Annotated in this window: 39 protein-coding genes (2 of these 39 cut by a window edge); 21 read left to right on the top strand and 18 right to left on the bottom strand. The window is 57.3% G+C overall.

Features of this window, described 5'->3' with window-relative positions:
* Positions 1-1229 carry the 3' portion of an MATE family efflux transporter gene (locus Poly24_RS12530; RefSeq protein WP_145095470.1) on the top strand. 163 nt of this gene lie to the left of the window's left edge, so 1229 of the gene's 1392 nt are visible here — the last part of the coding sequence; the start codon falls outside the window, past its left edge; the stop codon is at positions 1227-1229.
* Here Poly24_RS12530 and Poly24_RS12525 read toward each other — a convergent pair.
* Positions 1226-4252, bottom strand: a complete 3027-nt coding sequence (locus Poly24_RS12525; protein ID WP_145095467.1) for an O-antigen ligase family protein — start codon at positions 4250-4252, stop codon at positions 1226-1228. The genes Poly24_RS12530 and Poly24_RS12525 overlap by 4 nt on opposite strands.
* 505 nt (positions 4253-4757) lie before the next feature.
* On the opposite strand from Poly24_RS12525, the gene Poly24_RS12520 reads away from it, so the two are divergent.
* Together Poly24_RS12520 and Poly24_RS12515 are read left to right on the top strand one after the other, a co-directional pair.
* Entirely contained in the window at positions 4758-5402 is a 645-nt protein-coding gene (locus Poly24_RS12520) for a hypothetical protein (protein ID WP_145095464.1), read from the top strand.
* Positions 5403-5534: 132 nt separating this feature from the next.
* Complete coding sequence (locus Poly24_RS12515) at positions 5535-6890, top strand: polysaccharide biosynthesis/export family protein (RefSeq protein ID WP_145095461.1); 1356 nt, start codon at positions 5535-5537, stop codon at positions 6888-6890.
* 152 nt (positions 6891-7042) lie between these two features.
* On the opposite strand, the gene Poly24_RS12510 is transcribed toward Poly24_RS12515, so the two are convergent.
* Positions 7043-8413, bottom strand: a complete 1371-nt coding sequence (locus Poly24_RS12510) for a DUF1598 domain-containing protein (protein WP_145095458.1) — start codon at positions 8411-8413, stop codon at positions 7043-7045.
* A gap of 236 nt (positions 8414-8649) precedes the next feature.
* Between Poly24_RS12510 and Poly24_RS12505 the strand changes: the two genes are divergently transcribed.
* Positions 8650-10635: a sigma 54-interacting transcriptional regulator gene (locus Poly24_RS12505; RefSeq protein WP_231753636.1), complete on the top strand. Its 1986-nt coding sequence runs from the start codon at positions 8650-8652 to the stop codon at positions 10633-10635.
* A gap of 32 nt (positions 10636-10667) precedes the next feature.
* Here Poly24_RS12505 and Poly24_RS12500 read toward each other — a convergent pair whose 3' ends face one another.
* A complete protein-coding gene (locus tag Poly24_RS12500; protein WP_145095452.1) occupies positions 10668-11144 on the bottom strand; it encodes a hypothetical protein in 477 nt (158 codons plus the stop codon).
* A 312-nt stretch (positions 11145-11456) separates the two neighbouring features.
* Here Poly24_RS12500 and Poly24_RS12495 point away from each other — a divergent pair, with 312 nt between their 5' ends.
* Entirely contained in the window at positions 11457-12434 is a 978-nt protein-coding gene (locus tag Poly24_RS12495; protein WP_145095449.1) for a 3-keto-disaccharide hydrolase, read from the top strand.
* Positions 12435-12511: 77 nt separating this feature from the next.
* Here the strand turns inward: Poly24_RS12495 and fmt are convergent, their stop codons facing one another.
* The 7 genes from fmt to Poly24_RS12460 all read right to left on the bottom strand — a co-directional run bounded on the left by fmt (position 12512) and on the right by Poly24_RS12460 (position 22968).
* On the bottom strand, positions 12512-13480 hold the full coding sequence (fmt, locus tag Poly24_RS12490) for a methionyl-tRNA formyltransferase (RefSeq protein ID WP_145095446.1): 969 nt from the start codon (positions 13478-13480) through the stop codon (positions 12512-12514).
* Complete coding sequence (def, locus tag Poly24_RS12485; protein WP_145095443.1) at positions 13473-14057, bottom strand: peptide deformylase; 585 nt, start codon at positions 14055-14057, stop codon at positions 13473-13475. The genes fmt and def overlap by 8 nt, the downstream gene beginning before the upstream one ends.
* A gap of 53 nt (positions 14058-14110) precedes the next feature.
* Positions 14111-15184, bottom strand: a complete 1074-nt coding sequence (locus tag Poly24_RS12480) for an FAD:protein FMN transferase (RefSeq protein ID WP_231753604.1) — start codon at positions 15182-15184, stop codon at positions 14111-14113.
* 100 nt (positions 15185-15284) lie between these two features.
* Complete coding sequence (locus Poly24_RS12475; RefSeq protein WP_145095439.1) at positions 15285-15626, bottom strand: zinc ribbon domain-containing protein YjdM; 342 nt, start codon at positions 15624-15626, stop codon at positions 15285-15287.
* A 141-nt stretch (positions 15627-15767) separates the two neighbouring features.
* Entirely contained in the window at positions 15768-17168 is a 1401-nt protein-coding gene (locus Poly24_RS12470) for a DUF1501 domain-containing protein (protein ID WP_145102854.1), read from the bottom strand.
* A gap of 59 nt (positions 17169-17227) precedes the next feature.
* Positions 17228-20266 carry a PSD1 and planctomycete cytochrome C domain-containing protein gene (locus Poly24_RS12465; RefSeq protein ID WP_231753603.1) on the bottom strand — a complete coding sequence of 1013 codons (3039 nt, stop codon included), beginning with the start codon at positions 20264-20266 and terminating at the stop codon, positions 17228-17230.
* A 146-nt stretch (positions 20267-20412) separates the two neighbouring features.
* The gene (locus Poly24_RS12460) at positions 20413-22968 is read right to left on the bottom strand and encodes a polysaccharide biosynthesis tyrosine autokinase (protein ID WP_197452531.1); all 2556 of its coding nucleotides are present in this window, start codon (positions 22966-22968) and stop codon (positions 20413-20415) included.
* 610 nt (positions 22969-23578) lie between these two features.
* On the opposite strand from Poly24_RS12460, the gene Poly24_RS12450 reads away from it, so the two are divergent.
* From Poly24_RS12450 to Poly24_RS12415, 8 genes are all read left to right on the top strand, one after another.
* Positions 23579-24850 (top strand): 6-phosphofructokinase, encoded by a 1272-nt coding sequence (locus Poly24_RS12450; protein WP_145095432.1) that lies wholly within the window; start codon positions 23579-23581, stop codon positions 24848-24850.
* 303 nt (positions 24851-25153) lie between these two features.
* Positions 25154-25483 (top strand): ArsR/SmtB family transcription factor, encoded by a 330-nt coding sequence (locus tag Poly24_RS12445; RefSeq protein WP_145095429.1) that lies wholly within the window; start codon positions 25154-25156, stop codon positions 25481-25483.
* 98 nt (positions 25484-25581) lie between these two features.
* Entirely contained in the window at positions 25582-25953 is a 372-nt protein-coding gene (arsD, locus tag Poly24_RS12440; protein WP_145095426.1) for an arsenite efflux transporter metallochaperone ArsD, read from the top strand.
* A 31-nt stretch (positions 25954-25984) separates the two neighbouring features.
* Positions 25985-27775, top strand: a complete 1791-nt coding sequence (gene arsA / locus Poly24_RS12435) for an arsenical pump-driving ATPase (protein ID WP_145095423.1) — start codon at positions 25985-25987, stop codon at positions 27773-27775.
* A 12-nt stretch (positions 27776-27787) separates the two neighbouring features.
* Entirely contained in the window at positions 27788-28222 is a 435-nt protein-coding gene (locus Poly24_RS12430; protein WP_145095419.1) for an arsenate reductase ArsC, read from the top strand.
* 175 nt (positions 28223-28397) lie between these two features.
* Complete coding sequence (locus Poly24_RS12425) at positions 28398-29246, top strand: hypothetical protein (protein ID WP_145095416.1); 849 nt, start codon at positions 28398-28400, stop codon at positions 29244-29246.
* Between the two features lie 126 nt (positions 29247-29372).
* Positions 29373-30770, top strand: coding sequence for a type VI secretion system baseplate subunit TssK (gene tssK, locus Poly24_RS12420; protein ID WP_145095412.1), 1398 nt, complete (start codon positions 29373-29375; stop codon positions 30768-30770).
* 186 nt (positions 30771-30956) lie between these two features.
* The gene (locus tag Poly24_RS12415) at positions 30957-33674 is read left to right on the top strand and encodes a DNA translocase FtsK (RefSeq protein WP_145095409.1); all 2718 of its coding nucleotides are present in this window, start codon (positions 30957-30959) and stop codon (positions 33672-33674) included.
* Positions 33675-33748: 74 nt separating this feature from the next.
* Here Poly24_RS12415 and glnE read toward each other — a convergent pair whose 3' ends face one another.
* Positions 33749-36841: a bifunctional [glutamate--ammonia ligase]-adenylyl-L-tyrosine phosphorylase/[glutamate--ammonia-ligase] adenylyltransferase gene (glnE, locus tag Poly24_RS12410; protein ID WP_145095406.1), complete on the bottom strand. Its 3093-nt coding sequence runs from the start codon at positions 36839-36841 to the stop codon at positions 33749-33751.
* A 534-nt stretch (positions 36842-37375) separates the two neighbouring features.
* Here glnE and Poly24_RS12405 point away from each other — a divergent pair.
* The 5 genes from Poly24_RS12405 to cydB all read left to right on the top strand — a co-directional run bounded on the left by Poly24_RS12405 (position 37376) and on the right by cydB (position 44348).
* Positions 37376-37993, top strand: coding sequence for a sigma-70 family RNA polymerase sigma factor (locus Poly24_RS12405; RefSeq protein ID WP_197452529.1), 618 nt, complete (start codon positions 37376-37378; stop codon positions 37991-37993).
* Entirely contained in the window at positions 37990-40323 is a 2334-nt protein-coding gene (locus tag Poly24_RS12400) for a serine/threonine-protein kinase (protein WP_145095400.1), read from the top strand. The genes Poly24_RS12405 and Poly24_RS12400 overlap by 4 nt, the downstream gene beginning before the upstream one ends.
* Positions 40320-41633 carry a hypothetical protein gene (locus Poly24_RS12395; RefSeq protein ID WP_145095397.1) on the top strand — a complete coding sequence of 438 codons (1314 nt, stop codon included), beginning with the start codon at positions 40320-40322 and terminating at the stop codon, positions 41631-41633. The genes Poly24_RS12400 and Poly24_RS12395 overlap by 4 nt, the downstream gene beginning before the upstream one ends.
* 217 nt (positions 41634-41850) lie before the next feature.
* A complete protein-coding gene (locus Poly24_RS12390) occupies positions 41851-43323 on the top strand; it encodes a cytochrome ubiquinol oxidase subunit I (protein WP_145095394.1) in 1473 nt (490 codons plus the stop codon).
* A complete protein-coding gene (gene cydB, locus Poly24_RS12385) occupies positions 43320-44348 on the top strand; it encodes a cytochrome d ubiquinol oxidase subunit II (protein ID WP_145095391.1) in 1029 nt (342 codons plus the stop codon). Before Poly24_RS12390 ends, cydB begins: the two co-directional genes overlap by 4 nt.
* Before the next feature lie 80 nt (positions 44349-44428).
* Here cydB and Poly24_RS12380 read toward each other — a convergent pair whose 3' ends face one another.
* From Poly24_RS12380 to Poly24_RS12350, 7 genes are all read right to left on the bottom strand, one after another.
* Positions 44429-44932: a methyltransferase family protein gene (locus tag Poly24_RS12380; protein WP_145095387.1), complete on the bottom strand. Its 504-nt coding sequence runs from the start codon at positions 44930-44932 to the stop codon at positions 44429-44431.
* 8 nt (positions 44933-44940) lie between these two features.
* Positions 44941-46002, bottom strand: coding sequence for an NAD-dependent epimerase/dehydratase family protein (locus tag Poly24_RS12375; protein ID WP_145095384.1), 1062 nt, complete (start codon positions 46000-46002; stop codon positions 44941-44943).
* Between the two features lie 56 nt (positions 46003-46058).
* Complete coding sequence (locus Poly24_RS12370; protein ID WP_145102852.1) at positions 46059-47045, bottom strand: GDP-mannose 4,6-dehydratase; 987 nt, start codon at positions 47043-47045, stop codon at positions 46059-46061.
* A gap of 127 nt (positions 47046-47172) precedes the next feature.
* The gene (gene rfbB / locus Poly24_RS12365) at positions 47173-48231 is read right to left on the bottom strand and encodes a dTDP-glucose 4,6-dehydratase (RefSeq protein ID WP_145095381.1); all 1059 of its coding nucleotides are present in this window, start codon (positions 48229-48231) and stop codon (positions 47173-47175) included.
* Positions 48232-48423: 192 nt separating this feature from the next.
* A complete protein-coding gene (gene wecB / locus Poly24_RS12360; protein ID WP_261343111.1) occupies positions 48424-49614 on the bottom strand; it encodes a non-hydrolyzing UDP-N-acetylglucosamine 2-epimerase in 1191 nt (396 codons plus the stop codon).
* 74 nt (positions 49615-49688) lie between these two features.
* Positions 49689-50465, bottom strand: coding sequence for a hypothetical protein (locus Poly24_RS12355; protein WP_145095378.1), 777 nt, complete (start codon positions 50463-50465; stop codon positions 49689-49691).
* A 240-nt stretch (positions 50466-50705) separates the two neighbouring features.
* Entirely contained in the window at positions 50706-52121 is a 1416-nt protein-coding gene (locus Poly24_RS12350) for a UDP-glucose 6-dehydrogenase (RefSeq protein ID WP_145095375.1), read from the bottom strand.
* Positions 52122-52779: 658 nt separating this feature from the next.
* On the opposite strand from Poly24_RS12350, the gene Poly24_RS12345 reads away from it, so the two are divergent.
* The 3 genes in view from Poly24_RS12345 to Poly24_RS12335 are tightly spaced (at most 13 nt apart) and all read left to right on the top strand, a layout consistent with a single transcriptional unit that may run on beyond the window.
* Positions 52780-55023 carry a DUF1549 domain-containing protein gene (locus Poly24_RS12345; protein ID WP_145095372.1) on the top strand — a complete coding sequence of 748 codons (2244 nt, stop codon included), beginning with the start codon at positions 52780-52782 and terminating at the stop codon, positions 55021-55023.
* A 13-nt stretch (positions 55024-55036) separates the two neighbouring features.
* Entirely contained in the window at positions 55037-57283 is a 2247-nt protein-coding gene (locus Poly24_RS12340; RefSeq protein ID WP_145095369.1) for a serine protease, read from the top strand.
* Positions 57280-57671 carry the 5' portion of a DUF1501 domain-containing protein gene (locus Poly24_RS12335; protein WP_197452528.1) on the top strand. It continues 1063 nt past the right edge of the window, so the window shows 392 of its 1455 coding nt (coding positions 1-392); the start codon lies at positions 57280-57282; its stop codon lies beyond the right edge, outside the window. The genes Poly24_RS12340 and Poly24_RS12335 overlap by 4 nt, the downstream gene beginning before the upstream one ends.

Below are 57671 nucleotides of genomic sequence, written 5' to 3'. Positions count from 1 at the left end.
TGTTCTGGACATTGACCTGTTTTCCCGTCGGCATCGTCTCGATGACCAGCGCGATGGTCGCCCAATATTCCGGCAGCGGCCAACCCCAACGGATCGGTCGTCTGATATGGCAAGCGATTTGGTTTTCGCTCGCGATCTCCCCGTTGTTGTGGATGTTGATCCCGCTGTCGCGATCGATCTTTGTAGCCGCGGGGCAAGATCCATCACTGCTCGATTTGGAATCGATCTATCTGCAGTGGTTGCTTGTCGGTGCCAGCGCTGTCGTCTTGGAATCGGCACTTGCCGGCTTCTTCAGCGGGACCGAACGGACTGCGATCGTGATGTGGGTGAACATCGCCGCGTCGATCGTGAACCTGGTGCTCGACGTCGTGCTCATCTTCGGCTATGCCGGTTTTCCCGAACTCGGGATCGTCGGCGCCGGGATCGCCAGCAGCATTTCGTTCTGGACCAAAGCGATCATCTATTTAGTGCTGATGCATCGCCGCGCCGACACGGTTCGTTTTGGCATTGCTGCGGGTCGCGTTGTCGACTTCCCCTTGCTTCGCCGTTTGCTCTATTTTGGTGTTCCTGCGGGTCTTCAGTATCAAGCCGAATCGGGCGGGTTCGCAATGATCGTATTGCAGATCGGACAGGTCGGAACCGAAGCGTTGGCCGCGACCGCAATGGCGATCAACTTCAACATGATGGCGTTTGTTCCTTTGATCGGGGTGTCGATCGCCGCATCGGTCTTGGTCGGGAAGCACTTAACGGAATCGGGACCGTCGTTGGCCGCGCGGGCAGCTATCTCCGCGGCCCTGTTGGGCGTTTGCTACTCCGCAACCTGGGCTACCGCCTACGTCTTGATCCCCGACACGTTGCTATCGCTGTATCTCGCTGGCAATCAAGGGGAAGCGATCGCGCCGACGATTGCGCTAGCGCGGGTTCTGCTCCGGTTTGTCGCAGTCTACTGCATCTTTGATGCGGCACAGATTGTCATCGGTGGGGCACTGCGTGGTGCAGGCGACACCTGGTTCGTCCTTTTTGCCAGCGTGAGCGTTGCCGTGCTTTGGGTCACGGTGGGGCTGATCGGGAAACCCTATTCCAGCAATCCTTTGCATTGGTGGTGGTGGATGTTGACCTGTTGGGTGATGTCGATGGCCGCCGCGATGCTTGGTCGTTTCGCCCACGGCCGATGGCGAACGCTTCGGATGGTGGAAGCTGCCGATTCGAGCATAGCAATGGTCTCCTAAGGCGTCCCATCTACACTGCCGCCAACGCGAACAGGCGCGTCGGGGGACGATGGTTCCGTCTCGGGCGCAACGTCCGCCGCCCGAAACTGGGCCGCCAGCGTCAGATACCGGCGATCGTTGGAAGACTGCAGCAGGCAGCGCTCGATCTGTGCGACCGCCTCTTTTTGTTTGCCGTTGCGCAGCAACAGATGCGCGTATTGTTCGCGCCAAGCGATATCTCCAGGACTCATTTGTACCGCCTCGCGGCAGGACTCTTCCGCCGCAATGAAATCGCCACGCAACATGGCCACGCGGGCGTTGAAGTAGTGCCACTGGGAGTCGTCGGCGACGCGATGCCGCAACGGTTTATGCGACGCGGAAACCGAAGCGGTCGCAGTGCCGTCGGCGACCGTATCGGAAGTTGTTAATTGCTTCAGCGACGACCGTCCCTCGCGTTGAATGATCACGTCGATCCGCGCCAACAAAGCTTCGCGGGTCGCCGGATCGGTCGTTAACGAATCGGCGGCGGTCAGCAAAGCTCCCGGATCTTCCGGCACCAAGGTGTTAAGGTCGGCTTCGATTCCCAATTGTTGGATCATGCGCCAGACGTTTGCCAGCCGTTCAGGCACCAATTGCAATTCATCGCGCCAGAGTGTCAACGCAAGATCTTCGCCAGGATAGACCGCCGCCAACACTCCCAGTCGTTGCAGGGTATCGGGCCGTCGGATTCCCAACCGATGCAGTTGGTTCAGCATCCGCTCGCTATCGACGAAACCGCGATCAACAAAATCAAGCGTCAGCAGCAATGAATAGATTTGATCGTTTAAGGGGCAGAAACGAAGCGCGGCGAGCGCTTGTTCGCGGGCTGCCAACAGGGGCTCGCTCGATTGGCCCGGCAGCAAGACCGATTGCCATTCCACCGACTCGCCGGGCGACGCAGCCTGCAAGGAATGAAATTGGAAGCGTCGCAACAACGGGTCGGTTAGCTGCCAGCGACGATCAAACGCCTCGCGACTCCCCAGGTCGCCGGCTTGATCGATCGTCGCCGTACGCCACTGCAACAAGATCGCCCGGGCGTTGGCAAACAGCACGTCGGGATTGCGTGGATATCGGGTGGCCAGTTTCTGGGTTCGGTCGGCAATCGCATCGATCTTCCGCTTGGCGTGCCGCAAGTCCGGCCGCCAGGCGTTCAGTTGCCGCACGACCCGATCCGACTCCGCCGCTTCATATTGCTGCGGGATGGCCAGCCCGGCGGTGACGAAACAGCCGCCCCAGCAGACCAATGCGAGTGCCAGATCGATGGCACGTTGACGCTTGGACCTCTGTGGACGCTTCGATTTGCGTGACACGTGCGGCCCCAAATGACGAACGACGCGGGATCCGGAGTGCGTGCTGCTGCCTGCAGAATCGACTGCTTTGGTGCCAAACCGCCGAGATGGCCGTGAGGTCGACGCAACCTCGGATTGCATCGGCGGATATTCTTGCGTTGCGGACCGTGATCGATGCCGACGCGACGGTCGCTCGGATTCGCCAGCCGCCTGGTCGGGCTTGGTATCTTTCAAGCGTTGCTTCCTCTTGGGAACCGGTTTCACCAGAGCGCAGACCGCGCCTAGGATCAAAGCGGCCAAGAGCGTATTGGCAGGCAAGAGGATCCCAAAATCAAACGACTGCGAGACCAACAAGCTGGGAACCGCAAACCATGCCGTCGTCGCAATCGCGGCGTCGGATGGTGTGTTCTTAAAAAAGGCGAGGTTCCACAGCAATCGATAGGTCCACGCGATTCCCGCGATCACAAGCCCCACCACGATCAGGCCCCCTTCGAGCAACCATTCAAACGGCATTCCATCGGCATTCAAAAACCAAGCCGATGAACCGACGCGTTGGAACGGCATGTAAGCGAACCGGTAGGTGCCCAGACCAGCGCCTGCGGGAAGGTAATTGGATGAAGCAACCAAGCTGTCTTGCCAGTGATCCAGCCGGCCGTCCTGCAAGGCGTCATCTCCCCAGGTCTGGGCGAATCGCTCCTGCACGGCAGAGACCATGCCGATCGAACCGAGCAAGAGCCCCAATCCGACGAACCCGACCGAGATCGCAATCAGCGCCGTAAACTTTCGGCTGCGGTTGACCGAACGCATACCGACCACAAGCGTCCCCGCCAACGTTGCCAACATCCCACCGCGTGAACCACTGATGAAAATTCCACTGGCAATGACGACTGCAAATACAACGATCACGACCGACAGATTGTCGGTTAAGCGACCAAACCGCGTGATCCGGCTGACCAATTTCTCCCAGCGGCTATCCCCCGAAACGCGATACCGGTCGTCGTTCTTGCGTTCCTTGAGCCGGGTGCGATGGCGATAGACGAGGGCTCCGATGCTGCACGCCAAACAGAGATTCAGGTAGCCAGCCGCATTGTTGCGGTTTACGAAGGGACCAAAGGGCAGCGACGCGTCCGAGGGTGCCACCAGTTCACCACGAATCTGGTTCGCGTTGATTTTGTCCGCCGTACCTAAATAGCTGATCGCGACACCGCTGAACATCGTTAGCGTCAAGAGGATCAACACGTCCTTTTCGCCGCGCAACAGAACGGTTCCGATCAGGACAAAGCCGGCGAAACAGGCGGGCAACACCAAGTATTGGCGAGTATACCAAGGGGCGATACTGATCGGAATCGAGGCAGGGGCGACTTGGTCCCCTACCACGCCCCACTGCGTATAAGCGGTGTGACTTGCGGGTGCCAACATGGACACCCCCGTTGCCGGCAACGGAAGGGTCTGAAAGACAGCGAAGGCCCAAATCGTGAGTGCTAAAAACGGAAGGCCGTACACCAATCGCGAACTGGGTTGGCGAAACAATAACAAGGGGACCGTCGCGATAAGCAAGCAGACCGTCGTCACCGCCAACGCCCATTTGGTCCAGGGAAGAATCCCACCATAATCCCAAGCGGCGAATGTCGGAACCAGCACGGCAAAGACCGCTAACAGCCGGCGCCATAACGCGACCAGCTTCTCGGACGTCGGCCGTTGGACAGCATCGGACATCGGCAAATCAAGGGGAATAGGCGGTGAAGTCGAAGGCGAAAAGCAAACTGCTAGCGTCCAAAGACACTCTTAAAACGGGCCGTTTGAAGGACGGTCACACGAGTCCCAACAAGGCAAACGCGGGAAAATAGCACCGTCCAGCATGATCGTTCACGGATCAAGTCACAACCACCACACAGACTGGGGGAAGCATTATTCGGGTCGCAACGGCTAAGCGGTCGTTGCAATCCACAGAGAGATCACGGCACGATTATCCAAATGATTCGTCATCACCGGAAAAATCTCTCAATCCAACACAACCCGTTGGGCGATGAATAGCTTTGTAAGGGTTGCGTCTCGGTGCATTGGTGCCGTACGCGGAAATTTGACTGCCGTTGTAGCCGGGGGGGCCAACATGGCGGATCCTAGATCATCGATTGATAGTTGTCGTACACGTTTTACTCAAAAGCGACGGTCTCGATTGCGAGCGATTATCGCAGGCGTCGCCTGCTCTGTCGCTGCTTCGATGCTGGTTGTGTCCACGGGAGGCTGCACCGCATTTGCGGGACTCAGCAATTCGTTGGACTACAACGAGTGCTGCGACGAGTTCGTGTTGGGTTATCGCAATAGTGCTTGGAGTGCTCGTGCCTGGCATGAACGCAAGCACTGTTTCCAGAATGAAGACTACATCTACAACTTCCGCGACGGATTCCGTCAAGGTTATGAAGATGTAGCCAATGGGGGCAACGGCTGCACACCAGCCTTCCCGCCGCGTAGCTACTGGAGTTGGAAGTACCAGTCGCCCGAAGGGCAGCAACGCGTCAGTGCTTGGTTCGCCGGGTACCCTCACGGGGCACGCGCCGCCGAAGAGCATGGCCTAGGCAACTATGGCCAGATTCAAATGAGCGGCCAGATGGCAGAAGCCTGTGTGCAATGCGGATTGGGTGAATCGCCCATTCCCGCAGCGGCCGCACCCACTGCGGTTGCCGAGCCCGCTCCCGCGCCTTTGACCGGCTATGAAGGTCTGCTGGGCGACGGGGAAACGATCGTCGGCGATGTCCAGGTTCAGTCCGAAACGCCATCCAAGGTGTCGACGGCCAAACCCGAAACGTCATCGCCGCGGATCGGTTCTGGAATCGGCGGACGGACAAATCGTCCCAAACCGTTCTAGTGTGTTGATTCGCTGCCGCAGGATCGAAGTGCGATCCTGCTATGGAAAACTAGCATCTCCGTTGCCATATCAACGGACGACGCGCATCCTAACAGATCCAGTCCGCAGACGCCGTAACGAAGAGTCTTTGTGATGAATGTTGAAACCAGAAACCAATCCGCAAAGCGCGTGCCCGCTGCCGCTGGCATCCTTTGGACCATGTGTCTAGGCATCGCGATGTGTACCGGCTGCACCAGCCTAACGTCGCCGATCAGCGGCATTCCAGCGCGTCGCTTGCCACCTCAATTTTTTGCTCCGCCAAAGAATAACCTCGTCCCCGTCGACATCTCGCTGTTGTCGCAGGAGGCGCCGCGGAACTATATCCTTGATTCCGATGACGTGCTGGGAATCTATATCGAAGGCGTGTTGCCATTCAACGCTCCCGATGTGACACCTCAGTTGCCACCGGTTCACTTTCCCGACGCCGAAAGTACTCTGCCACCCTCGATCGGATTCCCGATTGCCGTAGCGGAAGATGGCACGATCTCCTTGCCGTTAGTCGAGCCAATCGACGTCCGTGGAATGACGATCGACCAAGTCCGCGAACTCGTACGCCAAGCCTACATCAAGGGCAATATCCTCCAGGATGAAAAGGCACGCCCCGTGGTTACTCTGATCAAAGAGCGAACCTACGATGTAATTGTCGTCCGTCAGGACCAATCGTTGACACAAAATGAGGTCAACAGCGGAAGCAGCGTTCAGCGTGGCAGCTTCCAAGGGGCTTCGGGCAGCATTGTAAAGCTACCCGCATACCAAAATGACGTATTACACGCCCTGATGCAGACCGGCGGACTTCCCGGTGTGACGGCAAAGAACGAAGTCAAGATCCTTCGTGCGAGTCAAGAAGACAAACGCAAACGGATGGAATTGGTCGCGCAGTACTACCGCGATATCGAAGCGAAGCGATGCCAAAATCCATGCATGTGCCCACCACCACCTCCCGAAGACGACACCGCGATTCGTATTCCATTGCGAGTTGCACCGGGCGTGATCCCTGACATCCGTCCCCAGGACGTGCTGTTGAAGAGTGGCGACATCATCTACATCGAATCACGTGATCGCGAGGTCTTCTACACCGGCGGATTGCTGCCCGGTGGAGAACATCCACTACCTCGCGACTACGACTTGGATGTTCTCGGAGCGATGGCGATTGCCGGAACCGGCGTCGGCAGCCAAGTTGGCGGTGGCGGCGGGGGAGCAGGCGGATTGAACGCCCGCAGCGTCGGCGGCGTACCACCAGGGCGACTGTACATCCTTCGCAAGACACCATGCGAAGGACAGGTTGTCATCGAAGTGGACCTGGCTGCAGCGACCAACGATCCTCGCCAGCGACCGCTGATTCAAGCGGGTGACATCCTGGTTCTGCAGTACAAGTGTGAAGAGGAAGTTCTAAACTTCGGACTGGGAACCTTCTTCACCTACGGAATCCAAGAACTGCTACGCAACTAGGCTCGGATTCACCGCCTTTCGAACGATGCCGAACCGCGGTTTGGCATCCAAGGCGCCTACTTCAAGAAATTCCCGCATGCCGCTGTCGATGACCTTCGGGTTTCGACAGCGGTTTTTTTATTAATTGACGCCAAAGCGACCCAAGCGTTGGATCAACCGTTCCACCACCAGGTGGAGCCAGCGGCGGCAGACGCCTTGCTGTGGACGGCGCCCAGGGTTGCATCGGCGGCTTGGTTTTCGACGATCTCAAACGCGTTGATATCGACGCCACCAGAAGTTGTTACGATCCATCCTTTACGTCCACGCAGGAAGCTGCATTCGGGAGAGATCGCCGCTGGCGCGGTGTAGACTGCGACGGGAACTTCGCTACCGCGTCCCATCAACAGATCCAGGTTCACCCCAGCGGTTTCGTCCAAACGCTCTTGAACGATCAACGTCGCCACGACGCTCATATCGATCATGTTCCGCAATTGTCCGAAGACAGGGAACTGCTGGCTTAATTCGCCATAATGTTCCGTCATCAGATCGGCCCACTTTTGAGCCTTCGGATCGGCTTTGGCATTACCGACCACTTGGCCGTTGGCACCGATCAGATCGTTTTCAGTCATTGTCTTGACGCCACGACCCGACAATTTCCAAGAGAGCTTGTCGTCCGAATGCGACAGGGAATTGTAATCGCACGCCATCCACCATCGCGGGTTGGCGTTGCTTTGCGTGATCGATCCCCGCGCCATTTCCAGGTAGCTGGGCAGGCCAGCGATCCGCGACGACTCAAGTCCCATCGCAATCCGCTTCATCTGATAATCGGCGGCAACCAAGATACGGGCGTAGTGACTGTCCGTCGGCACACCGTTCAGCTTGACCATCTGGGGGCCAAACGCTTGCTTCATTTGAGGTTCAAGCGATTTAGGGTTTTGACCATTTCGCAATTGCACCTTGGACAGCAACCGATTCAAGCGTTGATGCCCTTCGGCGGTCGGTTCGATCGAGCAACTGATTCCACCTTGTCGCGCCGCTTCGACACTCTGCATCGCCGTGACCAAGTCGTCGATCAACATCATTGGTTGACCGCTGATCGCCCCCACCACTGCCGCGTCGTCACGTACGATCCATGGTTCGGCGGGGCCCGCAATCACGATGTCATTTTGTTCGGGGTAGGCCAAGACGTATTCAATGCGTTGCAGCCCTGCCAGGTAACGGATCTCTTCGGGCAAATCGTCGCCGGTGGCAAGCGCTTCGGCGATTGCCGCTTGCAATCCCTTCAGCGAGATCATCCGCAGATCGGCTGGCTTGGCCATTTCACCGTCAGCAGCACGAACTTTCGCACGGACATCGAGCAGCAACTTCTGCTGTTCCATCGGTGTCGCCGCACGCACCACGCCGCCAGCATCCACCATCACACCGCCGACGGAGTTCTGACGCACGCCAACTTGTCCGGCGAAGGACGGCGTTGCGATCACGATCATGCTGGCAATGCAGATTGCATGACGGACACGAACCTGCAAACCTTGTGGACATTTCATCAAACGAACTCCCAACGCTGACGCGTCGATACCAAGTGGGTAGAATCTTCCTGAGACAAGCGGCGAACGCTATTTAAATGTAGGTCAAAAACGCTTCCCGAAGGAAACTGCCGACTTACGTGCGCCGCCAGCATGTAAAATAGTCACAAACCACCACGAACACAACATTTTTGCCCGCGGGTTATCGCTTGTCTGAGGCTACAAATTCCGCAGAAACCGCGCCACCGGCCTATTTGGTGGTTCGCGAGGGGAGTCGTTGGACCGACGTGTTCAGCCTAACCCCAGGTCGCCGGACCACCATTGGGAGGTCATCGGGCAGCCATATCGTGATCCGACACGAACGGTGCAGTCGTCAGCACGCCGAGCTATTTGCCGAACAGGGGGATTGGATCGTCCGCGACAACGCAAGTCGCAACGGAACCCGCATCGACGCCCAACCGGTGCACGGCGATCAGGTCCTGCAGCCCGGCCAAACGCTAGAAATTGCTGGCTGTCAGATGGTTTTCGTTCACGAAATCGCCGATGCGTTCGAGCACGAATCGCCCACCGCCGGAGGCAGTGCGAGCGAAGGCAGCGGTTTGCTGGAAGAACAGCAGACCGTCGAGGGGATCGATGCTGGCGAAATCACTCACCGGCAACGAAAATCCCCCTTTCTGGAGCAGCGGCTTCGTAAACCCAAGCCGAACCAAAACGCCGGCGCGGCGCAAAAATTATTTCAGTTCGCTTTTGACCTTTCGCGTTGCGAATCGATCGACGCCGCCGCTGAATCGGCGCTCGACACCCTAATCCAACACACCGGCGTCGCCACCGGCGCGGTCATGCGTTTAGCGGAATCGGCAAAACAAATCTCCGACAATCCCAACGACCTCGTGTTAATCGCCACGCGCCAACGGCTTCATCGCAGCTACCATCGCGTCCCCGATTTTGTCGCCCAAACGGTTTTGCGCGACGGTGAAGCGGTGCTCGCGCGTAACATCGCTGACGATGCGGCGCTGGCCAGTCCCGACAGCCGAGGCGAGATCAGCACGACCAGTACGCTGTGCGCTCCGATTCGTGTCGAGAACCGCTCGATCGGGTTGATCCATCTCTATTCGAGCGACGACGAACCGTCGTTAGAACCCGAACACTTAGAGTTCGCTTTGGCGGTCGCCGAGAATCTCGGACTTGCGTTTCAGAATCTGATGCGACAGGCCAAGCTGGCCACGCGGTTGGATCGCAGTCGGCAGAAGGTCGACGAACTGCGGCACCAACTGGGGCAAGAATCGAAGATCGTTGGCGACAGTCCCGAGATCCGAGCGATCGGTGAAGCAATCCGCCGTGCCGCCCCTACATCGGCCACGGTCTTGATCCGCGGAGAAAGCGGTGTCGGCAAAGAACTGGTCGCGCAATCATTGCACGACCAAAGCAACCGCAGCGAAGGACCGTTCCTGTGTCTCAACTGTGCCGCACTCTCGCCAGCGTTGCTGGAAAGTGAACTGTTTGGGCACGAAAAAGGGGCATTTACCGGGGCCACCGAACGTAAGTTGGGGAAGTTCGAAGCGGCAGATGGAGGAACTTTAATGCTCGATGAAATCGGGGAGATGAGTCCCGAAATCCAAGCAAAGTTCCTTCGCGTCCTAGAAGGTCATCCGTTTGAGCGCGTCGGCGGAAACCGTTCGATTCGCGCCGACGTTCGTGTCGTCTCCGCAACCAATCGCGACTTGGAAGCCGAGGTCCGCGCCGGCCGATTTCGGGCCGATCTCTACTTCCGATTGCACGTATTGGAAATCGTGATCCCGCCGCTGCGTCAGCGGGGCCGCGACATCCTGCGATTGGCAAACTACTTTTTGAAACGCTTTTGTCAGCAGATGGGGCGAAAAATCGAAGGCTTTACCGTCGCGGCGGAGAAACGTTTGATGAAGTATCCATGGCCGGGGAACATTCGCGAACTCAAGAACGTCATCGAACGAGCCGTCGTGTTGTCCAACAAGTCTTCCATCGATGCTGAGGATTTGGTGTTGTCGAATGTCCACAGCGCCGGCAATCCAACGATGGCCCCAGGCGATCCCCGCGCGTTCGAAGAATTATCGTTGTTGGATATCGAACGCAATCACATTTTGCAGACCTTACGCGCGACCGAAGGCAACAAAAGCAAAGCGGCTTCGATTTTGGGGATCGAACGATCGACCTTGGATCGAAAGCTGAAACGCTTCGAACTCACCCCGCGCGACTGGATCGATTGACCTCCGCCACCAGGAAACTCCGCTTCCGCCGGCTACTCCTGCGGCACGACTTCGCCCGTGTCGATCTGCAGCTCGCCGCTATCGATCTCGAATTCGACCGGAATGCGTTCGTCAGCCACCTGCAAATTGATCTCGGTTCCGTCCTCCAAAATCAGCGACTTCAGTTCAAGCCCTGCTGGCCCAGTCGCCACGATCACCTTGCCCGTTCCCGTCGTCCCTTCAACCCGATAAACGAGCCGCTGTTGGCCTCCTCCTTCAGCGAGCTCTCCCGTCGCCTGGAGATCGATTTCCGCAGATGTCACATCGCCCAAATTTTGTTGGACGATCCGGTTCCCTTTGATGGTTTCCACCGAATCGCCGTAGGCCATCCAGGAAACCCCAATCACCCCAAGACAACCACAGCAAACGATTCCAAGTCCGATCAAGACGACGGCGATGACAATCTTGACCGCGTTCTTCGACTTCGGCGGTTGAGCATTTGGGGAATCGTCCGTCGCAAAGCTAGACATCGTATCACGTTCCTTCGATGGGATTCTTATTTACAGCGTGTTCATCCAACGATGGCAGCGGAGCATTGCATCCACGCCGCGGCATCGCGAACGGCAGCCCGCGGTCGTCGGGCTCCGCAGATTATGGGACATCGGCTTGAAGCGATCAATGCGATGCCCCGCCCCTCCCCCGGAAGGCGTCAAAATCGAGGAATAACGATTGCGATGTCGCCTCAAGCCAAGCGGCAATGACAGAAATGTTTCTTTTCGCAAGCACCAGTGGTATGCTAGTCGCCGGTCATTTCCCCCCACCCGAATAGTTTAGAGTACCTGATGAAACGAATTTTTGCCCTAACGCTTGCCGTCGCGCTGCTGTCCCCCTCCGCTTTCGCTGAAGACATCGATCTCAAAGATACCTACCTGGATCCAGCAACTGCCCCGATCGATTACAAAATCCAAGGTGAATACGAAGGCACCGCAGGCCCCGACGCTGTGAAGTTTGGCGTGCAGGTGATTGCGCTGGGGGATGGCAAGTTCCACTTAGTTAGCTACGCCGACGGGCTCCCCAATGCGGAACGATCTCACAAAGACATCAAAGCCGAAATCGATGGCGAGATGGAAGGTGAAACCGCGGTGTTTACCAACGACCTATTTAAGATCGAGATCTCCAACGGTGAACTCAATGTGATCACGGTGGCCGATGGAATCCTGCGAGGCACACTTTACAAAGTCCAACGCGAAAGCGACACCTTGGGTGCCGAACCGCCTGCCGGCGCGGTCGTGCTGTTCGACGGTTCGTCGGCCGATGCCTTCGAAGGGGGCAAACGGATGGGCGATTTGTTGGCGGCGAATTGCTTCAGTAAAGAAAAATTTGGCGACCACACACTGCACTTGGAGTTTCGCACACCGTTCAAACCTAAGGCGCGGGGACAGGCTCGCGGCAACAGTGGCGTCTACATGCAAAGCCGTTATGAATTGCAAGTCCTCGATTCGTTTGGCTTGGCCGGCAAAAACAACGAATGCGGCGGGATCTACAGCATCGCCGAACCGAACGTCAACATGTGTTTCCCACCGCTGCAATGGCAGACCTACGACATCGACTTCACCGCTGCCCGCTACGACGATCAAGGCAACAAAACGAAGAACGCTCGGGCCACGATCCGACACAATGGTGTCGTGATTCACGACGACCTGGAACTTCCCCACGGAACTCCTGGTCGGCACCCCGAAGGACCTGAACCCGATGCACTTTACCTGCAAGGGCACGGCAACCCGGTCGTCTATCGCAACATCTGGGTCGTCAAGAAATAGTCCGCGGCGCACTCGTGATGTCCCATCACAACGCCGGGCCCCCACTCGCGGGCTCGGCGAACGGGAGTGATTGCCGACTAGAGAATGGTTCCCACGGGCAGCGGATTGCCGCGCACGAACGCATCCGCCGACATCTCCCGTTTTCCCGCCGGTACGAGACGCAAGATCTCGATGCACCCATCCCCAACGGCAACCAATAGGCGGCCGTCGATAGCGATCACTTGGCCCGGCTGTGCGTCGGCGGGACGTGGATGATCCGACGCCGCAATCTGGCGAATGACGAGTCGAAGCGGCTGCTTGGTCCCGGTTTCGACAAGCGTAAAGGCATCCGGCCAGGGCTGCATCGCGCGAACATGACAATCGATTTGTCGTACCGTTTGAGTCCAATCGATCTTTCCATCGGCCTTCGCCAAACGAGGCGCCTTGGAAACGAGCGACTTATCTTGTGGGGCACCGATCACGGATGCACGGTCCCAATTCCGTAAGATATCGATCGCAACGAGCGTTGGCTGCACGCCCAACTGACTGAGCCGATCTTCTAGTTCGCCCGCCGTTTCTGTTGCCTGGATCGGCGTGGTTGCCGACGCAATCACGGGGCCGCCATCCAATCGCGGCGTCATGTGGATCACCGAAACACCACTCTCCGCATCGCCATTCCAGACCGCCCATTGAACCGGCGCCGCGCCGCGGTAGGCGGGCAACAGCGAGCCGTGCAAATTGATGCCTCCCAAAGCGGCAGCTTCCAAGGCTTGGGAACTTAAGATCTGTCCGTAGTCGCAGACGACAAACAAGTCGGCCTGGAGCGATCGCAGTTTTGCGATCGCATCGTCCGCATTGATGGTCGGCGGGTCGAAGATCGGCAGGCCGTTATCGGTGGCCCACTGGCGAACCGGTCCCGGAGGTGCGGGCTTTCGACTCTTACTGATCACTTCGGGACGCGTCACGACCAAAGCGATCGAATCACCGGAGCGCCGAATCGCTTCGAACGCGGGAACTGCAAACGGGCCGGTTCCCATCAAAACCATCGTCAACGGACGATCAGGCATACCGCTGCTCCCACTCGTTGCGTCGCTGGATGATGGCTTCGTCCGATTCGACCGAACCGGTTTGTCGGCAGCTTTCGCGAACGATCTCAAATTCGGCCAACGCGCCTTCCAGATCGCGACGCGCCTCGTCGGTCATCCGGTCGATAAACATCACCCCGTCGAGATGGTCATTTTCGTGTTGAAGCACTCGCCCAAGGAAGTCGTCGACCGTGCGTTCGATCGGATTCCCCTTCAGGTCAAACGCACTCAGGCGAATTTCTTTGGGACGCATCACGTTGCCAAACACGCCGGGCAAACTCAAGCAGCCCTCTTCGGCTTGCCACGAGCCCTTGGGACGTTGAATCACGGGATTGATCAACACCAATTCCTCGCCATCCCCTCGCGTGCCGCTGGGGTTGACGACAAACATCCGCAGCGGGATGTCGACTTGGTTTGCAGCCAGCCCCACGCCGCGCGAAGCGTACATCAGGTCGAACATCTCCGCGACGACATCGCGTAACGCTTTGTCCACTTTGCGGATCGGTTTGCTCTTGTAACGCAGGGTAGGATGGGGATACGGAACGATTTCAAGTGGCATGGCATCGGGCGCGGGCGGAAAGTCAATTCGGGCGGAAAGGCTCCATTATAGGATCAGTCCTGTGGCGTCACAGGCGGCTTACTCCATTGCTCGAACCGACCGGTCGGATGCGGCCGAAACTGCCCATCGATACGTTCCAGCAGATAGGCGTCCAACGATTCTGCCACCGCAATCGGCGGTCCTTCCTCAGGCCCCAGCACATTCAGCGCCGTGGCCCAAGCGTCGGCTAGCATGCAGTTGGCAGCGACCACCGAGACCGACGCCATGCTGTGAACGACCGGCCGTCCGGTACGGGGATCGATCGTGTGGGAGTAGCGTTTCCCATCGATCTCGAAGAAGTTGCGGTAGTCGCCCGAGGTCGCGATCGCCTCATTTTCAACCGCCACCGGAAACAACAGCACGGTCGTCGCTTCATCAGGACGTTCGACACCAGCCCGCCAAGGGCGATCTTTTCCCTTGTCCCCCACCGCTCGAATCTCGCCGCCAATGTTCACAAACACATTGTCGCAGCCCAGGCCAACCAACAGATCGACGATGCGATCGACGCCATGCCCTTTGGCGATCGAAGAGAGGTCGACTTGCAATGCAGCCTTATCTTTGCGAAGCGCTGGTGGATCGGTCCGGACATGCAGCGACTGGTATCCCGTCGCCGAAGCAGCCTCGTCGATCGCAGCTTGGCTCGGCAGCGTCTTCTCGTGCCGCTGGGGCCCAAAGCTCCACAAATTCACCAACGGTCCGACGGTCACATCAAACGCCCCTCCCGTTTTTTCAGAAATTTGTAGCGCGGCGGCGACCACCATCGCCGTCTCTGGAGAAACCTCAAACCAATCGAGACTCTCGGACCGGTTAAAACGAGAGAGCTCCGACGTCGATAGGTAGGTCGACATCTGATCGTTGACCCGACGCAGTTCGCGATCGATCAACAATTCCCAATCGGATGCAAGATCCGATGGAGGGCTGGCAATTTTGACTTCGTACCGCGTTCCCATCGTCTTGCCCGCGACCTGCAAGATCTCCGCCGGTTTCGGTGACGCCGCGTCTTCCGCAACGGGCTTTTCACAGCCGACGATCAGCAGTGTCGCGGCGATCAACAGTCGCATTCGCAAAACGTTTCCAGTTCGATTCAAATTCAAATCCATGGTATTCGGTGCAATTCTGCGTTGCTTGCGGAGAGCGTCCGGCGCGGTCGAGCGTCCCAAGAATCGAGCCCGAGTGCGCGAGGTACGGCTACGCCTTTTTGACGAATTCAGACTTCAACTGCATCGCGCCGACACCATCGATTTTGCAATCGATGTCGTGGTCCCCTTCGACGATGCGGATGTTCTTCACCTTCGTGCCGACTTTAACAACAAGCGAGGTCCCTTTGACTTTCAGATCCTTGATGACGGTCACGGTGTCTCCCGACTGCAACGGATTGCCGTTGGCATCGCGCACTCCCGACTCTTGTTCGGTGTCCACCGACGCTTCGTTTGCCGCCCATTCGTGAGCGCAGGACGGACAGATCAAAAGGATCCCGTCTTCATAAGTGTATTCGGAATCGCATTGTGGGCAGTTGGGCAGGTCGCTCATCGGGGGGTCTCGTCGCGGGATCGTCATCGGTTCAACGCCGCGAACAGTTTACCGTTTCAGCCGCGATCGCAACACCGCGGCAGATCGCCGTCCCTGGCGGTGGGACCGCGTCGAGCGAAGGATTCACAAACGGGAACGCGTTTAGGTCGAAAGAATGACATCTTTGACGACGTGCCCTTTGACATCGGTCAGCCGCATATCACGGCCACCAAAACGGAAGGTCGAACGGGTGTGATCGACGCCTAATAGATGTAGCATCGTCGCGTGGAGGTCATGGATTTCAAGCCGATTCTCAATCGCTTTGTACCCGAATTCATCGGTGGCACCGAAAATCGAACCGGCACGAACGCCACCGCCAGCCATCCAGATCGTGAAGCCTTGCGGGTTGTGGTCCCGACCGTTCTTCCCTTGGGCGAACGGAGTGCGTCCAAATTCACCAGCCCAAACAACCAACGTTTCGTCCAACATGCCACGTTGTCGCAGATCCTTTAAGAGGGCCGCGATAGGCTGATCGACGGCGCGCGCGTTATTTTCATGCCCCTGTTTCAAGTTGTTGTGCTGATCCCAGCGATCGCCGCCTACCGCCGGGCAGGTCAGTTCAATGAAGCGCACGCCACGTTCAACAAGCCGTCGGGCAAGAAGGCACTGCGCCGCGTAGGTCTTGGTGGGTCCGTAATCGGAATCCATACCATACATCGTCTGTACCGAAGCCGACTCATCGCTCAACGACATCAATTCCGGAACCGCCATCTGCATCTGATAGGCAAGTTCGTAGTTCTGGATTGCTGATTCCAAGCTGTCGTGATGACCAAATTGTTCGACGGCCATGTCGTCCAATCCGCGCACCAGCGCCAGCTTTCGCATCTGCGTTTCGGCGGAACTTTCGGTGCGTTGGATGTTCGCAACGGCCGAACCCGAAGGTTTGAAAACCGAACCTTGGTAGCTGGCCGGCAGAAATCCGCTGCCAAAACAATCGAGTCCTCCCGGAGGAATCAACCCTCCGTTGATCACAACGAACCCGGGTAGGTTTTGGCATTCGCTGCCCAAGCCATAGTTCACCCAAGCCCCCATGCTTGGTCGCCCTTGCAAACCGCTGCCGGTGTGCAGAAAGTAATTCGCAAACGTGTGTTCGGGAAACTCCGAAACCATCGACCGAATCACGGACAGCTCATCGGCGCAGGTCGCCACATGAGGAAACAATTCGCTGACCGGAATCCCAGTTTCCCCGTGCTGTGAAAATTTCCACGGACTCCCCAAGACCTTGCCCGTGTTGTTGAATTGAGTCGGTTCCACGTCAAAAAACTCGCCCGGATCCCGACCGTTGAACTTGGTCAACAGCGGCTTGGGGTCAAACGTGTCGACTTGCGACGGCCCGCCGTCCATGTACAAGAAGATCACGTTTTTGGCGCGCGGCCGGTGGTGCAATCCATGCAGAGGTTTGCCCAGCGACGCGGTTGCTGGGGCGTCGCTGGCAAACGATCGATCGGCCGACAAGGCTGCGAGCGCAACGGCACCAAAACCGTTGGCGCTACGCAAAAGCATCTCTCGGCGGGACGTCGCCTGCGGCTGCTGCCGCTGGCACGGATATTGGTATGGAGAGTTCATTTGAGGAAGATAAACTCCTTGGTGTTGATCAATGCATGCGCCAGATCCGCCCAAAGGACGAGATCATCTTGCGAACCGGTGGCCGCTTCCGTCTTGAGAAACTGCATCGCCAAATCCAACTCACGCGGCGTCGGCTGCCTTGCAAATGCCATTTGATACATCCAAACCACGCGTTGACGATCAAGATTCGGATCCGCGGCATCCGGAAAAGTTTTCACCGTTCGCTGCGCCCACAGCTCGGCCTGCTGAACAACCATTGGATCATTCATCAAAATCAACGCCTGGGCTGGGACGTTGGAAACGTTGCGACGTCCCATCGCACTAAACGGTACCGGAGTATCGAACGTAAGCATGAACGGCGACAAGAAGTTTCGTCGAACGGAAATGTAAATCGAACGTCGCCCCTCGCCATCCAATGGTCCGCTGACTCCCGGTCGTCCACGACCATCCATAAATCCCGTCAAATGGATCGGAATCGGTTCGCCAAACATCTGTTCATTCAGCCTCCCCGAAACGGACAACAACGCGTCGCGAATGGCTTCCCCTTCCAACCGCTTCGGCCAACGATGATGCCACAGCAAATTTTTGGGATCGGCAGCGACAGCCGTCGGGTCGGCGTTGCTGGACATTTGATAGGTCCTCGACAAAACGACATACCGGATCAATCGCTTGAGGCTCTGACCATCGGAGCGGAACCGCGTCGCTAAATAATCGAGCAGTTCGGGGTGTGTCGGGCGCTGCCCCAAAACGCCGAAGTCGTCGGTCGTGGGAACGATCCCACGCCCCATCAAATGGTGCCAGACACGATTCACGATCACGCGGGAGGTTAACGGATTGTTGGGATCGTTAATGGTTTGCGCCAGCTCCAGCCGGCCGCTTCCGCGCGCGATCGCCATCGGTTGATCGCCCACAATCGCAGTCAAGAAATGCCGTGGCTCAAGCTTCCCCGGCTTGCTAGCGTTACCGCGAATCAAGACGTGGTCGTCTTCACCGATCCCGTCCAGCATCGCCATCGCAGCGCGCGAATCGTATTGGATTTGTTGCTTTAACGATTTCCGTTCCGCAGCCCATTGTTCCACCAAAGCTTTTAGCGACCGTGAACGAGGCGTTGCTTCGGCCAATACTTTGTCGACTTGTTCCTGCCGCGTTCCCGCGACTTTAACTTGCCATGCCTCGCGTGCTTCCACCGCTTTCAATTGTTCGGGCGTTGGATTTTCCAAGACCAAAGAAACAGCCAGCGTCTGTTTCTTTGCAGGTACGAATTCCAAGTGGATTCGGTGACCGACATAGCGTTTTAGGTTCAACCGAACCCAAGGTGTCTTGGCGTCGATCTTGCGTATCGTTTCGCCGTGCAATGGGCCAGCGATCAAACGATGCGAATCGACACAAGCAACGACATGTCCATTGCCCTGAACGCGACAAACGATCTCTCCGTGCTGAACTTCAAAACTTGGAGTACGCAACGTCCGACCGACATGCGGAATCTTATCCAATGCATTGCGGTGATGGATCCCCTTTTCATGGATCGATTTTAGGCCGTTCCAAAAGGAATCGTTGACGGCGGCTGTCGTTTCCGCCACGCGTAAAGCGACTTGGCCTTCGGTCTCGGAAAGTTGAAGCTCCCCTACCACCCGCGGTTGGCTACCGAAGATGAAACCGTTTTGAAGGAAGTGGTCCGCAGCAAGATGGGCATAGTCCACCAGACTGGTATCCGCCAATTCAACCGACTCAACGGGGGGCGAAGCCGGAGCCGGCTGCGCGCCAATCAATCCTTCAATTTTCGCTCGAAACGCCGCGTCGAGATCGGCCAAGCGTTTGGCAACCTGCTGATTGTGGTGGAGCGATTCAAAGCGAACTTCGCGGAAATCACTTCCTTGTAGAAAGCCACACAGTGCGTAGTAGTCGGCCGTTGAGATGGCATCAAACTTGTGGTCGTGGCAACGCGCACACGAAACCGTCACTCCTAAAAAAGCCTTCGACATCACGTCGATCATGTTGTCGAATCGATCCGCTTCGTCCTTACGGATGTCGACAGGCGAATGCACCCATTCCCCGAGAAACCAAAATCCAGTTCCCAAGATCGACTCGTTATATTGCTCCTCGGGATGCAAGCGAGGTGATTCCAACAGGTCGCCGGCGATGTGCTCGCGAACCCATTGATCGTACGGGATGTCGGCATTCAACGCGCGGATCACGTAGTCGCGATACTGATAGGCATCGCGCGCGTCGTTATCAAATTCGTGGCCGCGCGATTCGGCATAGCGCACCAGATCCAACCAGTGCCGGCCCCAACGCTCTCCAAAACGCGGAGACTCCAACAGTTGGTCCACAAGACGCGACGTCGCTTGCTCGCTAGTGTCGTCGAGAAAGGCCTGCAATTGATCGGCGCTGGGTGGCAATCCGATCAGATCAAAGTACAGACGGCGTGCCACCGCACTGCGATCGGCATCCGGCGCCGGCCGTAGCTCTGCGGCTTCGAGGCGTTTCAAGATGAAGCGGTCGATGTCGCTGCGCGGCCATTGCGTGTCGGCAGTTGGTGGCGGTGTGGGCGAGGTGATTGGCTGCCAGACCCAATGTTCTGCCGCACGCTGGCGGAGGTCGAAAGCCTCACGCTGCTGATCCGATTGCGGTGGTGGTTCGTCCGGCCATGGAGCGCCCATCGCGACCCAATCCTCGATCGCTTGGATCTCCGCGTCGGGAAGTTTTCCCTTGGGGGGCATCTCATACGATTCGTAGCGGACCGCTTCGACCAACAGACTGCCGTCGGCATCCCCAGGTTGCAACGACGTTCCCGAATCGCCTCCCTGAATCAACGCAGCGCGGCTGTCGACTCGCAGTCCCGCCTGCAACTTGGAAGCTTCGACGCTGTGGCAAGAATAACAGTGTTCGACGAGAACGGGGCGAACCCGTTTTTCGAAGAACTCCAACGGATCCGCATTCCCCAGCTCCGCACCCCAGCTGGTCGTGCTGGCGACAGAAATCAACAGAGCCGCAACAATTCGACGGCACTGTGCATGTGAGGGTGATTTATTCACGGCAACGGCGGGGCAAAGGAGGGTACGCTGGGAGAGTAAACTCTCCGCAGACAATGGCTACGGGGAGCAGGATCTCACTATTGTACCGCCAGCGGTTGCTCAATGACACAACCACCTGTTTTTCGCCACCCGTTGGGCCAACGACGCTATACCGATTTACCGCCGGTTGCCGTCGCTTCGGAACCGGGTTGCTTTGCAGCAACCTTGCCCTTCCCACCGGCTGCGGCGCTATCCGCAGGATCCTCGTAGTAGTTTCCGTATTCGTATTGGTCACCGGTTCCGTAGCTGTTGCCGTAGGAATACCCGTATCCGGAACGATAGTAGTCACCGCCGTAATAATTCGTTCGCGAACGATAGTATTTCGAACCGTAACCGTAGGCCTCACGACTGCCGACCCCGTTGACGACGACTCCCAAAACATTGGCACCCAACGTCTCAAGCATCCGCGATGCGCGAACCGCCATCGGGCGGATGACTTTGCGAATTCGAATCACCAGAATCACACCATCAACACGTCCGGCAATGTTGCTCGGATCGGTAACGGCCAACAACGGTGGCGAGTCAATCAAAATCAGATCAAACTTTTCTTTCAACAGCGTCAGCATGCGATCGAACTTTGGCGACGACAGCAGTTCGGCGGGGTTCGCGGGACGTTCACCGCATGGCATCACGCAGAGGTTCGGAATCTCCGTTTCTTGAACGGCTTCACCAATCATTTCCGCACCCGATTGGCGTGGATCGTCGGGCATGTTCTGCACCAACCAAGCGACACCACGCTTCGATTCCAGTTTGAACAACTGATGCACGCGAGGGCGACGGAAGTCGCAATCGATCAACAAAACATTCTTCCCCGCTTGTGCCGTGGTGACCGCGAGATTGGCCGTGATCGTCGACTTTCCGTCCGACGGAACCGCACTGGTTACCTGGATCACTTTATTGACACCGTCACGCTTCTGGCTGCTGAAGTAGAGCGCGGTTCGGATCGCACGATAGGCTTCGCAAAATGTGCTGCGAGGTTGGAAGTAGGTACATAGTGACGGGTCGAGCTGCGACTTCATCGCCTTGACCTTTTCCATGTCGGGACGAACTGCGGGAATGTGTCCAATAACTGGCATCCGCAGGTGTTCGGCAATTTCGTCGGGGCTGTGGTACGACTTGTCGGACCATTCCAACAGGTATCCAATCCCAGCAGCACCCAGCAAACCAAGAAAGCAACCCATCGAAAGATTTCGCGACATCGACGGGGCAATCTGCCAACCTTGTTTCGGCGAATTCAATTCGGAAACGCGACGTCCATCGATATCGGTGATGATGTTCAATTCGTCGAATCGCGCGACAATGCGTTCGTAGAGTTCACGCTGGCGGCTGATATCGCGTTCGAAACCAGCGGCTCGAACTTCTGCACCTTCCTCGATTCGAGCTTGTTCGCGCTCGTTGTTGTACGCATCACTGATCACCGCGAGTTGCTGGTCCAGCGATTTGAGGCCTTGGTCCAAGGCCACCAACCGGATATTGATCTGACGCTGCATCGTCAACATCGGATCTTCTGGACCGGTTTCCCCCGCAGCACGCAATTCGGCAGCTTTGTCGACTTCGGCTTGCAGCTGGTCGAGTTCCTTCTGCATTTCCAATTCGAGCCGCTTTTCGCTAGCTTCGACTTCGGCGATCAGTTGTTCAATTCCCGCGATTTTGATCCGCAACGAAGCGACCGCCGGATGCGAAGGGGCGAAGGCGCTCAACAGTTCCTGTTCCTTCAATTGCAACGGGAACAATTGATCTTGCCGCATCATTTCCGACCGCTTTTGCCCCCGTGGGGAAAGCTTGCTCGTCAACTTGGTGGCGATTGGGTCGTTGGCGTCGCCTTCGTCGGCCGCTAGGGTCTCGTCTTTGGGAAGCAAGGATTCACCCAACGCCTGCTTTAGCATCGCCAAAATCGCAGCCGGATCCTGCTTGGCTTCCAAAGCTTGGCTGATCGCTTGATGCTGGCCAAACATGGTCGTCCGTTCCATGCTCAGCTTCTGTTTCTCAGCCAGCAATTGGTCGGCATTCTCTCGGTGAACACTCGTCCGCGTTCCCCCTCGATTCACCAACAGCGTGGTTTGCTTGAACTTGTCGTATTCGCGCTCAAGTTCCTGCAACCGCTGCAGCACATCTCCGCGTGCTTCGTCGATAAATGACAACGTCTCTTCACCCACGTTGCGATGCAAGCTCTGCAGGTATTTTGAATAGGCATCGACCACTGACTGGACGATTCGTCGGGACTCGTTGGGATCGTTGCACGAGAACGCAACGGTGATCACGTTGCCCCCCAGGTTTCCGTTGACCGGCGACAGGTTCAAGGAACCGCTGCTAGAAAGTATCGACGCGATCTGTTCATTGGACATCCCCGAGAACGTTTTCGTCTTCGAGAGATCCCCCATCTGTGCGGCGTCACGAAGCACCAATTCGCTTCGGATCACGCGGATTTCATCGGCCAGCGGGTTACTAGCGGCCTGATACTCGAACCCTTCAATTGGCATGTTTTTTGCCGCATTGGGGGCGATGATCTGCACTTCCGCCGACGACTGGTAGACCGGAGGTTGCTTTGTGTACCAAAGATATCCGATGCCCACACCTAACAATGCACCAAACAATAATAGCCACTTACGGCGCCAGAGCATGCCGACGTAGTCAAACGACGGCATCTCTTGGTGCATGTTCATTGTTGGATCCATTTGATTCATAATCGCAGCCGTTTAGCGTGATTGTGCGGGCAGGGTCGGTTCGACCGAAAGATAAGTGCGGTTGCCGTCCAGGCGTTCGTTGCAGCCATCTTATACGGATGGTGTACATTCGCCCAAGCACTTGAGGAAAAAATTGGTGTCAGAAAAAGATTTGCATCGAGTATTGCGTTGGCCACGCTAACTTTAGCGATTATGCAGCTCGTGCCAATCGTTCAATGGGGTCCAGCGGACAGCTAGTGGATGGGTACGACCCGCCACACGATTGTGTTTATCGGGGCTCTCTCCCCACAGGCAGTCAATGCGGTGCACCACCACCCGCCGGATGGACCAGCGATTTTGTGACCATTGCAGGGCGGCGACCGTTGATTCTCACCGAGCGAAGGAAGCACCGCGCGACGTGATCCCAATCGTTGGTACGGAAATGTCGATTTGCCAACGGGGTATCGCAACGGGCGTTGCTGAATTGGTCTGACGGCTTAGAATCTACCCTCAACGCCCGCTGGGCCAGCGATTGGATTTGCAGGTCTGCCAGCGAGGATTTTCCCCTTTCCCCATCCATCTACTACCGAACCGATCAGGCAACCTTTCAATGACACAAGAAATCAAACGCGTCGCCATCTTGTTTGCTGGCGGTCCTGCCCCCGCTGCTAATTCCGTGATCGCAACCGCTGCCTCGTCGTTTATGAAGGAAGGTATCGAAGTTTATGGGATCAAGCACGGCTACAGCAGCCTGGCCGAATACACCGCAGCGGGCCCGATGCGTGAAGGTGTCGATTACATCAAATTCACCAATGAGATGTTGGCTCATGCGCGGACCAGTCGTGGGATCATGATCGGAACCGCTCGGACCAACCCAGGCAAGCACGTCTCCAGCCCCGAGCATCTCGATGACGCCGAGCTATCGGCTCCGCTCCGTCGCGTTTACGAAGGCCTTGTTTCCATGGGCGTCGATGCGTTGATCTCGATCGGCGGCGACGACACCTTGAAGACCGCCAATAAGATGAAGATGTTCCAAGATCGGTTGCCAGCCGACGCCAAGAAATTCCCCGTGGTTCATCTGCCCAAGACGATCGACAACGATTACATGGGAATCGACTTCACGTTTGGTTATTTCACCGCCGTCGAAACCTTGGCCGAAGAGATCCGCAACCTGAACTACGACGCCTCCGCCGGCCGCGCCTACTTTATCTGCGAAGCGATGGGCCGCAGTGCGGGCTGGTTGGCTTATGGTGCCGCGATCGCGGGCGAAGCGAGCATGGTTCTCAGTGTCGAAGACATCGCTGGCAGTTTGCGTGGCGAGGAAGTCGTCAACGCGGAGACGGGTGAAACGCGTCCGGTGATGGAAATCGACCGCGTGATCGACCGGATGGTCGACATGATGTTGGCACGCGAACGCCAGGGGCGTGAATACGGCGTGATCGTAATTGCCGAAGGACTTGCCGAATTTTTGCCCAGCAAACAGCTCGAAGGCATCGATCGCGACGAACACGGCCACATCGCAATTGCCCAAATCAACCTCGGCGCGATGATCTCAGGCCTGTTGGCACGCCGTTACCAAGAACGGACCGGCAAGTCACGCAAAGTCAACGGCCTTCAATTGGGTTACGAATGCCGTTGCGCTCCGCCGCACGCGTTTGATGTAATGCTCGGATCGCAGTTGGGTGTGGGTGCCTACCGCGCGTTGCACGAAGAAAAGCTCAATGGCGTGATGGTTTCGGTCTCGGGACAATTGGACCTTCATTTCGTACCGTTCGAAAAATTGGTCGATCCCGAAACATTGGTTACCAAGGTCCGATTCATCGAACGCGACAGCGACTTCTACAAACTGGCTCGCTTCCTGGAAACGTGCGTCGAAGACTGATCCGCCGATAAACGCAGATCGCTTCGAGGCACAACGCGGCCCCAGCGGCGACGGTTTCGTCCACGCCGCGAACGCTTTCCATGAGAACTTCGTGGAGGCTACGGGGTGAGGACTGGCGAGCGTCGTCAGACCGCGTGCGTGACCAAAGTGCGTTGCTTTCGAAACGCCCATAATTCAGTAACTGCCAAGGGTCTGTGGGCCCTTGGCGTTCTCACCGTCGCGGGAGCCCCAGTATCTCCATCCCGTTGACGTCCTGACGGCTGCCGACTATCCTAAATCGCAGATGAACGATAAAGGAAATTGATGGTTAAGCGAGCAAGTTCCAACAAGCCGTGTGATTCGACGCCGGTGCCACTGGCGCCCGACGCGTCGGCGACTGACTTTGCCAAACTGGCTTGGGCGATTGCCCATCCAGCGCGGGTCCAAATCGTCCGCCTATTGATAGGACGGAAGGCCTGCGTTTGCGGTGATATTGTCGCGCAATTGCCACTGGCACAATCCACCGTATCTCAACACTTGAAGATCTTGAAGGAATCGGGTTTGATCGAAGGGGAAGTCGATGGGCCCAAGGTCTGCTATTGTATTAACCACGAACGACTGGCGCGACTGAAAACATTGATCGCCGAATTGTAGCCGATCTTTTTTTCGCCCTTTTAATCGTACAGCGGCGATAGACGATTTCCCGATAAGTGACCCTGAACCTACGTGTTTTTTAAACAAAGGAGTTGGAGATGAAGAAGGTATCGATTTACGACAAAGCGATGTGTTGTTCCACAGGAGTTTGCGGTCCGCAGGTCGACCCCGTGTTGCCTCGATTTGCTGCTGATTTGGACTGGTTGGCCGCTCAAGGGCACGAAGTCCACCGGTTCAACTTGGCTCAAAATCCCGCCGAGTTCGCAAACAACCCGAGCGTGCAACAGATGTTGACCGATGCGGGGATAGATTGCCTGCCGTTGGTCATCGTCGATGATCAGATCGTCAGTCGCGGCGAATACCCTTCACGTGACAACCTAGCGATGTGGACCGACACGCCGCTGAAGCGACCGGTTTCATTGCCCGTCAGCGGAGCCGGTGGGTGCTGTGGCGACACAGGCTGCTGTTAGGTTTTTCTTAATTTTGTCACGGGGAGCAGACATGGATTTCATCAAAGTACCGACGCGGAATTTGTTCTTTACCGGAAAAGGGGGCGTCGGCAAAACTTCGCTGGCTTCTGCGACGGCGGTGCATTTAGCGGATCGTGGCCATCGTGTGTTGTTGGTTTCCACCGATCCGGCCTCGAATCTCGACGAGGTGTTGGGAACGCCCTTGGGGAACGACCCCACCCCGGTGGCGGCGGTTCCCAATCTGTACGGGATGAATATCGATCCCGAAGCGGCGGCCACTGCCTACCGGGAACGGATGGTCGGCCCCTACCGTGGCGTGTTGCCCGATGCCGCGGTCAAGAGCATGGAGGAACAGTTTTCAGGTTCCTGCACGGTCGAGATTGCTGCGTTTGATGAATTTTCAAAATTACTGGGCGATCCAAGCGCGACCGCGGCGTTTGACCATGTGATCTTCGACACCGCTCCCACCGGGCACACATTGCGTCTGCTCACCTTACCGTCGGCTTGGTCGGGCTTCATGGAAACCAATACGTCGGGGACGTCATGCCTTGGTCCGTTGGCGGGACTGCAAGCGCAGCAAGCCATCTACCGACAAACGGTCGCCGCACTCAGCGATGCCAGTGTGACCACGCTGGTTTTGGTCGCCCGGCCGGAATCCTCAGCATTTAGCGAGGCGGCGCGAACAAGTGCCGAATTGCGGAAACTGGGGGTGACCAACCAACACTTGGTCATCAACGGAGTGTTTTGTAGCGAGGAGGCAAACGATGCGGTCGCGATGGCGTTGCAACAACGGGGCGAGGCGGCGATGGCCGGCATGCCCGCGGAAACCCAATCTCTTCCACAAACGATCGTGCCGTGGTCGTGGTCGGGACTGATGGGTATCGAAGCACTGCGTCGTATTGGCCAACCGACGGAAACGGATGCGTCCGCGGATCTACAAACCGCACCGATCGGCACCATCCCCAGCGGACTCGGATCGTTAGTCGATGAACTGGCACAAGCTGGGCACGGCGTGATTCTGGCGATGGGCAAGGGAGGGGTCGGCAAGACAACGATTGCCTCCGCCGTGGCGGTAGCGTTGGCCCAACGCGGATTGCCCGTTCATCTGTCGACCACCGATCCGGCGGCGCATCTGGCAGCGACGATGACGGCCGACGCGTTGCCAGGGCTGACGGTCGGACGGATCGATCCGGCGGCAGAAACGGAAGCCTACAAGGCGGAAGTCTTGCGAACCGCCGGTGAAAACCTGGATCCCGACGGCCTCGCACTGCTGGAAGAAGACCTCCGTTCCCCATGCACCGAAGAGGTCGCCGTCTTTCGCGCGTTTGCGAAAGCCGTCGCCGAAGGGACCGACCGATTTGTCGTGTTGGATACCGCGCCGACCGGACATACGGTTTTGTTGTTGGATGCCGCGATGGCCTATCATCGCGAAGTGACACGCCAAACCCAACAGATGCCCGAAGCGGTGCAGAACCTGTTGCCACGATTGCGAGATCCTCAGTTTACTCACGTATTGCTGGTCACGCTGCCCGAAGCGACCCCCGTCCACGAAGCGGCAACGCTGCAAGCAGATCTTCGTCGCGCTCAAATCGAACCGTTCGCGTGGGTGATCAATCAAAGCCTCGTGCCATTGGCGGTGACCGACGTCTCTTTGCGTCGTCGCCAACAACACGAACTGCGATTCATCCACGAGGTACAATCGGAGCACAGCCAACGACTGGCCTTGGTTCCGTGGCAGATCGAACCGCCCACGGGTGTTCAAGGTCTGGCTCGCTTAACGTCGGCGAACAACCCAAAACTTGAGTCCCCTGTTTCTCGCTAAGGTCTCCTGGACATGACGACAAAAACGAAGCTGCTGTTTCTGTGCACCGGAAATTCATGTCGCAGCCAGATGGCAGAAGGTTGGACGCGGCATTTTCACGGGGATTCGTTGGAAGTCTATTCGGCGGGGATCGAAGCACATGGCCTCAATCCCAACGCGGTGGCAGTGATGAGTGAGGCGGGAGTCGATATTTCGGGGCAGTCGTCCAAATTGGTCAGCTTGTTTTCCGACGTGCCATTGGACGTCGTGATCACGGTTTGTGGCCATGCCGACGAAAACTGCCCGATATTTCGAACCGAAGCCAAAGTGATTCACGTCGGTTTTGACGATCCCCCGAAACTTGCCCGCGAGGCGGCCAGTCCGGCGGAAGCGATGGGCCACTATCGCCGTGTCCGCGATGAGATCCGCGATTTTGTTCGCGATCGCCTGCGCTCAAGCATGGGCTAAACGACAGATCGGGAACGGCTCGTGGCTTGCCGATTGCCACCTCATTGGAAACAATCTTTTCGCCTGGCTGAATCCCCACGGGCCAAGCTGGCGAAGGCCGGATCGCGGGTTAGAATGGACGCAGCTATCTCCGGTGTGACGCCGCCTTCTTTTTCTCGCAGACTAGATTCGATTCATGGCCATTTCTGTTAAGTGCAAGTGCGGCAAGACATTAAATCTCAAGGATGAATTCGCTGGCAAGTCGATTCGTTGCCCTGGCTGCAAAGAAGTCTTAAAGGTTCCCGGCGGCGGTGCTGCGTCCGCGCAGCCTCCGCGTGCTGCGACGCCTCCACCGGCAGCTGCCAATCCGACGGCCTTTCCTGCGGCCGCCACGACTCCGGCCCCCGCGGGCGGCGTGGGATCGTTGTTCGATGATGAAGGGATCGCACAACTCACCGGCCCGGTTTGCATGGCGTGCGCAAAAGAAATGCGTCCCGGGACGGTCGTCTGCATGAACTGTGGATTTAACACCCAAACGGGTCAACGGGTCCAGGGCTTCACCGAATCGCAAGAAGCGGCGTCCGAATTCGGACACGCCGCGTTGGATGAAGCGGCGGCGCACATGCGTCGCGATGCGAAGGTTCAGCAACAGATCAGCGGAACCGGGATGCCGGTTTGGGTGCTGGCCACGATCCTGATGTGTTTGGGGGGACTGGCGGTGATGGGGGTCTTCGTCAGCAATGCGATCGCTGCTGAAGAAGGGGCCGATGGTTCGTCGCCGGTGCCGCGTGGAATGTTGCTGGTGATCCTGTTGTTCCTGCAGATCTGCAGCATGTTTTTCTGGATCAAGATCATGATCCATGGCTTCAAAGAATCCCCAATGCACGGTTTTTTGTCGTTGTTTATCGGCCTCTATGCCATGATCTACGCTTTCATGCGTCCGGAGATCCGCACCTACGGCTGGTCCTTGTTGACGGTATCGATCATCTGGTCAATTGTCTACTTTGGCGGCTTCGCTCTCCTGGGCGTGCTAGGGCTTGGTTAATCGGACCATTCGCTGCAAACACTATCTTTTCCCTGACGCTCAGGGTCGCCGGTCGAAAGGGTCGAAGGAGTCCGAAGGCATCCCAGGTTCGCTGGTACCTTCCCCCTTGCCCAAGGCTGAAAATCGATGTTTGTTAACGCGCCAGTACATTGGCATGAAGGAATGTTTCTGAGACCACAGCACTTTCAGATCTCCGAACGCAACATCCAAGATCAGATCCGCGACAACGTCCAATGGAACCGCCACTTCAGCTGGGGTCTGCGACGCTTCCGGCTCGACCCCACCGCCCTGGCAAACAACCGAATCGTCGTTTCCGAACTCGCGTTGCGGATGCGTGACGGTACCCTGGTGGCGTATCCCGAATCGGGCAGCCTACCGGAATTGGATCTGCGTCACGCGATGGTCGGCAAGCAAACGTTGACACTGTTTGCGGCGATTCCGAAACTGGAAACTGCCGCCGCATCCACTCGATATCGTGTCGAATCGCTCGATTTGGAAGACGCCAATTCCGGCCAGAACCCGCGTCCGATTCAGCTGCGTCGATTGAACGTTCGGTTGCTTTCCGACGCCGACGATCATGCCGGTTATTCCACGATGCCACTGTTGCGCGTTCGCCGCGCCGACCACGCTGAAGGAGCTCCCGAGCTGGACCGAACCTTCATTCCGCCGCTGCTGGCCGTGGATGCTTGGGCGACGCTGGAGCAAGAAATCGTCCGACCGGTGTTCGATCGAATCGGAAAAAAGTTGGATCTCGTTTCCAACCAAGTCGTTTCGCGGGGGATCACGTTCGATTCGACTTCGCAAGGCGATCGCATGATCCTGGAACAAATGCGGGTGATGAATGAGGCTTACGCAGAATTGAGCGTGCAGGCCTTCACGCCGGGGATCCATCCGTTGGAGGTTTTCCACCAGTTGTTGAGTTTCGTCGGCCGGATGGCGGTCTTTACCGCAGCACGCCGGGTACCGGATCTGCCGAAATACGATCACGATGATTTGGGCAGCTGCTTCTGGACGGCACGGCGGCTGGTCGATGGCGTCTTGGACGCAGTCATCGAAGCCGAATACAGCGAGCGGGCGTTTGTTGGAGCCGGGCAACGGGTGCAGGTTGCTTTGGAACCGGCTTGGTTGGAACCTGGCCAGCGTTTGTTCGTCGCCGTGGCTTCGTCGCTGCCGACGGAACAGACGCGGATGCTGGTCGAAAAACGCTTGGATATGAAGATTGGGGCCGGCAGCACCGTCGACGAACTGTATCGGTTAGGTCGCGCGGGGCTGCAGTTCAGCCACCACGCCGATCCGCCACGCTGCTTGCCGATGCGTCCTGGACGAGTCTTCTTCAGCGTCGACCCGAAAGCCTCGGTCGACCAATGGGCCGCCGTCGAACGTGGACTCTCGCTGGCCGTTCGCTTTAATGAGAATCTGATCGCAGGCGACGTGCAAAACCGCCGCGCGATCGACGTGGTGATCGATGGCCGACCCGCGACGTTGGAGTTTGTCCTGTACGTGGTCCCGCCGTCGGCGGTCTAATCGCCGCGGGATCCTGTAGCGGTTGCGACGACTGTGGCGCCCGCTAGCATTCCAATGGTGTTTGTTTCTCAGCCTGCCGATAAGTCCCGATGGACAAACAGACGAGGCTCAGGGATTCGGGCTTCCGAGGTTTTGGTATCGCCGTGCAACATGAGGTTGCCCGCTGCCACACGGAGGAACACAGTTATGGCCGAGCCTGTCGCCGCCCCTGAGGCGCCGCGGAGCATTCGACGCGACGTCGCTGCGATTGCCCTCGCTGCGTTCACGACGATCTTGGCTGTGTCGCTGTTCACCTTCGACCCCGCCGATCCGGTTGAACCTCCCGTCTGGCCTCTCAGTTCGCTGTACACTCCCGACGCGCTGGTCTTCCCGCAGAACGGTCGGATCACCAATGCCTGCGGTTATTGGGGAGCCATCTTGGCCGGGTCGCTATTGACCGGCGCCGGCGTCGGAGCCTGTCTTGTCGTTTCGGTGTTGGGTGGAACCGCAATCGCGATCCTGTTGCGCGGAGGTGTCTCGGCGCCGATGATGCGTTCGTTGGGATGGACGTTGGTGTTGTTGTCGCTGACGACCGGTGCTTCCCTTTCCCAGTTCGATCTGGCCCACATGCCGTTGGTCGGCGCCGGTGGCTATCTTGGCGCGATGAGTAGTGCTTGGCTGCGGCTGCATTTTGCATCGGCGGGTGCCTGGATCTTGACGTTCACCTGCCTGATGTTCGGTATGTTGATGGCGACCGACTACATCTTGGTCTATGCGACCGGGAAAGTCGCCAGCACCAGCGCAAAGACGTCGGTGGCCGGCCTACGTCAGGTGGGCAAAATCCTTCCCAAGAAATCCCTGCACGCCGGAACGCTACGCACCGACATCGACGATTCTAGCTACCTGGAAGGTGACGACGCGGACGAACCGCAGGACGAAGCGGAACCGGTATCGCAGCCAAGCGTACGGATTCGCGGTCGCAAGCCGGAGCAGTTGACGGCTGCGGACGATGTCGATGCGTTGGTCGAAACGGCACCAGAGATCGAAGCCGAAGTGGCCGAAGAACCGCAAGAGGTTGCCGAACCCGAAGCGCCCGAACCGCAGACCCGCGACATCGTGGTCGAGGACGAGACCGTCAACCTGCGCTTGGATCCGCCTCACGAAGAGACGCCCGATAAGCACGAATTGAAGGTCAAGACAAAACAGAATCGGAAACCGAATACCGATTCACTGTCCGACGCGATGCGGGAACAAATGCCCGAAGGGGCCGACGACTATCTGTTGCCTTCGGTTACGTTGTTGGATGAATCGGACGACATCTGCTACGACGATCAATTGGTCGAAGTCCGTCGCAAAGCTCGTCTGTTGGAACAAGCCTTCGCTGACTTCAACCTCAACGTCCGCGTCAAAGAGATCGAAACCGGTCCCGTGATCGCGCAGTACGAAGTCGAACTGGAAAAGGGCCTGCGATTAAACAAGATCACCGGCTTGGCCGACGACCTGGCGATCGCCCTGCGCGTGCCAACGGTTCGTATCGTCGCACCGATCCCAGGAAAAAACACGGTCGGAATCGAAGTTCCCAACGACACACGGCAGACCGTGCACTTGCGTGAAGTGATCGAAGAGTGCGCCGGTTCGGCGAACAAGATGAACATTCCGATCTTCTTGGGCAAAGACGTCTCGGGAAATCCGCTGACCGTCGATCTGGCCAAGATGCCTCACCTGTTGATCGCTGGCCGGACCGGTACCGGTAAAAGCGTTTGCTTGAACTCGATCATTACATCGATCCTGATGACACGACGTCCCGACGAGGTGCGGATGCTGATGATCGACCCTAAGATGGTCGAATTGTCCGGCTATGGACGGTTGCCCCACCTGATGCATCCGGTCGTGACCGACATGAAAAAGGCCGAAGCGATCCTGTCGTGGGCCGTCGACAAGATGGAGGAGAGGTACGCATTGTTGGCGAAAGTAGGCGTTCGACACATCAACGGCTACAACCAATTGGGACGCGAAGAACTGGAACGCCGCTTCCAACCCGAAGACGAAGAACAAGCGGCCAACATTCCCGATCATCTCCCGTTCATCGTCATCGTCGCGGACGAAATGGCTGACTTGATGATGACCAGCGGCAAAGATGCCGAAACGCACATCATTCGTTTGGCTCAGAAAAGTCGTGCCGTCGGCATCCACTTGATTCTCGCCACCCAAAAGCCAACGGTCGATGTTATCACCGGTCTGATCAAAAGTAACCTGCCAGCGAGGCTCTCATTCCAGGTCGCCAGCAGCAGCGATAGCCGCGTGGTTCTGGATGCCAACGGAGCGGACAAGCTGTTGGGCAACGGCGATATGTTATTCCTGTGGCCGGGAACCAGCACGATGATCCGTGGCCAGGGCACCTACCTCGGCGACGATGAAATCGATCGCGTGGTCGACCACTGCAGCATGACCGAGCAGAACTTTGTCGGCGAGCTGATGAATTTGAAGGTCAAGGACGAAGAAGGGGCCGCCGGTGGCGAAGAAAACGTCACCGCACTGCGCCGCCGCGACGACCTGTACGAGAGTGCAATCGAAGTCGTCCTCAACGAAGGGCGAGGCAGTTTGTCGTTGCTGCAACGTGCGTTGGGCATCGGCTACGGCCGCGCCGCTCGAATGATCGACTTCATGGCTGAAGACGGGATCGTCGGCCAATACAATGGCGCTCAGGCGAGGGAAGTCATCATCACCGCGTCGCAGTGGGAAGCGATGAAAAACGGAAGCGCGGAGGCTGGCGAACCGGCGAAACCAAAGAAGAAGGCCGCCAAACCGTTGCGAGCCGTGAGTGAGCCCAACGACTGGGACGACGATGCGGACCTCGACGACGACGAGATGGATGTCGTCTCGATGGATTACGAAGAAGAAACCGAAGATAGCTGGGAAACGTAATCCGACTGCCCATACGGGGCACGCGCATCACTTCACGCGTCCCCCGCCCCCCGAGCGACGATCGTGCAACGAAACTATCGATTGCAAACGCGTTGGAAGATCTCGCGATGCATGCGCTGATGGCTCTCACATTGTGCGATCAATGACTCGGAATCCCCGAATCCCAACAGGTAGACCAACTTGCCTAACATATCTTCGTCGGTTGGCAGATCATGTCGTTGAGGCGTATTTAACAGTCGCAGCGCCGATTCCACCCGCCGCAAGAACGCGTAACCATCCTCCAATTGATTCGCCGTTTCGCCATCCAGGATCGAAGCCCGCCGCAAGCTTTCGATAGCTCCCAGCGTACCCGGCACCAGCACCTCGGGATGTTGCGCCGCGTGCTGCAGTTGCAACATCTGCACGATCAATTCGACATCCATCGTGCCACCGGCAGACCGTTTCAGGTTCTTTGCCGAAGCATCGCACTGCGAGGCCTGCCGCAATTCCCAAACTTGATCGCGCAGGTCGGGTATTCCGCTCGCCTGATTCACGACTTCGCGGATCGATTGCATCGCGAGATTCCGCGCTTCGGGGGAACCGTAGATCGGGCGTGCCTTGCACAGCGACAACCGTTCCCAAAGCGTTCCCGATCCGCCGGCGAAATAGTGAACCAATTGAGCGAACGGAACAGCCAAGATGCTGCTGCCGCCACTGGGTCGCAGTTTCGTATCAACATGATACAGCCGGCCTTGCGGCGAGACGGCGTTAGCAAGTTGCGTGGCGCGTTGGCACAGTTGATTAAAGAAGTGATTGTTGGTGGTTCCTTCGCTGCGACCACCGCGGCGCGGCCGCGTATGTCCTTCGCTTTCATAAAGGAACATCAAATCCAGATCGCTGTGGTAGTTCGGTTCGCGTCCGCCCAATTTACCGACCGCAAGGATCACCAAATCGCACGGTCGACCGTCGCGGGTCTGCGGATCACCGAATCGCCGGGCCAAGACCTCGTATTGTTCTTGCACAATTCGATGGATGCAGATCTCCGCGCAATCGGCCAACGTTTGGTGCGTCGACTGGATGTCATCCTTCCCTAAAACGTCGCGAACGCCGACGCGCAGATGGACCGAATTGCGGAAGCTGAATAGAATCCGCGGCACGTCTTCGGCACCACGACACATCTCGGTCGCCAACGAATCGAGTTCTTCGTACGAAGGCAAACGGTTCAAGATCAAAGAATCCATCAATTCGTCGATCATGCCCGGATTACTGGTCAAAATCCCGATCAAATAAGGCCCAACCGCCGACAAGCGGACGACCATTTCTAGCGTCGCTGGAGCAAAGCTGGCCAGTTCCCACAACGCGCTCTTGCCACCCAACGAATCGCTCACCCGGACCATATTCTCCAAGGCGAGCGACGGATCGGGGGTTTTGGCGACCGACGCCAGCAAGCGTGGCGCGATCGCAGCCAGGAAGTGCCGGCAACGCCGCGTCGAAAGAAACGGAATCTTTTCGTTCGCCAGCTCCATCAACAACTGATAGGCCTGCTTCGGATCGGCGAATTCAAACGGCTGCAACGCTTCGGCGATCTGCTGATCGCTGGGATCGGGATCCAAAACCAATTCGGTCTCGATTGGCACCTGTTCTTCATCGCCGAAAGCATCGTGCAACAAATGGTCGAGGATCCGGCGATTGACCAACTGCATCTCGGCTAATTTGGCACCAAACGCCGCGACCGATTGCGGTCCGTCGGCATCGCGATACCCCATACGCCAACAGAACCGTGTCAGTTCGCGTGGGTCGCTGGGGATGGTATGCGTTTCCAAATCGAACATGATCTGCAGGTGATGTTCGACGCTTCGGAGGAATTTGTAGTTCTCCGACAACACCGTTGCTTCTTGCGGCGTCAGACAGCCAACCTGCTGTAACGCATCGATCGCGTTGAGGGTATTGCCCGTCCGCACCGGTTCCAGATCGGCGCCGTTGAGCAACTGCAGGAATTGGATGGAAAACTCGATATCGCGAATTCCCCCGTGCCCCGTTTTGACATTCCGCGCTTCGTCCCCCGCCCGTTTCGCTCGCTTTTCGATTCGCCGTTTGATGTGACGAATCCCGGCGATGTCGACGCGACTGAGAAAACGCCGATAGATCCATGGCTTCAAGGCCGACAGAAACTCGTGCCCCAAATCCAAGTCCCCTGCGATTGGTCGGGCTTTAATCAACGCTTGGCGATCCCAGGTCCGACCACTGGAATCGTAATAACGAATCGCCGACGCGATGTCCGAAACCGGCGGACCATTTTCGCCGTGGGGACGAATTCGAAGATCGACTCGATACGCCGACCCCAGTTCCGTCGGTTCGTCCAGCAATCGGATCACCATCCGCGTCAATCGCTCGAAGTATTCCGCAGCCGGAATCGATCGCGTGCCGTTGGTCTTTTCCGCTTCGTCACACAGGAACATCAGATCGATATCGCTGCTGTAATTCAATTCCGAACCGCCCAATTTCCCTAATGCCAGGACGACCAGACGGGCCCGTCTCCCATCGAGTCGCACGGGGAAACCGCGTGCATCTTCCAACAACCGTTGGGCCGCGATGACCGCCCCTTGGGTGATCGCATCGGCAAGGAAAGAGATCTGTTGGGTGACCCGTTCCAAAGGAGCTTCGCGAATGAAATCGCCGTACGCGATCCGTAGGGTTTCACGCTGCTTATAGACGCGCAACACCCGCATCACTCCTTCTTCATCCCGCGCCGTTGAAAGATCGCTCAACAGATCGTCGATCAGAACCTGATAGGCGACCGGTTGTCCATCGGTGATCCGAACCAGATCGAAAGAATCCGGAGCACGGACCAATTGATCGGCGAGATACTGACTGGTGGAAAAAATCCGCAGCAACGTTGGAAACGAACTGCGATCGCGTTCGAACAGCGCGACCAGGGACTGAGGGCTTCGCGAGGCGGCGATGAAACGATCCAAGTTCGCCAACGCGCTGTCGCGGTCGCTAGCGTCGGGTAGATGACTGGCCAGCTGGCTGCACAGAAATCCAAACATCTCGTCGTTCAGGCCGCCACGGCGGATCGAAGTGAGCGATTCCAAGCCCCGTTCCGAATCCTCGACTCCCAACGATTTCAGCCATTGAGCTGCCGCTTCGGGATCGGTCAGTTGATCGTTCTCATTGGTCAAAGACATGGAAAGCAAGGCCTCGGCGATCGGTTGCGTTTACCGCGAATTTCAGGCCATTGATTCTAGCATTCCGCTGCCCCGATGCCACGCGGGGCAAGCGGTCCTCCTTGGCAAAACCGCATTTGGTCCCCTTCCACTCCGCCACAGTCCGCCCCCTCGCCACGCGGCGAACGTACAAGCAGCTAGCATGTCCGGAAGAACCGTTGCAATCGAACCCCGGACGATCCCGGCACCGTGGAGACATTGAAAACGGATAATCCGTCATGGGCGAACGGGCGGCGGAAAGGTCGCCAGCGGTTCGCGGCATAGGCCAAACATCGATCGAACCGTTCGCGGCGCACCATGGAAACAGGGTTTTACCCATTGGTTGGGCTACGGCTAAACTGGATTTCTTAGCGGATTCCGGCTAGAATCCACTACCTTATCTAACGGGTGGTCAGGACTTTCTCTCCGCCATCAGTTTATACCCATCGGGAATCGGACCCGCGTTTTCACCGGGCAACGGCCTTGGGAATTGCACCATCGAACAGGGCGAAGTCTTTGCAATTTGAAGAAGCCTTCTCGAAAGCCCGCGACGGCGAAACAGAAGCTTTGGGCGGTCTGCTGGAGACCTACCGCAGCTACCTGCGCGTCTTGGCTGCTTCGCAGATCAGCCATCGACTGGGCCAACGCGTCAGCGCATCGGATATCGTGCAAGACACAATGCTTGCTGCCCATCGGGATTTTGGTGATTTTCGCGGCCAATCGTCGGAGCAGTTTTCGGCGTGGTTGCGAGTGATTCTGTCGCGGAACCTATTTCGCGCAATCGAACGCCACATGAAAGCGGACAAACGGGACGTCCGCCGCGAGGTATCGTTGGACCAAGTGGCTGGTTCGGTCGATTCGAGCGCCGCCGGACTCGCCAGTCTACTAGCTTCAGATCAATCGACGGCCAGCCGAATCGTCAGCCGTGGCGAGGAATCGCGTCGATTGGTCGACCTGTTGGATGAATTGCCCGAACATTACCAGCAAGTCATCATGTTGCGAAACTTTCAAGGGTTACGGTTCGATCAGGTCGCACTGGAAATGGGACGCACCGCCACCGCGACGCGATTGTTGTGGTTGCGGGCGTTGAAGAAACTGCGTGAGCTATACGAAGCGGAGGCGTCCGCCGGATGAGTCGCACCGAGAACTCAACAGCCGGGTTGGACGATCTGTCGGCCGCCGATCAAACGCTGTTGGTCGAACTGCTCGATCAATATTTGATCGCGAGCGAAGAGGGACGACAGCCCGATATCGAAACGATTGTTGCACAGCATCCGCACTTGGCGCGGCCGCTGCGCGACTACCTATCGGGCTTAAATCTGATCCAACAGGTCCACAACAGCCACGTCCAGCCTTCATTTTCCGAATCGGATCGCGCAAGCCGTTTGGTCGATTACGAACTAGGAGAGGAGATCGGACGCGGCGCGATGGGCATTGTCTATGCCGCGATCGACAAACGGAATCAACACCCGGTCGCCCTGAAAATCCTGGCCTTTGGTTCGTCGCTGAATGATGGATTGATCGAACGCTTTGCCCGCGAAGCCCGCGCCGCGCAATCGCTTTCCCATCCGAACATCGTTCCGGTTTATGACATCGGTTGCGACGAAGCGGTTCACTATTATTCGATGCAGCGGATCGATGGTGATTCATTGGACCAACACATCGCCGCTGCGCGCGCGCGCCGTCGCGATGCTGCCGATACCGCCAGTGGATCGCTACTGTCGGGCAACGATCGTTTCCGCCAAATCGCGTTGCGGTCCGCTGAAATTGCCGACGCGCTGCATCAAGCCCATCAAAACGGCATCGTTCACCGCGACATCAAACCTTCCAACGTGCTTCGTGATCGCGACGGCAAGCTCTGGCTGACCGATTTTGGGTTGGTCCGCATCCATCAAGAACAAAGCCTTACCAAGACGGGCGATCTGATCGGAACGTACCGCTACATGAGTCCCGAACAAGCGCGCGGACGAGTCGATCTGATCGGGCCCCACACCGATGTCTACGGCTTGGGGGCAACCCTTTATGAGATGTTAGCGCTGCGTCCGTTATTTCGGGGCGACGACAGTGCACGCCTACTAAGACGGATCGATCAAAACGCCCCCAAGCCCCCGAGTCATTGGGACCCACGTATTCCACGCGATCTCGAAACGATCGTCCTTAAAGCGATCCGTGCCGATCATACCCAACGGTATGCAACCGCAGCCGAATTCGCCGACGATCTGACGCGGTTCGCTCAAGGGCAACGAATCCACGCGCGCCGCGAAAGTTTGTGGATCCGCACGTCGCGGATTCTACGGCAACATGCACGCACGTTGGCGATGATCGCCGCCGGGCTGACGCTGTTGATTGCGATTGGGCTGGCGGCAACGACTTTTCGTTTTCGATCGACCGATCGCGTCGCGGGGTCTGCAAGCATCGATCCCACGCTGCGTCTGCAAGTGGCTCGTTTGCAACTGGCAGAGTTGGTGCAGGCCGACGGAACCGACGCCGCCACGGATACGAAATACCGCCAGTTGATCGATTTGCTGAACGTCGACGCGGGACGAATCGACGAAGCGCGATTGCGGTGTCGGGCGGAAAACCAGTGGGCCGCAGCTTGCCTAGCCCGTGCCGATTTGGCAACCGCCGAATTGCGGCTGCAACAAGCGGTCACGTCGGCCGAACGTCTGCCCGAAATGGATAACAACCGATTGGCAAAGGGGCTGACGCACGTGAACATGGCCCGGTTACGGGTCGCAAAAAACGAGCTGTCTGCGGCGCGAAACGAGCTGGCCCAGGCGCAATCGGCCCTCGCCCGGCCACCGGTGGCGAGTGCGGATGCTAGCAGCCAATTGATCGTTGCTCTCAATGACCTGTGCATGGAGTTCCATGACCACGGTGCCACCGACGCAGCAATCTCGGCAGCTGCCGATCTGAACCGAATGTGTGATTGGGACGATACGCGGACCGATCGTTCGTTGGCACAACTGCGTCAGGCATCGATCGCTCGAAATAATTTAGGGGCGTTGCTATTCGAAACGCACGACTTTTCTGCCAGCGCAAACGCCTACGACGATTCGATCGCTTTGTTCGAACGAATGCTCGAAACTTTCCCGTGGAACATGGAATTGCGTCGCGAATACGCCATCGCGCTCAACAATTTGGGCCGAGCTCAAGCGGCCAACGAAGCGCCGGACGCGGCGGAGGTGACGTTTCAACAGGCGATCGCGATTATCGATCCACTATCTCAATCCGACGACAAGGATGCGGAATTAGCGTATCAAGCCGGTGGCATTTGGAACAATTTGAGCGTATTGAAGCGTGGCCGCGGTGATCTGACGGGCGCTGATGCGGCGTTGTCGGAGGCCTTGAAACGCGCTCGACATGCGGTGGCTTTGCAACCTCAGGCGTTGCATTATCGCAGGGCATTGAACAAAATTGAACAGAACTTGAAGTCGGCACCGATCGTGGACCCCAACTTATGAAAAAGCCAGCTGCCAAAACTCGGCGTCCCTTTCGCATCGAATCGCTCGAATCGCGTTCGATGTTGGCAGGCGATGTGGTTTCGTTTGCCGATGGCTTGCTCGAATCCGATCGCCCCAACAACGTTCGACCTTTGGGAACGGTCGATGTGCGCGTTGCCGATTCGGTGATGACGTATGAAGTCTTCTCAGCGCGTGGCTTCCGCAGTGTTCCGCCATCGGACGCCCGACCTGATTGGCACAATCATCCCAATGGCAATGGGGCCGCAACCTATTCAGCGACGCCTCAATTCACGTTCGTCGCCCTACCGGAACTTCGCGCGCGTCTACTAACAAGCAATCCATCCCCCAACAACGTCCAAGCGGTGCAGTTCGACTGGAACGATTCGTTGTGGAATGGACCGCAAAGCCTCAATTCGTCCGGTTCGAAGCCGCTACCGGTTCATGCGGATTCGGGCTCGAGCTTGAACAACTCGGGGACCGAAGATGCGATGACCGAACAGGCATCGAATTCCGAAGCCGATTCCGAAGCGTCTCCAATCCACAGCGATGGCGACGCAACAGCCCACCCCGATCCCGTGGCGACGGCGACCCCCGTAGCGGACGACGACGCCTCCGACGGCCAAACCGCTGCCCGAATCGATCGAGCGATTCTTGAATGGAGCGAGGATGAAACGGGGGAATTTGTCGATGCCGAAACAGGGGGTGAGGGACGCGACTCCATCGCTTGGGATGCCCTGGACTGGTCGGAAAGCTTGCGAGCAATCGAACTCACCGGTTCGAAGTCATCCCCTTTCTCGGCACTCGGGGTCGATAAGCAGGATGGCTTTTTGCGATCGGATTACGCCGACATTCTTCGCGGTGAAAGCGACGCCGCACAACGATGGCAACATTGGCATAGAAGTGGCGACCGATTTGGCGATGCATTGGACCGCTGGATCGTTCAACCGAACAATGGCGATCGCTCATTCACTCAGATCGTCCACGACCAGATGATCGATCTTACCGCCGGCGCGACGACTGAACTCGTGGGGATGGCAATCTCGTATGGTGGCATGAACATGACTCAATTGTTTGTGGAAGCCGACGCGCAATCGCCTGGCGATGAAGGTCGCAACGATCCTAGCCAGCTTGCGATTGTTTTTGAATCGCTTGCCGCCACAAACCACTGGGCCTCGGCCGTTGGTGTCATTGCGGTCGCTTCATGTTTATCGCTACGGCGACGCACTCAGACGAACTCCGAAGCCGGTCAGCAGGCCTCCACCAGGCTTCATCCCTTGGGCCGCCGAAAGCGTGATGCGGAATCTCGCTAGGACCGCCCATCGATCCATGCACCGATAACTCGTTTGCGGTGGACCTCGTGAAGGTCCGACCGATCGGTGACGAAATGCACGCGCCCACACCAAGTTTCTCCCGCAGGACGGTGCCAGTGGCGTTCTGCCACACTATCTGTTCAAACGCCAAGATCTAGGAACAATGGTCGGATCGACAACCGATTCAGCCCCTTGAACTTCGGAGCGTTAGAGACCAATGGACGTTGAAATTCTCAGCCGATTGCAGTTCGCCGGCACGATCATGTTCCATTATCTGTTTCCGCCGTTGTCGATCGGCTTGGGGCTACAGCTGTTTCTGTGCGAACTGGCGTTCTATCGCACTCGCAATCCCGCCTGGGAAGCCGCCGCCCGCTTCTGGACCCGCGTCTTTGCCGTCAACTTTGCGATGGGCGTCGCCACCGGGATCGTGATGGAATTCGAATTCGGCACGAACTGGGCCGCCTACTCACGCTTTGTGGGCGATGTCTTCGGATCGGCATTGGCCGCCGAAGGGATCTTTGCGTTTTTTCTGGAGAGCGGCTTTTTGGCTGTACTCGTTTTCGGATGGGACCGCGTCGGCCCGAAGATGCACCTGTTCAGCACCCTGATGGTCTTTCTTGGCTCGGCGTTTAGCGCCGTCTGGATCGTCGTCGCCAACAGCTGGCAACAGACACCCGCTGGATACCACATCGTTTGGCATGACGTTCAGGGGGAACAGGTGCCGCGGGCGGAAGTAACCGATTTCTGGGCGATGGTCTTCAATCCCTCCTCCGTCGATCGGTTGACGCATACGTTGATCGGCGCCTTGGTCTTAGGAGCGTTTTTTGTCGCCTCGGTCTGTTCGTTTTATCTGCTTCGCGGCCGACACGACGCCGTCGCTCGGCGCTGTCTTTCGATCGCACTGCCGACGGCGCTGCTGTTCACTCTTTTAGCCGGGGCGACCGGCCACGATTCCGCTCAAAAGCTGGTCGAGACGCAGCCCGCCAAACTGGCCGCGATGGAAGCTCATTTTGAAACAAGCGAGGAACCAACGGGGCTGTATCTTTTCGGCTGGCCCGACGCGGCGAACAAGAAGGTTCACTTTGGCGTTCAGATCCCGCGATTGTTGAGTCTGATGGTCTACAACGACCCATCGCGCCCGGTTCCCGGAATGGATCAAATTCCCGAAGACGCTCGCCCGCCGGTCTGGCTTCCCTTTCAGACGTTCCACCTCATGGTCGGCATGGGGACTCTGATGATCATGGTCGCAGGGATGGCCTGTTGGTCTTGGTATCGAGGGACGTACGGAGAGCGCCGATGGCTGTTGTGGGCCGTCGTTCTGATGCCACTGGCAGCGATGACGGCCAATCAGGCGGGCTGGATCACGGCTGAAGTCGGACGGCAGCCGTGGGTCGTCTACCCATCGGTACAAAACGGCGTCGAGATGATGGGGATGCGGACTGCCGACGGGCTGAGCGAATCGGTGACGGCACAACAGGTGCTCAGTTCGATCATCCTGTTTGGAATCATCTATTCGCTATTGTTCGCCGTTTGGATCTTTGTACTGAACCAGAAGATCCAGCACGGCCCCGACTCCCCCGAGGAGTTGACCGACTACAAACGTCGCCACAAAGAGGAATCGATGTCCGACTCGATTCGCCACGGCGGTACAGCGTATGGTGGATCGTTAATGGATAAGGAGACGGGATGAGTTACGAACTGTTGACGTTTACCTGGTTTGTGTTGTTGGGCGTGTTGCTATGCGGCTACGCGATCCTCGATGGTTTCGACTTGGGCGTAGGAATCCTGCACCCGTTCATCGCCAAGGACGATCGCCAACGACGGTTGGTGATGAATTCGATCGGTCCGCTATGGGACGGCAACGAAGTCTGGTTGGTGACCTTTGGGGGTGCGTTATTCGCCGCCTTTCCAGTCGCCTACGCGACGGTCTTCAGCAGCTTTTACACTGCGTTTTTCCTGCTGTTAACCTGTCTGATCGGCCGCGCTGTCAGTCTCGAGTTTCGCTCCAAAGTGCAATCGGCCGCATGGCGTAAAACGTGGGATTTTGGTTTCTTCCTCTCCTCGCTTACCGCAGCGGCACTGCTGGGCGTGGCGGGCGGAAACGTGATGGCGGGAATGGAACTGGGACCGCGGTACGTCTACCAAGGAAGCCTGTTAAGCCAGATCTATTGGTACCCGTTGCTGATCGGAGCGTTAACGGTTTCGTTGTTCGCCATGCACGGGGCCATCTATTTGTATTTGAAAACCGAAGACGAACTGCAAGCACGTGTGCAACGGGCAATCCACCCATTGTTCCTCACCTTCGCGGGACTCTATGTCGTCGCTACGTTTGCGACGTGGTGGCACGTGCCGCATGCGACCGAGAACATCGCCAACTTCCCCGTGCTTTGGATCGTCCCCATTTTGAACGCTTTAGCAGTCCTCAACATCCCGCGGGCGATGCATCTGAATCGGCCAGGATACGCGTTTTTCTCGTCGGCCATGGTGATCTTGGCTTTTGCGGCGTTGTTCAGCGTTGCCATCTTTCCGAACCTGATGCTTTCGACAATCGATCCGGCCTACAGCGTGACTCTGGATAATGCTCGGAGCAGCCAAGCCACCTTGGGAACCATGCTGATCATTGCGGCGATCGGAATCCCTTGTGTGCTCAGCTACACCGTGATCATCTACTGGATCTTCCATGGCAAAGTAAAATTGGACCCAAACAGTTACTGATCCGCGAGTCAGGGTCTGATTTCAGTAGCGGCCACGTTGGCACATGCGTTCAGCCGAAAGGGCGATCCGCCGTTGCAAAGTCACAGCATCGGTGGAAGCAACATCCAGTTGGTTTTCGCGTACGAAGCGTAATCAGGGTATCTGCGGCTCAGAAAAACTTCCTCTCGCTTCGCCTTGACGATCAACACGCACAACAGCACCAGCAGTGCAGCGCCCTTCCAGAGAGTCGGCGGAGCCAACGCCAGGCCGACACAGAACAGCAGCAGCGCCGTGTACATCGGATGTCGCACCCACCGGTACGGGCCTGATACGGCTAAGACTCCGCCAGCTTTCGGCTGAGGCAAAACACGAAAATTGCGTCTGCCCAGCGAACGCGATGCCGCGACATGCAAGACGATCCCTGCCACACAGACCAGCAATGCCGCTGCGTTGTCCCGATCGATACGCAACGAAAAGATCAGAAGCGTTGGTACCAGGAACTGGACGAAAACGAGCCCCCGGTCGAGTGCTGAGACACCACTTGCGGATGCGTCGGCGGCTTCCGATGCGCTCGCACGATCCCGCCCTTGTTTCGCCTTCGCCATCGTATAAATCAGCCCTCGTTTTTGGGCCGTTGCTGCCAGGCGGCGACGATCTGTTGGATCGTCTCTTCCAAACTGACGGTGATATCCCAGCTGGGATAATCGGCTCGCATCTTGCTCAGGTCGCTGTAGTAGCAGATATGATCGCCGATCCGATTTTCATCGCTGTAGGTGTATTGCTGTTGGCGTCCGGTGAATCGCTCGGTGATCTGGAACGCTTCGAGGATCGAACAACTGTTCGCCTTTCCGCCACCGATATTGTAGACCTCCGCAACACGAGGCGTCTCGATAAACGCCGCGATAAATCGCGCGACGTCTTCGCTGTGGATGTTGTCGCGAACCTGTTTACCTTTGTACCCAAACACGGTGTACGGTTTGCCTTCCAGATTGCACTTCACTAGATAGCTGAGGAAACCGTGGAGTTCGACGCCCGTATGATTGGGACCGGTCAAGCAACCGCCGCGAAGACAGCAGGTGGGCATGTTGAAGTAGCGACCATACTCTTGAACCATCACGTCGGCCGCGACTTTCGAAGCTCCGAAAAGCGAATGTTTGGATTGGTCGATCGAGAAGGTTTCGGGAATCCCGCCAGCATACGCTGGGTCGGCGTAGTCCCAGCGGGTTTCCAGTTCTTGCAACGCAATCGTGTTGGGACGATCGCCATAAACCTTGTTCGTCGACATGTGGGCAAACGGCGCTTCGGGACACGCTTGTCGCGTCGCTTCCAACAGATTCAACGTCCCCACGGCGTTGGTGTCAAAATCGTCGAAGGGGATCGCTGCGGCGCGGTCATGGCTGGGTTGAGCTGCGGTATGCACGATCGCATCGGGCCGAACCTCTCGAACCAGCGCCAGAACGCCTTCTCGGTCCCGGATATCGACTTCGTGATGTTCGAATCCGTCGATCTTATTCGCCAGTCGTTGCTGGTTCCAACGCGTGTCCCCTTGAGGTCCAAAAAAGACGGCGCGTTGATTGTTGTCGACCCCGTGGATCTTCCAGCCTGCAGAGGCGAAGTACATACAGACTTCGGAGCCGATCAAGCCAGAGGATCCAGTAACCAGTAATTTTTTCATCGTGCTAAATGTCGTGGTATACAATGGTTAGTGATTCGCGGCAGAACCGGAATGGCTCAATGGTGTTGACGCAATGCGTTCAGGTCGTGCTCGACCATCAACGCAGCGAGTTCGGGGGCTTTGGTATGCGGCTGCCAGTCGAGCGTTTCGATTGCGTGGTTGGGATTGCCCACTAAACGGTGAGACTCCGCCGGTCGCATGTACCGCGGGTCTGTCTGCACATAATCGCGCCATTCCAGGTCGACCGCCCCAAAGGCAGCTTCTAAAAATTCGCCCAACGTGTGACTCTTCCCCGTCGCGATCACATAATCGTCGGGCGTATCGTGCTGCAAAATTTTCCAGAAGGCTTCGACGTACTCCGGTGCGTAGCCCCAGTCGCGCTGCGCGTCGAGGTTGCCGAGGGTCAACGTTTTCTGCAAGCCAAGTTTGATTCGAGCGGCTGCCAATGAGATCTTCCGCGTCACGAAACTCTCGCCACGGCGAGGTGATTCGTGGTTAAAGCAGATCGCATTACAAGCAAAGAAGCCAAACGAGTCGCGGTAGACGCGAATCATTTGGGTTGCGAATGCTTTGGCAACACCGTAGGGAGAGACCGGGTTCATCGGAGTCGATTCATGTTGAGGAGAATCGGCTGGACGACCAAAAATTTCACTACTGCTGATCTGCATCATTCGCGGTCGCTCGGGCAGATCGCGAAGCAGCTCCAACAAGCGAAGCGTTCCCATCGCGGTAAATTCGCAGGTCGATTCGGGAATCTCAAAGCTGGCCCCCACATGGCTCTGCCCCGCCAAATGATAGACCTCGCTCGGCTGGATTTTCAGCAGCAGACGCCGAATCGTCGTCGTGTCATCGATGTCGGCGTAGTGCAAAAACAACTTCTGGTTGTAGATCGTCGGATCACCAAACAAATGTTCCAACCGCGTGCGCACCGTATTGCTGGATCGGCGAACCAGCCCATGCACCTCATAGCCTTTGGAAAGCAATAACTCCGCCAAATAGCTGCCATCTTGTCCCGAAATGCCAGTAATCAATGCTTTCCGCATACGTTCATCCAATCCTTCGGGATCGTCGATCCAGTGTTTACGGTCGTCTAACAAACGAGGCAGCATACCGAGAAAACCGAGTGGCATCAATCAGCATTGAGGCGTCGCCTGCCCATGGGACTTTGGCTCAAGCTTTCTGCCCCAGTCGATCCATCCTGTAATCACCCGATAGGATGTCCTGCCACCACGAAGCGTTCTCCAAGTACCAGCGAACGGTCTTTCCAAATCCGCTGGCAAAGTCTTCGGCGGGGCGCCAATCGAGTTCGCGAGCGATCTTCGACGCGTCGATCGCATAACGTAGATCGTGCCCGGGGCGATCGGTCACGAACCGAATGTTCTCTTCATATCGCTTGCCATCGGCCGCCGGTTGCAATTCATCCAACAGACCGCACAGCATCTTCACTAGATCAAGGTTCGTACGTTCGTTGTTGCCGCCAATGTTGTAAGTCTCCCCAACGGTGCCTTTCTGTAGCACGCGGGTCAGCGCCCGACAATGATCTTCGACGTACAGCCAGTCGCGTATGTTTTCGCCTCGCCCGTACACCGGAATCAGCTCACCTTGCAAACACTTCAAGATGACAACTGGAATCAATTTCTCGGGGAATTGGTAGGGGCCATAATTGTTCGAGCAATTAGTGACCAAGACGGGCAGGCCATAGGTATCGTGCCACGCGCGCGCCATGTGATCGGACGAAGCCTTGCTAGCCGAATAGGGAGAGTGGGGATCGTAGGGAGTCGTTTCACAGAACCCCGGATCGTCCATGCTCAACGAACCAAAGACCTCGTCGGTCGAAACATGCAAAAAACGGAAGTCGTCGCGGCGCGGCGATTCCATCTGTTGGTAGTGGTTCAGACTGGCATGCAACAGATGGTAGGTGCCGACGACATTCGTTTGAATGAAGTCGCCGGGGGAGTCGATCGACCGGTCGACATGACTCTCCGCCGCTAGATGCATCACGCTATCGGGATCGTGTTCCACAAAGACAGTCTTGACAGCCTGTGCATCGCACAAATCAACTTGCACAAACCGATAGCGGGCGTCCTGTTGGACATCGGCTAGCGAAGCCAAGTTTCCCGCGTAGGTCAATTTATCGAGATTGATAACTTCATGATCGGTTTCGGCAAGCAAATGACGAACGAGATTGGATCCGATAAACCCCGCGCCACCGGTAACAAGTATTTTCATAGTATCTCGTAAAAATCATGCAGCGGTGGTCGCGATGGTAACACCGCCGCGTCGAATGGAAATTGCGGGGATCGATTGTCGAAACGCATGCCGACTTTCACATAAACATCGTCGTTCGCAATCTTGGCAACGTCAACGGTGTGCCGGGGCAGGAGACGGAATCTCAGCAAGTTTAACCGGCAACATTCGATTTCAACCTCCTCGAAACGAACGTTCCAAAATTTGTCGGATCTGCTCGGCTGCGAAACCATCACCATACGGGTTTTCCAATCCGCTGCGACGCGTGAATTCACCAGCATCGCGTAACAAAAGGTCCGATTCGGCAAAGATCCGATCGGGATCGGTGCCAACCAAACGGCATGTTCCCGCCACAATCCCTTCGGGCCGCTCGGTCGTCTCGCGCGTCACCAGCACCGGCTTGCCCAAGCTGGGCGCCTCTTCCTGAACTCCGCCACTATCGCTCAGCAGGAACGTGCAGCGATCCATCAACCAGACGAAGTCTTGATAGCCAGCAGGTTCGATCAATTCGATGCGGTCGTGGTCCCCCAGCAACTGCATCACGGGCTCTCGAACACGTGGGTTCAGGTGCACAGGAAACAAAATCCCCACGTCGGGATGCTCCGTCACAACCCGCAGAATGCCTTCACACATTTTTACGAAACCGGGACCATGCGACTCGCGTCGATGCCCGGTGACGAGAATCCAACGACTGTCGTCGTCGTCGAGAAACTGCCCAGCAAACGCTTCGCTGATTCCAACCCGACGCGCGACATCGGACGCGTCGATCGCCGCGTCCTGCAACTTGCCGCGAATCCACAGCAGCGCATCGACGACCGTGTTGCCCGTGACAAAACACTTCGCTTCGTCGATCCGTTCGGCGACCAGATGTGCACGGCTTGGGGGCGTCGGACAAAAATGCCACTGGGCGATCGGAGCGACCAGCCGCCGGTTCATTTCTTCGGGCCAGGGGTTGAGTGGATTGTGAGTCCTCAGCCCCGCTTCGACATGCCCGACCGGGATGCCCGCATAAAATGCCGCAAGCGAGGTGGCGAACACAGTGGTCGTGTCCCCTTGGACCAAGACCGCCGCAGGACGAGATTCGACCAAGTATTCATGGACGCGCGAGATCACGCGACTGGTGATGTCAGCAAGCGTCTGCCCCGGCTGCATCAGATTCAGATCGTGGTCGGGAGCCAACGAAAACGAAGCCAAAGCTTGGTCGAGCATCTCGCGGTGCTGGCCGGTCGATAAGAGCACCGGACGCAACGACTCCGATTTCTGCAGCGCGAAATAGACCGGAGCCATCTTGATCGCTTCGGGCCGCGTGCCGACGACAATGCAGATGTTTGAGACGTTCAAATAAGTTTCGTAGTTTCGAGACAATCGATGTGGAACTAAGATCCGGGCCCGTCGATTCGCAATGTTAGAACGCAATAAGCGCGGGACGTTATGATTCGTCAGTAGGGCAATGTTTGACCATCGATTGCGAGCTTGACAAATCTTTCAATTTCGTCGGCTCCACCTCCCCAAACGAGCCCAGCAAGTTCTTTCAGTTTGAGCATATTGATCCGAGCGTGTGTCGTTTCCACGATACCTTCAAAATCAACCGCATCTTGGCGTTTCTTACGCGCCTCGCGATGCGGTGAGACGAGCGCGGCATATTTTGAAACAATTGCCGCTTCGATCGCGGGATAGCGATGCTTTGACTTAGGATCTTCAATTACGCAATCACTCAAGATCATGGATTGAAACGGACTCCACGGCAGCATCCAATCGATTACGGGTACCAGTTGACCTTCATGGTCAGTTTCTGCCGGATCCTGAAACCGGACAACTTGTGAAAGTTGCCGGACCTGCAGGGTCGGCCAGCGTCGACCGATCGCCTTCATCGCCTTCTTCTTTTGACTGTAGGGGATCATCACATCGACAACTTGGGTGGCCCGTGGTTGCGACAGGTAGCCGACGTAACCGTACAGCCCCATCAAAACCCAATTGGTGACCTCCGCATCCTTCAAACACTCCATCACTTCTTGGGGAAGAACGTTCAGCGATTCAGGCCTGTATTGGTTTCGAAAAGCAGTCGTCAACCAAGCACTTTTGCGAATCCCATAAGCGTGCCCACAGGGCCCCGACAGATCGGTCTCATCAACTCCTTGAAAACCGTCCTGAGCCCACATCGCCGCGTGCCGAGCGGCGAGAAACTCAGGGCTCGAAGGATCAGCGGCCAGTGCCATGGGCTTTCACGTCGAACGAGGAATTAGCCAAGAATTTGGAGTCGGCTATTATACCATACCTCGTAATGTCAGGCATGCCGTATTGCTCGCAATTCAGGGTAAATAGGTGTCTGTGCACAGGCAAATCCGCCGGTATGCACGAGCGACCGAATGGTACCTCGAATTTGCAGATGGTTTCGCCCATCGACGCGCTACCTAACCGCTATCCCGACAAATGAAGCTCCTCCCACGGTGGCTACACTAGCACAGCTTTCCAATCGCGTGGACTTCAAAACCGAGTTCCGTCAGGTTGCTGTGTTGCAACAGATTCCGGCCGTCGAACAAGAACGCGGGCTTCTGCATCGCGTCGTAGACCTTCTTGTAATCGAGCTCTTTGAACTCGTCCCATTCGGTCAGCAATGCCACGCCGTGCGCTCCCTCGGCCGCCGCCAAGGCGCTGTCGGCAACGGTCACATTCTCGTCGATCAGCTTTTCGAAATCGCCGCCATAGCGCGACGGATCGTTTTGCATCACGTATGCTAATTCACTTTTGATCTGTTCGAGGCCAACCTTCGGATCGTAGATCGTCAACTGAGCTCGCTCTTCCAACAGGTCGCGACAAACGTAGATCGCCGCACTCTCGCGCGTGTCGTTGGTATCTTTCTTGAACGCGAATCCCCAGACAGCGATCCGTTTGTTGCTGACGGTATTGAACATCGTCTTGACGATTCGCCGCGTGAACCGCTGCTTTTGGTAGTCGTTCATCTGAACCACCTGTTCCCAATACGCAGCGACTTCGGGCAAGCCAAAGTGTTCGCACAGGTAAACCAAGTTCAGGATATCCTTTTGGAAGCAGGAGCCGCCAAAGCCGACGGAGGCCTTCAGGAACTTGGGACCGATCCGCGAATCGGTGCCGATCGCCGAAGCGACCTCGTCGACATCCGCTTCGGTCGCTTCGCACAGCGCGCTGATCGCGTTGATGCTGCTGACGCGTTGAGCCAAGAAGGCGTTGGCGGTCAGTTTCGACAACTCGCTGCTCCACAGATTGGTTGTCAGAATCTGTGCCCGAGGCACCCAGCGACCGTAGACATCGACAAGAGTTTGAACCGCGTCGCGCGATTCACCACCGATCAAGACGCGGTCGGGAGCCAATAGATCTTCGACCGCGGTCCCCTCGGCAAGGAACTCGGGATTGCTGAGCACATCAAACGAAACACCCGGCCGCGCCGATGACGCAAGAATCCGCTTAACCGCTTCGGCGGTTCGCACTGGCAGCGTCGATTTTTCGACAATGATCTTATGTCCGCTGTCGGAATGCTCGGCGATCATTCGCGCACAGCGCTCGACAAACTCCAGATTCGCAGCCCGTCCAGCCCCGATGCCGTAGGTCTTTGTCGGCGTGTTGACGCTGATAAAGATCATCTGGGCGTCGCGGATACTTTCGGCAACGTTCGTCGAGAAAAAGAGATTGCGGCCCCGCGCCTCTTCAACCACCTCTTGCAGACCGGGTTCGTAGATCGGCAGCTTATCGCTGTTCCATGCATCGATCCGAGCTTGGTTGATGTCGACCACCGTCACACGGATGTCTGGGCACTGTTTGGCGATCATCGCCATCGTGGGACCACCGACGTACCCCGCGCCAATGCAACAAATACTCAGTTTTTCAGCCGCACTCATGAGCAAATCCCAACTCGTTATCGCAATGTGTTTCTAAAGGCTTGATGCCCGACGGTTCGTGCTCCGCCCCTCGACTCGCACAGGCACGCCACGCTTGCACTCGCAACCGCGAAGCCGGAAAGCGTTATATGTTATTTGCCCAGTTCTCGCGATCCAGTGCATTCCTACGTGAAGCCCTCGCAGCAAACGTAGATTGGGCGGTTTGATCCGATTGTGCCCGGCCAATTCTCACCCGCGACTCATCCCTCCACAACTCGAACTTCCTAAGATCATCACGGGGGAATCTGCCACCTGAACGTGCTCGAGTTGCCAGTTAATGCGACACCCTTTCCACCGAGCCCATGTTGCACGACGGCAATGCAGTCCCAAGCGTATCCAACCACCCGACGAGTATTACGCGGCATTTATCGACGTTTCGCGAGAATTCTTGCGAACCAGCCGTTGATCGTGTGGAAACGTTGTTCGAAACGACAAGCCGATGGCATGTCATTTGCTTCCTGCTCGACAACGCACACGCCCATTAGCTGTCTTACAAATTTCCGAAATCTTCGTGGACAGCGCGATGGGAAAGCGATAGATTAACAGGCGTAGCTCGCCCCCCACCTTGCCAGCCTTTGTGGTTCCCCGTCACCACTCCCACCTCAAGCTGCGACATAACATGACACACCGCGATCTCAATCGTTTGCGACGACAAGTCACACGGTGTGGCTTCGCCCTGCTCGCTCCGCTGTTTCTATTCGGGAGCGTCCATGCGGTTGAATCCGAACCGACCGTCAGTTTCATCAACGATGTCGTCCCCGTATTAACCAAGTCGGGTTGCAATACCGGCGTTTGCCACGCGAAGGCCGGTGGCGGCCAGAATGGCTTCCAGTTGTCGTTGTTCGGTTTTGAGCCGCAGGAGGACTACGACCACCTGGTGCTCGAAGGACGCGGTCGTCGACTGTTCCCCACCGATCCCGATCGCAGCCTGCTGCTGGTCAAAGCCGTCGGAGAGGTTCCCCACGGCGGTGGCGTTCGCTTGGATCCGAAGTCCGAAGGTTACGCAACGCTGCGGCGGTGGATCGCCCAGGGCGCGCCCAATTCAACTGACGCCGAACCGACGCTCACATCGATCGAAGTCCTTCCGGGGCGCGAAACGGTTGCCGCCGAATCGGAACAACAACTCAAATCGCTAGCCCACTACTCCGATGGCAGCAGCCGCGATGTGACCGAACTGGCGGTCTACGAATGCAACGATCGCGCGATGGCCGAAGTCAGCGAGACCGGGTTAGTTCGAACCGAATCGATTCCGGGCAAAGTTGCCGTGATGGTTCGCTACCAAGGACAGGTCGCTGTGTTTAACGGCTCGATCCCACTTGGGGCTCCCGTCGAACAACTGCCCGAATCGCGAAACTTCATCGACGACTTCGTCTTCGACAATCTGAAGACCCTCGGCATTCCACCATCTCCCGTTTGCGACGACGCAACATTCATCCGCCGCGTTTCGTTGGATATCGCTGGCCGGATACCGACCGACGAAGAATCGCGTGCCTTCTTGGCCAACGAAGCCCCCGACAAACGCGATCAACTGATCGACGATCTTTTGCGGAGCCCCGATTACGCTGACTACTTCGCGAACAAATGGACATCCCTGCTGAAGAACCGCCGCGACGATGCGAGCGACATCACATCGAACTTCGCTTTCCATTCCTGGATTCGCGACAGCTTGTTGGCCAACACCCCGTACGATCAATTGGCTCGCGAATTGTTGGCGGCAACCGGAACGATCATCGCCAACCCACCGGTCGCCTGGTACAAGCGCGTCAAACAACCTCAAGAACAGATCGAGGACGTCGCCCAGTTATTCCTTGGCGTTCGCATGCAATGCGCCCAGTGCCATCACCATCCGTTTGAGCGTTGGAGCCAAGACGACTATTACGGACTCGCCGCCTTCTTTAGCCAAGTCGGCCGCAAACCGACCGACACCCGTGGCGAGGATCTGATCTTCCACAAACGCGGAATCGCCGGATCCAAAAACATCAAAACCGGTATGACGGTTCCTCCCGCCGCGCTGGGCGACGACGTCGGAACGATCCCCGCCGACGAAGACCCACGGCTACGATTGGCGAATTGGATGAGTCGCCCTGAGAATCCATTTTTCGCCAAATCGTTGGTCAATCGCTATTGGAAGCACTTCTTCGCACGCGGCCTGATCGAACCCGAAGACGACATACGCGACACGAACCCGCCGACGAATCCGGAACTGCTGGCGGCGTTGGAAGAACATTTTCTCAGCAGTGGCTTCGACCTAAAAGAACTGGTTCGCACGATCACACGTTCCAATGCGTATCAATTGTCGGCAACGCCAAATGAACATAATATCGCCGATCGCCAAAACTACTCCCGCTTCTATCCGCGACGGATGCAAGCCGAAGTGATGCTTGACTCGATCGACCAAATGACCGGCGCAACGACTTCGTTTGCCAACCTCCCCGCCGGAACCCGCGCGATCGCTTTGCCTGACAACAGCTACAACCGGGCCTCTCCATTCCTGAAGGTCTTCGGTCGTCCCGAGAGCAGCAGCGTCTGCGAGTGCGAACGCGTCCAATCGGCTTCGCTGGCGCAAAGCTTACATTTGTTAAACGCTGCGGACATCAAAGGCAAACTCGCGACCGCCAACGGCCGCGCCGACCAGTTGTCCAAAGCGGAAACGTCCGACGCGGAAAAGATCTCCAAACTCTATCTCGCGGCCTTCGCCCGACCGCCGCGAGAGGAAGAGCTTCAAGTCGCGTTAGACTATCTGGCGCAGCCCTCGGTCGACGCCGCCGGCAAGCCGATCGACGCCAAAGTCGCCGCCCGCGATAATTATCAAGACCTGGTTTGGGCATTGATCAACACCAAAGAATTTTTGTTCAACCACTAAACGGAAGCACAAAATGCTGAAGAAATTTGCGATCGCCTCCGCGTTGCTCGCCGTCGTCGCTTCGACATCGATGGCCCAATCGGTCTGCCTGCCCGCGCCGCGTCTATTGACCACGATGCCGATGGGAGGCCAAGTGGGCAGCGAGTTCGACGTTGCGATCACCGGGCAAACGATCGAGAACACCGAACAATTGTTGTTCTCCAGCCCGAAGATCACCGCGACGCCCAAGCTGGACGCGTCGGGCAAACCGATTGTAAATCAGTTTGTTGTTTCGATCGCCGCGGATTGCCCAACCGGGATCCACACAGCGCGGGTGATGTCCCGTCTGGGTGTTTCCTCGGCTCGCGTCTTCACCGTGGGTGACCTCCCCGAAGTCACGCAGTCCAAACCAAGTGCATCGGTCGAAACGGCGATGCCAATCGAAATCAACACCATCTGCAACGCAACCCTTCCGGTCCGCGCGGCGAACCATTATTCGTTCTCGGCGAAGAAAGGGCAGCGTTTGATCGTCGATTGCGCCGCCCCAGGGATCGATTCAAAAATGAACCCTGTTCTCATCTTGGCGGACGCCCAGGGACGCGACATGTTGGTCGAACGGCGTGGTGGCGCACTCGACTACACCGTCCCAGCCGATGGCGACTACATGGTCAAAGTGCACGAACTGACGTTCAAGGGAGGCGCAGAGTGCTTCTATCGACTGGCAGTTCAAGAAGTTCCCGCCGACGCGCCACTCGCGCGTTTGCCCGGGACCCGCGCCGTCGGCAGTTTTTCTTGGCCGCCCATCGGTCTCGCCGCCGAAGCTGCGGCAATGGAAACCGAACCGAACAACGATCGCGACACGGTTCAAAACATCACGTTGCCGTGCGACATCGCAGGCAGCTTCTTCCCAGCCGCTGATGTCGATGCCTTCGAATTCACCGCGAAAAAGGGAGAGGTCTGGTGGGTCGAAGTCGCTTCGGAACGGCTCGGACGCCCCACCGATGCATCGATCATCGTTCAACAGGTGATCGGCGAAGGGGCCGATGAAAAGCTTGTCGATCTGGTCGAGCTGTCGGATATCGCCAGCCCGATCAAACGGTCCAGCAACGCCTACGCCTACGACGGTCCACCCTACAACGCCGGTTCGACCGACATCCTTGGCAAGATGGAGATCAAAGAGGATGGAAAGTATCGACTGCAGATCACCGATCTGTTTGGCGGAACGCGAAACGATCCCAACAACATCTATCGATTGATCATCCGGCAAGCGGAACCTGATTTCGCTGTCGTCGCCTGGCCGCTGCACATGGTCCTGCGAAATGGCGATCGCAACGCACTCTCCAAACCGCTAGCGCTCCGCGGTGGTTCGACTGTGGCCTTGGAAGTGGTCGCCGTGCGACGCGACGGATTCAACGGCGAGATCGAATTGACATTGGAAAATCTCCCCGACGGCGTCACCACTGCCGGACTGAAGATTCCCGCTGGCAAGGCGCGCGGCCTGATGTTGGTCACCGCCCATCAAGACGCGCCCCGTGGCCTGGCGATGGCGAAGTTCACCGCGACCGCAACGGTTGAGGACAAACCGGTAACGCATCCGTGCCACGTTGCATCGGTCGCGTGGCCCGTAACCAACGCCTGGTCCGAAATTCCCGCTCCACGTTTATTGGCCGATATCCCCGTCTCGGTTGGCGGATCGGAGTTTGCCGCAATCACGATCGCTCCGACCGAAGAAAAGGTTTGGGAAGCCAAGGCGGGTGAAACGCTGACGATTCCGCTGCAACACGTTCGCCGCGGCGAATTCTCCGGGACCGTGTTGGGCCTGCGAACGATGGGGGCCGGTTTTGAAGGTGTCCCCAAATTCGACATCAAACTGAACGAAGACAGCTCCGAAGCGGTCCTGGATCTGGCCAAATTGAAAACGCCGCCGGGAGACTACACGATCGCATTCTACGGCAGCGCGGTCGCCAAACACCGCGATAATCCCGATCTATTAATCGCCGCCGAAGCCGCCCACTCACAGGCACAACAAACCGTCGCGGACCTGACAGCCGAAGTGGGTCGTCTGGCCAACGAAACCGCAACCGCGTCCGCCGCCCAAAAGGCTGATTCGCAGAAGCTTGCCGACGCGGTGGCAGCGGAAAAGAAAGCGGCCGACGCCGCGTTGGCGGCCGCTGTGGCGGAACTTGCCAAAGCGAAGAAGTCGACGCAGCCCAAAGATATCGCTGATATCGTCATCTCTCAACCGATCTCGATCCGTGTTAGCCCAGTGGAATCCAAATGAGCAATCCAAAAACACAGCCTTCCGAAATGCATTGCAGTGGCCCACGGAATTTTGGTCCCGGCAGCCGCCGCAGCTTCATGCGGTTGGGACTCGCGGGATTCGCCAGCATGAGCCTGCCCGGGATCATGCGGCTGCAAGCGGCCAGCCCGCTGCCCACGCAAACCGCTGACGGCAAGGATCGCAAAAAGACCGCCGTGATCATGGTCTGGCAGCCCGGCGGCAATTCGCATATCGATACGTACGATCCGAAACCGTTGTCGGGCAGCGAATATCGTGGCCCGTTTAACACGATCCCGACCAAAGTACCCGGGATGCGGTTCACCGAACTGCTTCCTCGCCAAGCGGCGATCGCCGACAAGTTCACCGTCTTGCGCAGCATGTACCAAGG

The organism is Rosistilla carotiformis, from assembly GCF_007753095.1.
GTDB lineage: Bacteria > Planctomycetota > Planctomycetia > Pirellulales > Pirellulaceae > Rosistilla > Rosistilla carotiformis.
The sequence above is the reverse complement of the archived record's forward strand: the minus strand, read 5'-3'. Positions and strand labels throughout refer to the sequence as shown.

Coding starts and splice junctions, on each gene's coding strand:
- Poly24_RS12375 (WP_145095384.1), bottom strand. CDS start 46,002: ATGAAAAAATTACTGGTTACTGGATCCTCTGGCTTGATCGGCTCCGAA.
- arsA (WP_145095423.1), top strand. CDS start 25,985: ATGGATTTCATCAAAGTACCGACGCGGAATTTGTTCTTTACCGGAAAA.
- Poly24_RS12355 (WP_145095378.1), bottom strand. CDS start 50,465: ATGGCACTGGCCGCTGATCCTTCGAGCCCTGAGTTTCTCGCCGCTCGG.
- Poly24_RS12430 (WP_145095419.1), top strand. CDS start 27,788: ATGACGACAAAAACGAAGCTGCTGTTTCTGTGCACCGGAAATTCATGT.
- Poly24_RS12470 (WP_145102854.1), bottom strand. CDS start 17,168: ATGCTTTTGCGTAGCGCCAACGGTTTTGGTGCCGTTGCGCTCGCAGCC.
- Poly24_RS12445 (WP_145095429.1), top strand. CDS start 25,154: ATGGTTAAGCGAGCAAGTTCCAACAAGCCGTGTGATTCGACGCCGGTG.
- cydB (WP_145095391.1), top strand. CDS start 43,320: ATGAGTTACGAACTGTTGACGTTTACCTGGTTTGTGTTGTTGGGCGTG.
- Poly24_RS12345 (WP_145095372.1), top strand. CDS start 52,780: ATGACACACCGCGATCTCAATCGTTTGCGACGACAAGTCACACGGTGT.
- Poly24_RS12450 (WP_145095432.1), top strand. CDS start 23,579: ATGACACAAGAAATCAAACGCGTCGCCATCTTGTTTGCTGGCGGTCCT.
- arsD (WP_145095426.1), top strand. CDS start 25,582: ATGAAGAAGGTATCGATTTACGACAAAGCGATGTGTTGTTCCACAGGA.
- Poly24_RS12380 (WP_145095387.1), bottom strand. CDS start 44,932: ATGGCGAAGGCGAAACAAGGGCGGGATCGTGCGAGCGCATCGGAAGCC.
- Poly24_RS12390 (WP_145095394.1), top strand. CDS start 41,851: ATGGACGTTGAAATTCTCAGCCGATTGCAGTTCGCCGGCACGATCATG.
- fmt (WP_145095446.1), bottom strand. CDS start 13,480: ATGCCTGATCGTCCGTTGACGATGGTTTTGATGGGAACCGGCCCGTTT.
- Poly24_RS12415 (WP_145095409.1), top strand. CDS start 30,957: ATGGCCGAGCCTGTCGCCGCCCCTGAGGCGCCGCGGAGCATTCGACGC.
- Poly24_RS12510 (WP_145095458.1), bottom strand. CDS start 8,413: ATGAAATGTCCACAAGGTTTGCAGGTTCGTGTCCGTCATGCAATCTGC.
- Poly24_RS12395 (WP_145095397.1), top strand. CDS start 40,320: ATGAAAAAGCCAGCTGCCAAAACTCGGCGTCCCTTTCGCATCGAATCG.
- Poly24_RS12495 (WP_145095449.1), top strand. CDS start 11,457: ATGAAACGAATTTTTGCCCTAACGCTTGCCGTCGCGCTGCTGTCCCCC.
- tssK (WP_145095412.1), top strand. CDS start 29,373: ATGTTTGTTAACGCGCCAGTACATTGGCATGAAGGAATGTTTCTGAGA.
- Poly24_RS12350 (WP_145095375.1), bottom strand. CDS start 52,121: ATGAGTGCGGCTGAAAAACTGAGTATTTGTTGCATTGGCGCGGGGTAC.
- Poly24_RS12525 (WP_145095467.1), bottom strand. CDS start 4,252: ATGTCCGATGCTGTCCAACGGCCGACGTCCGAGAAGCTGGTCGCGTTA.
- Poly24_RS12520 (WP_145095464.1), top strand. CDS start 4,758: ATGCTGGTTGTGTCCACGGGAGGCTGCACCGCATTTGCGGGACTCAGC.
- Poly24_RS12500 (WP_145095452.1), bottom strand. CDS start 11,144: ATGTCTAGCTTTGCGACGGACGATTCCCCAAATGCTCAACCGCCGAAG.
- Poly24_RS12370 (WP_145102852.1), bottom strand. CDS start 47,045: ATGCGGAAAGCATTGATTACTGGCATTTCGGGACAAGATGGCAGCTAT.
- rfbB (WP_145095381.1), bottom strand. CDS start 48,231: ATGAAAATACTTGTTACCGGTGGCGCGGGGTTTATCGGATCCAATCTC.
- Poly24_RS12475 (WP_145095439.1), bottom strand. CDS start 15,626: ATGAGCGACCTGCCCAACTGCCCACAATGCGATTCCGAATACACTTAT.
- glnE (WP_145095406.1), bottom strand. CDS start 36,841: ATGTCTTTGACCAATGAGAACGATCAACTGACCGATCCCGAAGCGGCA.
- Poly24_RS12460 (WP_197452531.1), bottom strand. CDS start 22,968: ATGAACATGCACCAAGAGATGCCGTCGTTTGACTACGTCGGCATGCTC.
- def (WP_145095443.1), bottom strand. CDS start 14,057: ATGCCACTTGAAATCGTTCCGTATCCCCATCCTACCCTGCGTTACAAG.
- Poly24_RS12515 (WP_145095461.1), top strand. CDS start 5,535: ATGAATGTTGAAACCAGAAACCAATCCGCAAAGCGCGTGCCCGCTGCC.
- Poly24_RS12400 (WP_145095400.1), top strand. CDS start 37,990: ATGAGTCGCACCGAGAACTCAACAGCCGGGTTGGACGATCTGTCGGCC.
- Poly24_RS12425 (WP_145095416.1), top strand. CDS start 28,398: ATGGCCATTTCTGTTAAGTGCAAGTGCGGCAAGACATTAAATCTCAAG.
- Poly24_RS12340 (WP_145095369.1), top strand. CDS start 55,037: ATGCTGAAGAAATTTGCGATCGCCTCCGCGTTGCTCGCCGTCGTCGCT.